This is a genomic window from Streptomyces sp. NPDC093085 (assembly GCF_040683935.1).
In the GTDB taxonomy this organism is placed as follows: domain Bacteria; phylum Actinomycetota; class Actinomycetes; order Streptomycetales; family Streptomycetaceae; genus Streptomyces.
This window is the reverse complement of record NZ_JBFBFB010000001.1, coordinates 1-57,671: the sequence shown is the minus strand read 5'-3', so window position 1 is coordinate 57,671 and position 57,671 is coordinate 1. Positions and strand designations below refer to the sequence as shown.

Annotated in this window: 42 protein-coding genes, 1 tRNA gene, 1 rRNA gene and 1 pseudogene (1 of these 45 running past the window's edge); 16 read left to right on the top strand and 29 right to left on the bottom strand. The window is 72.5% G+C overall.

The window, feature by feature from the left end; genetic code table 11:
• Together AB0O07_RS00225 and AB0O07_RS00220 are read right to left on the bottom strand one after the other, a co-directional pair.
• A protein-coding gene (locus AB0O07_RS00225; protein ID WP_365624421.1) for an IucA/IucC family protein crosses the window boundary here: on the bottom strand, positions 1 to 1,438 show its 5' portion. 473 nt of this gene lie to the left of the window's left edge; only the first 1,438 of its 1,911 coding nucleotides appear in the window; the start codon lies at positions 1,436 to 1,438; the stop codon falls past the left edge of the window.
• Between the two features lie 28 nt (positions 1,439 to 1,466).
• On the bottom strand, positions 1,467 to 2,786 hold the full coding sequence (locus tag AB0O07_RS00220; protein WP_365627813.1) for an aminotransferase class III-fold pyridoxal phosphate-dependent enzyme: 1,320 nt from the start codon (positions 2,784 to 2,786) through the stop codon (positions 1,467 to 1,469).
• A gap of 323 nt (positions 2,787 to 3,109) precedes the next feature.
• On the opposite strand from AB0O07_RS00220, the gene AB0O07_RS00215 reads away from it, so the two are divergent.
• Entirely contained in the window at positions 3,110 to 4,357 is a 1,248-nt protein-coding gene (locus AB0O07_RS00215; RefSeq protein WP_365624418.1) for a hypothetical protein, read from the top strand.
• Between the two features lie 217 nt (positions 4,358 to 4,574).
• Positions 4,575 to 5,765: a hypothetical protein gene (locus tag AB0O07_RS00210; protein WP_365624415.1), complete on the top strand. Its 1,191-nt coding sequence runs from the start codon at positions 4,575 to 4,577 to the stop codon at positions 5,763 to 5,765.
• Positions 5,766 to 5,877: 112 nt separating this feature from the next.
• Here AB0O07_RS00210 and hflX read toward each other — a convergent pair whose 3' ends face one another.
• The 6 genes from hflX to miaA form a co-directional block, all read right to left on the bottom strand.
• Positions 5,878 to 7,368, bottom strand: coding sequence for a GTPase HflX (hflX, locus tag AB0O07_RS00205; protein WP_365624412.1), 1,491 nt, complete (start codon positions 7,366 to 7,368; stop codon positions 5,878 to 5,880).
• A gap of 40 nt (positions 7,369 to 7,408) precedes the next feature.
• Entirely contained in the window at positions 7,409 to 8,965 is a 1,557-nt protein-coding gene (locus AB0O07_RS00200; protein WP_365624409.1) for a M1 family metallopeptidase, read from the bottom strand.
• Between the two features lie 255 nt (positions 8,966 to 9,220).
• Positions 9,221 to 11,356: an HD domain-containing protein gene (locus AB0O07_RS00195; RefSeq protein WP_365624406.1), complete on the bottom strand. Its 2,136-nt coding sequence runs from the start codon at positions 11,354 to 11,356 to the stop codon at positions 9,221 to 9,223.
• 120 nt (positions 11,357 to 11,476) lie between these two features.
• Positions 11,477 to 12,415, bottom strand: a complete 939-nt coding sequence (gene dapF / locus AB0O07_RS00190; RefSeq protein ID WP_365624403.1) for a diaminopimelate epimerase — start codon at positions 12,413 to 12,415, stop codon at positions 11,477 to 11,479.
• Positions 12,416 to 12,566: 151 nt separating this feature from the next.
• Entirely contained in the window at positions 12,567 to 13,022 is a 456-nt protein-coding gene (locus AB0O07_RS00185; RefSeq protein WP_365627810.1) for a hypothetical protein, read from the bottom strand.
• A gap of 126 nt (positions 13,023 to 13,148) precedes the next feature.
• On the bottom strand, positions 13,149 to 14,087 hold the full coding sequence (gene miaA / locus AB0O07_RS00180; protein ID WP_365624400.1) for a tRNA (adenosine(37)-N6)-dimethylallyltransferase MiaA: 939 nt from the start codon (positions 14,085 to 14,087) through the stop codon (positions 13,149 to 13,151).
• Positions 14,088 to 14,250: 163 nt separating this feature from the next.
• Here miaA and AB0O07_RS00175 point away from each other — a divergent pair, with 163 nt between their 5' ends.
• On the top strand, positions 14,251 to 14,496 hold the full coding sequence (locus AB0O07_RS00175; protein WP_365624397.1) for an antitoxin: 246 nt from the start codon (positions 14,251 to 14,253) through the stop codon (positions 14,494 to 14,496).
• 167 nt (positions 14,497 to 14,663) lie between these two features.
• Here AB0O07_RS00175 and AB0O07_RS00170 read toward each other — a convergent pair whose 3' ends face one another.
• Both AB0O07_RS00170 and miaB read right to left on the bottom strand, forming a co-directional pair.
• Positions 14,664 to 15,428: a hypothetical protein gene (locus tag AB0O07_RS00170; RefSeq protein ID WP_365624394.1), complete on the bottom strand. Its 765-nt coding sequence runs from the start codon at positions 15,426 to 15,428 to the stop codon at positions 14,664 to 14,666.
• A gap of 241 nt (positions 15,429 to 15,669) precedes the next feature.
• Positions 15,670 to 17,187 (bottom strand): tRNA (N6-isopentenyl adenosine(37)-C2)-methylthiotransferase MiaB, encoded by a 1,518-nt coding sequence (miaB, locus tag AB0O07_RS00165; protein WP_365624391.1) that lies wholly within the window; start codon positions 17,185 to 17,187, stop codon positions 15,670 to 15,672.
• A 185-nt stretch (positions 17,188 to 17,372) separates the two neighbouring features.
• On the opposite strand from miaB, the gene AB0O07_RS00160 reads away from it, so the two are divergent.
• A complete protein-coding gene (locus AB0O07_RS00160) occupies positions 17,373 to 18,374 on the top strand; it encodes a TAXI family TRAP transporter solute-binding subunit (RefSeq protein WP_365624388.1) in 1,002 nt (333 codons plus the stop codon).
• Positions 18,375 to 18,431: 57 nt separating this feature from the next.
• Here AB0O07_RS00160 and AB0O07_RS00155 read toward each other — a convergent pair whose 3' ends face one another.
• Together AB0O07_RS00155 and AB0O07_RS00150 are read right to left on the bottom strand one after the other, a co-directional pair.
• On the bottom strand, positions 18,432 to 19,835 hold the full coding sequence (locus AB0O07_RS00155) for a HAMP domain-containing sensor histidine kinase (RefSeq protein ID WP_365624385.1): 1,404 nt from the start codon (positions 19,833 to 19,835) through the stop codon (positions 18,432 to 18,434).
• 7 nt (positions 19,836 to 19,842) lie between these two features.
• Positions 19,843 to 20,550, bottom strand: coding sequence for a response regulator transcription factor (locus tag AB0O07_RS00150; RefSeq protein ID WP_365624382.1), 708 nt, complete (start codon positions 20,548 to 20,550; stop codon positions 19,843 to 19,845).
• Positions 20,551 to 20,889: 339 nt separating this feature from the next.
• On the opposite strand from AB0O07_RS00150, the gene AB0O07_RS00145 reads away from it, so the two are divergent.
• The 8 genes from AB0O07_RS00145 to AB0O07_RS00110 all read left to right on the top strand — a co-directional run bounded on the left by AB0O07_RS00145 (position 20,890) and on the right by AB0O07_RS00110 (position 27,431).
• Complete coding sequence (locus tag AB0O07_RS00145; RefSeq protein ID WP_365624379.1) at positions 20,890 to 21,675, top strand: amino acid ABC transporter ATP-binding protein; 786 nt, start codon at positions 20,890 to 20,892, stop codon at positions 21,673 to 21,675.
• 136 nt (positions 21,676 to 21,811) lie between these two features.
• Entirely contained in the window at positions 21,812 to 22,645 is an 834-nt protein-coding gene (locus tag AB0O07_RS00140; RefSeq protein WP_365624376.1) for a glutamate ABC transporter substrate-binding protein, read from the top strand.
• A 95-nt stretch (positions 22,646 to 22,740) separates the two neighbouring features.
• Positions 22,741 to 23,415: an amino acid ABC transporter permease gene (locus AB0O07_RS00135; protein ID WP_365624374.1), complete on the top strand. Its 675-nt coding sequence runs from the start codon at positions 22,741 to 22,743 to the stop codon at positions 23,413 to 23,415.
• Entirely contained in the window at positions 23,412 to 24,323 is a 912-nt protein-coding gene (locus AB0O07_RS00130) for an amino acid ABC transporter permease (RefSeq protein ID WP_365624371.1), read from the top strand. The genes AB0O07_RS00135 and AB0O07_RS00130 overlap by 4 nt, the downstream gene beginning before the upstream one ends.
• A gap of 140 nt (positions 24,324 to 24,463) precedes the next feature.
• The gene (locus tag AB0O07_RS00125; protein ID WP_365624368.1) at positions 24,464 to 26,179 is read left to right on the top strand and encodes an FAD-dependent monooxygenase; all 1,716 of its coding nucleotides are present in this window, start codon (positions 24,464 to 24,466) and stop codon (positions 26,177 to 26,179) included.
• A 32-nt stretch (positions 26,180 to 26,211) separates the two neighbouring features.
• On the top strand, positions 26,212 to 26,298 hold the full coding sequence (locus tag AB0O07_RS00120) for a putative leader peptide (protein ID WP_311605579.1): 87 nt from the start codon (positions 26,212 to 26,214) through the stop codon (positions 26,296 to 26,298).
• 78 nt (positions 26,299 to 26,376) lie between these two features.
• Positions 26,377 to 26,982 carry a cysteine dioxygenase gene (locus AB0O07_RS00115; protein WP_365624365.1) on the top strand — a complete coding sequence of 202 codons (606 nt, stop codon included), beginning with the start codon at positions 26,377 to 26,379 and terminating at the stop codon, positions 26,980 to 26,982.
• A 35-nt stretch (positions 26,983 to 27,017) separates the two neighbouring features.
• The gene (locus AB0O07_RS00110; protein WP_365627807.1) at positions 27,018 to 27,431 is read left to right on the top strand and encodes a rhodanese-like domain-containing protein; all 414 of its coding nucleotides are present in this window, start codon (positions 27,018 to 27,020) and stop codon (positions 27,429 to 27,431) included.
• 184 nt (positions 27,432 to 27,615) lie between these two features.
• Here AB0O07_RS00110 and recX read toward each other — a convergent pair.
• The 4 genes and pseudogenes from recX to AB0O07_RS00090 form a co-directional block, all read right to left on the bottom strand.
• Positions 27,616 to 28,251 (bottom strand): annotated as a pseudogene (gene recX, locus AB0O07_RS00105) (recombination regulator RecX); the annotation flags it as partial.
• Positions 28,203 to 29,345, bottom strand: coding sequence for a recombinase RecA (gene recA / locus AB0O07_RS00100; protein ID WP_365624362.1), 1,143 nt, complete (start codon positions 29,343 to 29,345; stop codon positions 28,203 to 28,205). The pseudogene recX and the gene recA, both read right to left, overlap by 49 nt.
• 214 nt (positions 29,346 to 29,559) lie before the next feature.
• Entirely contained in the window at positions 29,560 to 30,678 is a 1,119-nt protein-coding gene (locus AB0O07_RS00095; RefSeq protein ID WP_365624359.1) for an AI-2E family transporter, read from the bottom strand.
• 452 nt (positions 30,679 to 31,130) lie between these two features.
• Entirely contained in the window at positions 31,131 to 31,325 is a 195-nt protein-coding gene (locus AB0O07_RS00090) for a DUF3046 domain-containing protein (protein WP_365624356.1), read from the bottom strand.
• A gap of 116 nt (positions 31,326 to 31,441) precedes the next feature.
• Here AB0O07_RS00090 and AB0O07_RS00085 point away from each other — a divergent pair, with 116 nt between their 5' ends.
• Both AB0O07_RS00085 and AB0O07_RS00080 read left to right on the top strand, forming a co-directional pair.
• A complete protein-coding gene (locus AB0O07_RS00085) occupies positions 31,442 to 36,091 on the top strand; it encodes a DEAD/DEAH box helicase (RefSeq protein ID WP_365624353.1) in 4,650 nt (1,549 codons plus the stop codon).
• A gap of 72 nt (positions 36,092 to 36,163) precedes the next feature.
• A complete protein-coding gene (locus AB0O07_RS00080; protein WP_365624350.1) occupies positions 36,164 to 36,922 on the top strand; it encodes a DNA-formamidopyrimidine glycosylase family protein in 759 nt (252 codons plus the stop codon).
• A gap of 4 nt (positions 36,923 to 36,926) precedes the next feature.
• Here AB0O07_RS00080 and AB0O07_RS00075 read toward each other — a convergent pair whose 3' ends face one another.
• Entirely contained in the window at positions 36,927 to 37,598 is a 672-nt protein-coding gene (locus AB0O07_RS00075) for a helix-turn-helix domain-containing protein (RefSeq protein ID WP_365624347.1), read from the bottom strand.
• 135 nt (positions 37,599 to 37,733) lie between these two features.
• Between AB0O07_RS00075 and AB0O07_RS00070 the strand changes: the two genes are divergently transcribed.
• Positions 37,734 to 39,293, top strand: a complete 1,560-nt coding sequence (locus AB0O07_RS00070) for an FAD-dependent monooxygenase (RefSeq protein WP_365624344.1) — start codon at positions 37,734 to 37,736, stop codon at positions 39,291 to 39,293.
• On the opposite strand, the gene AB0O07_RS00065 is transcribed toward AB0O07_RS00070, so the two are convergent.
• The 10 genes from AB0O07_RS00065 to AB0O07_RS00020 all read right to left on the bottom strand — a co-directional run bounded on the left by AB0O07_RS00065 (position 39,271) and on the right by AB0O07_RS00020 (position 54,332).
• Positions 39,271 to 39,456, bottom strand: a complete 186-nt coding sequence (locus AB0O07_RS00065) for a hypothetical protein (protein ID WP_365627804.1) — start codon at positions 39,454 to 39,456, stop codon at positions 39,271 to 39,273. The two genes, AB0O07_RS00070 and AB0O07_RS00065, sit on opposite strands and share 23 nt — an antisense overlap.
• Positions 39,457 to 39,660: 204 nt before the next feature.
• Positions 39,661 to 40,131 carry a DNA starvation/stationary phase protection protein gene (locus AB0O07_RS00060; RefSeq protein ID WP_365624341.1) on the bottom strand — a complete coding sequence of 157 codons (471 nt, stop codon included), beginning with the start codon at positions 40,129 to 40,131 and terminating at the stop codon, positions 39,661 to 39,663.
• A 173-nt stretch (positions 40,132 to 40,304) separates the two neighbouring features.
• Positions 40,305 to 40,685, bottom strand: coding sequence for a helix-turn-helix transcriptional regulator (locus AB0O07_RS00055; RefSeq protein WP_365624338.1), 381 nt, complete (start codon positions 40,683 to 40,685; stop codon positions 40,305 to 40,307).
• 109 nt (positions 40,686 to 40,794) lie between these two features.
• Positions 40,795 to 41,304: a nicotinamide-nucleotide amidohydrolase family protein gene (locus AB0O07_RS00050; RefSeq protein ID WP_365624335.1), complete on the bottom strand. Its 510-nt coding sequence runs from the start codon at positions 41,302 to 41,304 to the stop codon at positions 40,795 to 40,797.
• Positions 41,305 to 41,312: 8 nt separating this feature from the next.
• Positions 41,313 to 42,002 (bottom strand): CDP-diacylglycerol--glycerol-3-phosphate 3-phosphatidyltransferase, encoded by a 690-nt coding sequence (gene pgsA / locus AB0O07_RS00045; RefSeq protein WP_365624332.1) that lies wholly within the window; start codon positions 42,000 to 42,002, stop codon positions 41,313 to 41,315.
• Positions 41,999 to 43,531, bottom strand: coding sequence for a 30S ribosomal protein S12 methylthiotransferase RimO (gene rimO / locus AB0O07_RS00040; protein ID WP_365624328.1), 1,533 nt, complete (start codon positions 43,529 to 43,531; stop codon positions 41,999 to 42,001). Before rimO ends, pgsA begins: the two co-directional genes overlap by 4 nt.
• A 49-nt stretch (positions 43,532 to 43,580) precedes the next feature.
• Positions 43,581 to 44,345, bottom strand: a complete 765-nt coding sequence (locus AB0O07_RS00035; protein WP_365627801.1) for a helix-turn-helix domain-containing protein — start codon at positions 44,343 to 44,345, stop codon at positions 43,581 to 43,583.
• A 488-nt stretch (positions 44,346 to 44,833) separates the two neighbouring features.
• Complete coding sequence (locus AB0O07_RS00030) at positions 44,834 to 47,677, bottom strand: DNA translocase FtsK (protein WP_365624325.1); 2,844 nt, start codon at positions 47,675 to 47,677, stop codon at positions 44,834 to 44,836.
• A gap of 150 nt (positions 47,678 to 47,827) precedes the next feature.
• Positions 47,828 to 48,496, bottom strand: a complete 669-nt coding sequence (locus AB0O07_RS00025; RefSeq protein ID WP_365624322.1) for a response regulator — start codon at positions 48,494 to 48,496, stop codon at positions 47,828 to 47,830.
• Positions 48,497 to 48,773: 277 nt separating this feature from the next.
• The gene (locus AB0O07_RS00020) at positions 48,774 to 54,332 is read right to left on the bottom strand and encodes a HAMP domain-containing protein (protein ID WP_365624319.1); all 5,559 of its coding nucleotides are present in this window, start codon (positions 54,330 to 54,332) and stop codon (positions 48,774 to 48,776) included.
• A gap of 330 nt (positions 54,333 to 54,662) precedes the next feature.
• Here AB0O07_RS00020 and AB0O07_RS00015 point away from each other — a divergent pair, with 330 nt between their 5' ends.
• Positions 54,663 to 57,290: a SpoIIE family protein phosphatase gene (locus AB0O07_RS00015; RefSeq protein ID WP_365624316.1), complete on the top strand. Its 2,628-nt coding sequence runs from the start codon at positions 54,663 to 54,665 to the stop codon at positions 57,288 to 57,290.
• Positions 57,291 to 57,373: 83 nt separating this feature from the next.
• Here the strand turns inward: AB0O07_RS00015 and AB0O07_RS00010 are convergent.
• Positions 57,374 to 57,446 (bottom strand) — tRNA-Thr (locus tag AB0O07_RS00010).
• A 140-nt stretch (positions 57,447 to 57,586) separates the two neighbouring features.
• Positions 57,587 to 57,671, bottom strand: a 5S ribosomal RNA gene (gene rrf, locus AB0O07_RS00005); the annotation flags it as partial.

Below are 57,671 nucleotides of genomic sequence, written 5' to 3'. Positions count from 1 at the left end.
CCGTACCGTCCAGCCAGAGCACGGGGCGTACGACATGGTCCAGGTAGCGCAGGAACCACTCGGCGGCGACGGCGCCTTCGGGGCGGCCGGTGCGCGCGGCGACGGTGGCGACGATCTCGGCGAGCCGTGAGTACATGCCGGTACGGCCGGGGTACGGGCGGGGCGCGGTCAGCGCGGCGATGCAGACGGCGTCGTCCGACGGGCCGAAGGGGTTGTGGCGGAGCATGACGTCGAGTCCGGTGACGGGTTCGCCGTCCGGGGTGTCCACGGCGAGCCAGGCGGGGTCGCGCACGATGTCGAAGCCGGGGTGCGCGGCGCTCCACTCCTTGCCGAGGCCGCTGCGGAGCAGCCGGTGGACCTCGACGCCCCGGTGGAGCTCCTTGCGGAGGTTCTCGCGGCGGGAGTTGGTGATGCGGACGCCGAGGGAGAGCTTGAGCATGGCGGGGGCGCCGGGGCGGTGCACCGTACGGATGGAGGAGGTGGGGTGCCAGGGGTCGCCCTGGGCTCCCAGGTCGTGCAGGAGCCCGGCGTCGAGGAGGCTCCGTACGGCGGGGCGGTGCGCGAGGTCGCGGGCCTGCCAGGGGTGCAGGGGCAGCGCGACGGTGTTGCCGGGGAGCGGGTGGCCGCCGAGGAGGCGCCCGGTGAGCACCTCGGCGGGGAGAACACGGCCCTGCTCGGTCCAGGCCGAGTCGGTGGCGAGGACGGAGCGGTCGACGGCCATCCAGTGGAGCGGGAAGGAGCCGCGCAGCTCGGGCGAGTAGCGCCGGGCCTCGGTCTCGGAGAGCCCTTCGCGGCTCTTGGGCGTGGGGTGCAGGGGGTGGCCGAGGACGAGGGACTGCTCGGCGGTGAGGAACGGGTCGGCGTCGGCGGGGGCCTCGGGGCGGGCGCGCCGGTCGGCGAGGAAGTCGGCGGTACGGCCCACGGAGTCGGCGACCCGGCCGACGAGTTCGGCGCCCTGGTGGCGCCCCGACTCGCGGCCCAGGAGCGCGGCGACGGTGACGGCCTCGGCGGCGGGGGCGTCCTGCGGGGCGCCTTCGAGGAAGGGCATGCCGAAGCGGTGCCAGCCGGTCGGGGACCAGTGGCGTACGGGGACCAGGAAGGCGGTGCCGCTGGCCGGGAGCGGGATGCGGAGCACCGTACCGTCGGGGCGGCCGAGGCCGGTCTCGCGGACCCAGCAGCGGAGCAGGTTCTCGGTGGCCGCGGCGTCGGCGGCCTTCGCCGGGTCGGGGTGGTCGAGGTGGTCGGCGGGCGCTTCGGCCGTCGCCGCGCCCGGTGCGGCGGCCGAGAGGGCGCCTGACGGGGCGTCCGGCGGGGCGCCGGTGGGGCCGGTACGGCGCTCGTCGGCGCGGGCCTCGGCCTGTCGGGGCACCGTCGACGGCGCCGGGGCGGTCGGAGGGGAGCCGGCCTCGGGTGCGTCGGGCGAGGGGGTGGAATTCACGGGGGGGCTTCCTTGTGAGGGGTAGGGGTCAGCGGGAGAGGCCGGCTTCTTCTCGGCGGAATCCGGTCCCTCCGCCGGGGCGGACGGCCGGCTCCCGGCGGCGCGCGCGGGGCGCGGGGGGCCCGGTGGCGGCGACGGCCGCGTCGAGTGCGTCGGCGAAGCGGTCGAGTACGGCGTCGGCCTGTTCGTCGGTGAGGGTGAGCGGCGGGAGCAGCCGGACCACGGACGCCTGGCCCCCGCCGAGCCCGACGACCAGGCCGCGCCGCAGGCACTCCTGCTGGACGGCGGCCGCGAAGGCGGGGGCCGGCGGGGCAGGCTCGCCGGCCGGCGGGACGACGCATTCCACACCGATCATGAGACCACGTCCGCGCACGTCGCCGACGTGCGGGTGGCGGTCCGTCAGTTCCCTGAGCCGGTCGAGCAGATGCGCTCCGAGGAGCGCGGCGCGGTCGGCGAGCCGGTGTTCCCGTACGTGGGCGAGGGTGGCGGCGCCCGCCGCCATGGCGAGCTGATTCCCCCGGAAGGGGTCGGTCCTGCCGCGTCCGCCGGGGAGCGGGGCGTCGAGATCGGTGTGGTGGACGAGCACGGCGAGCGGGAGAGAGCCGCCGATCGCCTGGGAGATGACCATGACGTCAGGGGTGATCCCGCTGTGTTCGACGGCCCAGAAGGTGCCGGTACGGCCGACTCCGGTACGGGTCTCGTCGGCGACGAGGGGGAGGGCGTGCTCGGCGGTGGCCCGGCGGACGCGGCGCAGCCACGCGTCGGGGAGCACGCCGCCGTCGTCCTGGACGGGTTCGGCGAGGAGCCCGGCGGGGGCGGGCCTGCCGTCCCGGGCGGTGCACAACTCGGCCGTAGGGGCGGCGTGGTCGGCGGCGCGGACGGTGCGTACCTCGTCGCGGCCGGTGGCGGTACGGACCAGGGCGTACGCCCCGGCGAGGGCGTCGGCGGCGGTGGGGCCGCAGAACCGTACCCGGGCGTGCGCGGCGAACGCGGGCGGGAGCGTGGCCAGGAGTTCGGCGGTGAAGGCCTCCTCGACGGGGGTGGCCAGGTCGGGGACGTGCAGCGGGGCGCCGGAGTCCAGGATCTTCCTGATGGCCGCCAGGACGACCGGGTGGTTGTGGCCGAGGGCGAGGGTGCCGGCCCCGGAGAGGCAGTCCAGGTACCGCCGCCCGTCGGCCGCCTCGATGGTCAGTCCCTGGGCGCGCACCGGGACGATGGGCAGGGAGCGGGCGTATGTGGGCAGGGAACGGGCGTACGTACGCGCCGACGCCTCGCGCGGGGCCCCGTACCGCAGGAGGCCCGTATGGGCGACGGTCGGCGCCGCCGGAGCTGATCGGGTCACGGCCACAGCGATCGGTCCTCCCGTGGACATCGTTCGGTTCTCCGTACGTACGGCCCCCGCGCCCCGGATGTTCGAATTACGGCCTCCGGACCGCGTCCCCTCGTCCGTACCAACGACGCGCCGCGCGCCCGATCACGGGCAACGGCAAGATCCTTGGCGGCCGGGAACCGCCGCCCTGCCGCGCGCCGTCCCCCTCGACACCGGCATAGTGGGGTCGCGCCCGGCTCCGGAATCAGGTCTCCGGCTTCGGCTTCGGCTTCGGGTGTGTCCACCGTCCAGGTGTTCCGAACTTGTTCAGAACTGTCCAGAGGTACCAGGGGGATTTCGCCATGCGACCCATACGTCCGACGCGCGCCGCTCGCCGCGGAGGGAGCGCCCGGCGCTCCCCCGTCCTCGCCGCCGCCTCGCTGGCCGGAATGCTCGCGCTGACGGCCACCGCCTGTGGCCCCGACGGCGGGCAGGCGGCGGCGCAGGCAGATGCCTCCGCCACCGCCTCGGCCGGGGATTCCGCCGACTCCGCCGGATCCGACGGCAAGATCGTCATACCCGACGACCTGAAGGAGCGGCTCAAGGAGCACGGCTTCGACATGGACAAGTGGCGGGGAGGCGAGTGGAAGAACTGGGACCGCGAGACCTGGCTGCGGGAGGCCAAGGACTTCGTCAACCCGGTCATCGAGGACCTGTGGGACCCGGAGCGGATGCGGGAGGCGCGCAAGCCGCCGGAGAAGTCCGTGGACGACCAGGACCTCTCGGGGGACACCGGCGTCACCGACCCGGAGCCGGCCCCGGTGCGCGCGCGGAGCGTGGCCACGCCGTACCACGAGAACGCGGCCCAGGCGGGCAAGTTGTTCTTCGACGGACCCGAGGGGTCGATGGTCTGTTCGGCGACGGTGGTCGAGGACCCGGCGCACCCCGGCAAGTCCAACCTGGTCTGGACGGCCGGCCACTGCGTGCACGCGGGGAAGAACGGCGGCTGGTACCGGAACATCGCCTTCGTGCCCTCGTACAACGACGGCGCCCTCTCGTCGGCCGCGCTCCAGAGCGCGTCCAAGGAGCAGATCGCGCCGCGCGCGGTGTGGTGGGCGGACTGGGCGCAGACCTCCGCGCAGTGGATCGCGCAGGGCGGTCCGACCGGCGGCAAGGGTGCCTCGTACGACTTCGCGGTGATCCATGTGACCCCGGAGAAGGGCGGCACGGGTACGTCGCTGGAGGAGACCGTCGGGTCGGCGCTGCCGGTCGACTTCAACGCCCCGGCGACGCCGGACATCGCGGCGATGACGGCGACGGGGTACCCGGCGGCGGCGCCGTACGACGGGCAGAAGCTCTACCGCTGCCAGGACAGGCCGGGGCGGCTCTCGCTCTCGGCGGACGACCCGACGATGTACCGGATCGGCTGCACCATGACCGGCGGTGCCTCGGGCGGCGGCTGGGTCGCGGCCGGCCAGGACGGCAAGCCGGCCCTGGTCTCGAACACGTCGATCGGGCCGGTCACCTCGGGGTGGCTGGCGGGGCCGCGCCTCGGGACCGTCGCCAAGAACGTCTACGACGGCGTCAGCGAGAAGTTCGCGGGACGGTGAGCGACCGGTAGGGGGCCGGTAGAGGGCCAGTAGGGGAACAGACAGGTGAGCCGCCTACAGGTGAGTCACATGGGGCGGCACATGAGCCGGGTGAGACCGGTGAGTCACCAGTGGGGACCCTGTGGAGAACCGTCCCCGGGCGGCCACCACGACATGCCGGTGTGACACGCTCTGGCCAAATATTTCCGTATCAGGCGTATCAGGGGGGAACTGCTCCATGAGATCCGTACGACCAACACTGGCGGCCGTCTGCGTCGTCGCGGCGCTCGCGCTGACCGCCACCGCCTGCGACGGCGACGACGGCGCGGGCGACGCCAAGGCGGCGTCTCCCGCCGCCTCGTCCGCCTCCCAGGCCGCCGACGGCGGCGCGGACGGCCCCGGACTCCCCGCCGATCTGGCCGACGCGCTGAAGAAGCACGGCGTCGACCCGGAGAAGTGGAAGGACGGCGGCTGGAAGGACTGGGACAAGAAGCACTGGCTCCGCGACGCGAAGGACTTCGTCAACCCGGTGATCGCCGGGCTGTGGAATCCCGAGCGGATGAAGAGCGCGAAGTCGCCGGTGAAGACGATGGACGCCCAGGACATCACGGGCGACCAGAACGTCACCGACCCGGACCCGAGCCCGGTGCGGGCGGAGGCCGAGAAGACGCCGTACCACGAGCACGCGGCGCCGGTCGGCAAGGTCTTCTTCGACTCGCCCCAGGGCTCGATGGTCTGTTCGGCGACCGTGGTCAAGGACCCCGCGCACCCCGGCAAGTCCAACCTGGTCTGGACGGCCGGCCACTGCGTGCACGCGGGCGGCTCCGGCGGCTGGTACCGGAACATCGCCTTCGTCCCGGCCTACAACGACCTCGGCAAGTCCGCGGCGCAGCTCGACAACGCCCGGCCGCAGGAGATCGCCCCGTACGGCGTCTACTGGGCGAACTGGGTCTCCACGTCGTCCGAGTGGATCACCCAGGGCGGCCCGACCGGCGGTGCGGGCGCGGCGTACGACTACGCGGTCATGCATGTGAAGCCGGAGCGGGGCGGCAAGTCGCTGGAGGAGACCGTCGGCGCCGCGCTGGACGTGGACTTCGACCTGCCGGAGGCGGCGAACGTCTCGGGCATGGGCGCCTGGGGGTACCCGGCCGCGCCGCCGTACGACGGGCTGCTGATGCACAAGTGCGTCGACAAGCCGGGGCGGCTCTCGGTCGCCCCCGGCACGCCGACGATGTGGCGGATCGGCTGCACCATGACCGGCGGTTCCTCGGGCGGCGGCTGGTTCGCCACCCAGCCCGGCGGGAAGACGGTCCTGGTCTCCAACACCTCGATCGGGCCGGTCACCTCGGGGTGGCTGGCGGGGCCGCGCCTCGGCGCCGGCGCGGAGCAGATCTACACCGCGATGAGTCAGAAGTACGGCGGGAGCTGACGCCCGCTCCGGCCCCGGCCGACAGCCGGACGGCGGCGGCCCGCCCCCTGGTTCCGCGCGGTGCGCGAGGGGGCGGGCCGCCGCCGTTGTGCGGTCCGGGCCGGGGTCCGGGTCAGTGGGCCACCGGGACGTACGGGGAGAGCGCCGCGGCCAGCTCCTCGTGGACCCGCGCCTTGAGCAGGGTGCCCTCCGGGGTGTGCTCCTCGGAGATCACCTCGCCCTCGGCGTGCGCCCGCGAGACCAGCGCGCCCTGCGCGTACGGCAGCAACACCTCGACCTCGATCTTCGGCCGGGGCAGCTCCGCGTCGATGAGCGCGAGCAGCTCCGCGATGCCCTCGCCGGTCCGCGCGGAGACCGCGATCGCGTCCCGCTCGGTGCGCAGCAGCCGCTGGAGGACGAGCGGATCCGCCGCGTCCGCCTTGTTGATCACGACGATCTCGCGGACGTCGACCGCGCCGACGTCACGGATGACCTCGCGCACGGCGGCGAGCTGCTCCTCCGGTGCCGGGTGCGCGCCGTCCACCACGTGGAGGATCAGATCGGATTCGCCGACCTCCTCCATGGTGGAGCGGAACGCCTCGACCAGGTGGTGGGGCAGATGGCGGACGAAGCCGACCGTGTCGGCCAGGGTGTAGAGCCGTCCGCCCGGGGTCTCGGCCCGCCGGATCGTCGGGTCGAGGGTGGCGAACAGCGCGTTCTCCACCAGCACGCCCGCGCCGGTGAGCCGGTTGAGCAGGGAGGACTTGCCCGCGTTGGTGTAGCCGGCGATGGCCACCGAGGGCACCTTGTGGCGCCGGCGCTCCCGGCGGTTGATCTCGCGGCCGGTCTTCATCTCCGCGATCTCCCGGCGCATCTTCGCCATCTTCTCGCGGATCCGCCGCCGGTCCGTCTCGATCTTGGTCTCACCGGGGCCTCGGGTGGCCATGCCGCCCCCGCCGCCGCCACCCATCTGCCGGGAGAGCGACTGGCCCCAGCCGCGCAGCCTCGGGAGCATGTACTGCATCTGGGCGAGCGCGACCTGGGCCTTGCCCTCACGGGACTTGGCGTGCTGGGCGAAGATGTCCAGGATCAGCGCCGTACGGTCGACGACCTTCACCTTGACGACGTCTTCGAGGTGGATGAGCTGGCCGGGGCTCAGCTCACCGTCGCAGACGACGGTGTCGGCGCCGCTCTCCTCCACGATGTCCCGCAGCTCCTGGGCCTTGCCGGAGCCGATGTACGTCGCGGGGTCGGGCTTGTCGCGGCGCTGGTAGACCCCGTCGAGGACGAGCGCGCCCGCCGTCTCGGCGAGGGCGGCCAGCTCCGCGAGGGAGTTCTCCGCATCCTGGAGGGTCCCCGAGGTCCAGACGCCGACCAGGACGACACGCTCCAGGCGGAGCTGCCGGTACTCGACCTCGGTGACGTCCTCCAGCTCGGTGGAGAGTCCGGCGACGCGGCGCAGCGCGGCCCGTTCCGAGCGGTCGAACTGGTCGCCGTCGCGTTCTCCGTCGATCTCGTGGCTCCAGGCGACGTCCTCTTCCATCAGGGCATCGGCCCGAAGGCTGTCCGTGCGGGAGTCCGCGGTGTACTGCGCGTCCTGGGAAGAGAAGGAAGAGGAGGTCATTGGATCCTTACGTCGAAGCGGAAGAAGTCGGGCGCATCAGTCACAACGCGTGACGGGCGGGATTGATTCCCGGCCGCGTCGCCGACTCGTCGATGGTGGCACGGTTCGGCCCGGCCGTCACGCCGGTTTCGCCGTCCTTCCTGGCCGTGGGCGGGCCCGCCGGGGGCGGGTCGGCGCGCCAGTCGGGGTGGCCGGGCATGGGCGGCGTGGTGGCCCCGTAGAGCCATGCCCGGAAGAACTCCCCGAGGTCACGCCCCGCGACCTCGGCGGCGAGCGCGGTGAAGTCCGCGGTGGTCGCCGTGGCGTCCCGGTGGATCCGGACCCAGTCGCGTTCCAGCCGGGCGAAGGCGTCCTCGCCGATCTCCCGGCGCAGGGCGTAGAGGACGAGGGCGCTGCCGTCGTAGAGGACCGGACGGAAGAGGCTGATCCGGTCGTCCGGCTCCGGGGGCTTCGGGGCGGCCGGCGGGCCGCCGGCCGCCCGCCAGCCGTCGGAGCGCCGGTAGGCGTCGCGCATCCGGGTCTCCAGGGCCTCTCCGCCGTGCTCCTGCGCGTAGCGCGCCTCGTACCAGGTGGCGTGGCCCTCGTTGAGCCAGAGGTCGGACCAGGTGCGCGGGGAGACACTGTCGCCGAACCACTGGTGGGCCAGTTCGTGGACCATCACGGAGTCGACGTACCAGGCGGGGTACGCCGCGCCGGTGAACAGGGAGCGTTCGAAGAGCGAGAGGGTCTGCGTCTCCAGTTCGAAGCCGGTGTCGGCGCCCGCGACGAGCACGCCGTATGTCTCGAAGGGGTACGTGCCGACCTGCCGCTCCATCCAGCGGAGCTGGTCCGGGGTCTTGCCGAGCCAGGGCTCCAGCGTCTCGCGGTCGGCGGCGGGCACCACGTCGCGCACGGGGAGGCCGCCGGGGCCCGCGCGGTGGACGACGGCCGAGTCGCCGATGGAGACCTGGGCGAGTTCGGTGGCCATGGGGTGCTGGGTGCGGTAGACGAAGGTGGTCAGGTCGCCGTGGCGGACGCGCCCCAGGGGGAGGCCGTTGGCGACCGCCGTGAGGCGGCTGGGCACGGTGATCCGGAAGGTGAAATACGCCTTGTCGGAGGGGTGGTCGTTGCCGGGGAAGACGCGGTGGGCGGCGTCGGGCTGGTTGGCCATGGCCAGTCCGTCGGTGGTGCGGAGCCAGCCGCCGGCGTCCCCCGTCGGGTCGCTCGTGTGGTGGACGGTGATCCGGGTCAGCGCGCCCGCCTCGACCCGCTCGGCCGGGGTGATCACCAGGTCCTCCCCGGCGGCGGCGAACCGCGCGGGGGCGCCGTCGACCTCGACGGAGCGGACCTTTCCGTGGGTGAAGTCGAGGTTGATCCGGTCCAGGCGTTCGGTGGCCCGGGCGTCGATCCTGGTGACGGCGTCCAGCGGGACGCTGTTGTCGCCCCCGTAGGTGAAGGCGAGGTCGTAGGTGAGCACGTCGTAACCGGGGTTGCCCAGATACGGGAAGAGCCGGTCCCCGATGCCGAGGGGTTCGGGCGGGGGCAGGGTCGCGGCGACGAGGGTGGCCGAGGCGGCGGCCAGCAGGGCGGCGCGCAGGCGCCGGGAGAGGGACAGCATGGACCACGGCTACCAGCGGCGACGGGGCGCGCGGCGACGGCGCGCACCGTGCCCACCCGAAAGGGGCAGGTGACAGGCGCACTCCGGAGCCGGGCTCTTACGTCACGCGGAGTTGACGTGGGGCGGTCGCCTGGGTGCGCGCACGGTACGGTGCGGCGAACGCGCGCCTTCAGGAGGCGCGTTACGGGGGGGGTGCGCGCACCGCAGGCGCGTCCGCGGTGCGCGGCGTACGGTGCTCAGCGCGGCGTACGGTGCTCAGGCGGTGGCCTGCTGCTGGGCCCGGCTGACGTCGTACACGCCCGGTACGTCGCGCATGGCGCGCATCAGCCCGGGCAGCCCCGCGGCGTCGGGGAGCTCCAGCGTGTACGTGTGGCGTACGCGCTGCTCGCTCGGGGGCTCCACCATGGCGGAGACGATCGCGGCGCCCGCCGTGGCGATGGCCTCGGTGAGGTCGGCGAGCAGCCGGGGCCGGCCGAACGATTCGGCATGGAGGGTGACCCGGCACTCCGGCGCGTCGCCCCAGCTCACCGGGATCGGGGCGCGGCCCAGCGCCCGCATGCGCTCCACGGCGCGGCACTCCTCCCGGTGGACGGTGACCACGCCGCCGCGCACCGAGAAGGCGGTCACCGCGTCGGGCGGTACGGGCGTACAGCAGCCCGCGAGCCGTACGGTGGCGCCGGGCAGGTCGACCACGGCGTTGGTCCCGTCGCGCCGGTCGGCGGTGACCGCGAGCGCCGCACGGGGCGCGGCGTCGGGTGTGCCGCCCCGGTCGGGGTGGGCCTCCAGCCAGCCGGTGATGGCGATCCGGGCCGCGGGGGTCACCGCGTGGTCCAGCCACTGCGGGGAGGGCCCCGACGCGGCGTCCTGGGCGAGCAGGAGCTGCACCGTGTCGCCGTCCCGCAGGACCGTGCCGAGCGGCGCCAGACGGCCGTTGACGCGCGCCCCGAGGCAGCCGTGCGCGGCCTCCCCGTGGTGCGCGTACGCGGCGTCCACACAGCTCGCCCCGGCCGGCAGGCCGAGCAGGCCGCCCTCGGCGTGGAAGACGGTGATCTCCGCGTCCTGGGCCAGGTCGGCGCGGAGCGTGGTCCAGAAGGCGTCCGAGTCGGTGGTGGCCTCCTGCCACTCCAGGAGCCGGGAGAGCCATCCCGGCCTGGTCGGGTCGGCACGTTCGCCGTCCTGCGGCTCCCCGGCCCCGTTACCGGTCCCTGCGGGCGCCCCGGGGCGCTCCGCGCCGTCCCGCTCCCCCGGGGCGTCGACGGACGCGTACGGGTTGCCCAGCGCGACCACCCCGGCCTCGGCGACCTTGTGCATCCGGTGGGTGCGGATGAGGACTTCGGCGACGGCGCCGTCCGGGCCCGCGACGGCCGTGTGGAGCGACTGGTACAGGTTGAACTTGGGGGCCGCGATGAAGTCCTTGAACTCGGAGATCACCGGGGTGAAACAGGTGTGCAGCTCGCCGAGGACCGCGTAACAGTCGGCGTCCTCGGTGACGAGCACCAGGAGCCTGCCGAAGTCCGTGCCGCGCAGTTCGCCGCGTTTGAGCCCGGCGCGGTGCACCGAGACGAAGTGCCGGGGCCGCACCAGGACATCGGCGGTGACGCCAGCCTCCCGCAGGACGCGTCTGACGTCCTCGGAGATCGCCGCCAGGGCGTCCCCCGCCGTGGCGTTCTCCGCGATCAGGGCGCGGGTCCGCGCGTACTCCTCGGGGTGGAGGATCGCGAAGACCAGGTCCTCCAGCTCGGTCTTGAGCGCCTGGACACCGAGGCGTTCGGCGAGCGGGATCAGGACGTCGCGGGTGACCTTGGCGATCCTGGCCTGCTTCTCGGGGCGCATCACGCCGAGGGTGCGCATGTTGTGCAGCCGGTCCGCCAGCTTGATCGACATGACCCGGACATCGTTGCCGGTGGCGACGAGCATCTTGCGGAAGGTCTCGGGCTCCGCCGCCGCCCCGTAGTCGACCTTCTCCAGTTTGGTCACGCCGTCGACCAGATAGCAGACCTCGTCGCCGAATTCCTTCCGCACCTGATCGAGCGTCACCTCGGTGTCCTCCACGGTGTCGTGGAGGAGGGAGGCGGTCAAGGTGGTGGTCTCGGCGCCGAGTTCGGCGAGGATCAGGGTGACGGCGAGCGGATGGGTGATGTACGGCTCGCCGCTCTTGCGGTACTGGCCCCGGTGCGAGGCCTCGGCGAGGACGTACGCCTTGTGCAGGACGGCGAGGTCGGCGTCCGGATGGTGCGCGCGGTGCGCGTCGGCGACATGGCCGATGGCGGCCGGGAGGCGGTCCCTGGCGGCGTGGCCGAAGACGGCGGCCCTGCCCAGTCTGCGCAGATCGATGCGGGGAAGACCGCGTCTGCGGCTGTGGGCACCAGGGCTGGTCGCCTCTGCGCTCATGGGGCACCTCCGGGCAGCTTCGACCGGCGGGGAGAGGACGGGGACGCCCTCCGGGCCGGTGCTTGATGCTATCGACCCCACCGGGTGGCTCACTGCCGGTCCCGCCGGACGTGAAACGGATCACCCGTCCGAGCGAAGGCCACCGAAGGCGGATTCGATCAGGACCGGGGCGATATGACCCTCCGCCACGATGACGGCGGGCCCCGCCATCTCGATCTCGCCGTCGGGGTGCTCGGTGATGACGAGCCGTCCGCCGGGGAGGTCCACGGTGTACGTGACGGCCTCGCCGGTGACCGCCGGGTCCGTACCGTCCCTGCGGGCGGCGGCGACGGCCACGGCGCAGGCGCCCGTACCGCAGGAGCGGGTCTCCCCGGAGCCGCGCTCGTGGACGCGCAGGGCCACATGGCGCGGCCCCCGGTCGACGACGAATTCGACGTTCACCCCGTCCGGGTAGACGGACGCGGGGGTGACGGGCGGCGCCGTGTACAGGTCCCCGGCGTGCGCCAGGTCCGCCACGAAGGCGACCGCGTGCGGGTTGCCCATGTTGACGTTACGCGCGGGCCAGCTCCGGCCGTCGACGGTGACCGTCGTGCCCTCCTCGGGGAGCGCGGCGCGCCCCATCCGGACCGTGATGTCGCCGCTCCCGGGGGCCGCGCCCGGGCCGTCCTCGGCGATGTGGACCCGCTTGACCCCGCCCCGGGTGGCGACGGCCAGCTCGCCCGCCTTGACATGGCCGGCCCGCTGGAGGTGGCGGGCGAAGACCCGCACCCCGTTGCCGCACATCTCGGCGACCGACCCGTCGGCGTTGCGGTAGTCCATGAACCACTCGGCCTCGGCGGCCAGGGCGCGCGCCTCGGGGTGCTCGGCGGACCGTACGACATGGAGCAGCCCGTCGCCGCCGATGCCCGCCCGGCGGTCGCAGAGGGCGGCCACCGCGCGGGGCGGCAGCTCCAGGGCGTTCTCCGGATCGTGGATGATCACGAAGTCGTTCTCCGTCCCGTGGCCCTTCAGGAAGGGCAGGGGGGCGGTCGGCGCGGCGGTGGTCTGCGAGGTGCTCACGGGTCCATCGTACGAGCGGGGTCGGACATCGCCGTCCGTGACCGCTCGGTACCGGGCCCGGCCGTACGTGACCCGGGCCCGGCCGTACGTGACCGACGCGCGGCCTGCGCGTACAGGACCGGCGTGACCGGCGCCCGCGCGGCGGGCCCGCTCAGCGCAGCCGGGCGACGCGCCAGACGGCCAGGGCCACCAGGACGGCGCCCATGGCCACGTACAGCGCCAGGACCCGCCAGTCGGGACGCTCGCCCGAGGCGCGGCTCGGCAGCCCCGGCCAGGTGTGGCCGACGCGGCGGGCGGCCATCATGCCCGCGCCGGCGGCGCAGCAACTGATCAGCAGCCCGAGCATGGCGACGACCGCCCCGCCGTCCCCGGTGCCGAAGGCGAGGGGGAAGGCGAACATGAGCGACCCCACGGCGGCGAGCGTCACGATGGGGGCGAGCTGCCAGATCCGCAGCCGGGGCCGGGGCCGGAGTTCGACCTGGACCTCGTCGGTCACGGTCTCTTCTTCCGGACCGTCAGGAGTCAATCCCGGGGCGTCGGTCAACCCGGGGGCGTCCTGGGACGTCTCCGCAGGTGTGGGTTCTCTGTCGCGAGGGCCGGCCTCCATCGCCACGCGCCCTCCCAAGTCGGACTCCACTGTGTCGATCGATGCCCGATGGTCGACCGTTGCTCGATGATGGCACGCCCGCGAGGAGCGCACGGACGCGCGGAGCGTCCCGATGCCATCACGTGATCAGGCTGTGACCGCCCGTTCGACCAACGCGAGCGCCTGGTGCGGGAGTTCCTCCCGGTCCTCGGTTCCGCCGCTCAGCCAATGGACGCGCGAGTCGCGACGGAACCACGAGTCCTGGCGGCGCGCGAAGCGTTTGGTGGCGCGAACGGTCTCCGCGCGCGCCTCGCTCTCGGTGCACTCGCCGGCCAGCGCGGCGAGCACCTGCTGGTAGCCGAGGGCGCGGGAGGCGGTACGTCCCTCGCGCAGCCCGCGCGCCTCCAGGGCGCGCACCTCGTCCACGAGACCCTCGTCCCACATCCGGTCGACCCGGCGGGCGATCCGCGCGTCCAGCTCGGGGCGGGCGACGTCGACGCCGATCTGGACGGTGTCGTAGACCGCCTCGTGGCCGGGCAGATGTGCCGTGAAGGGCTTGCCGGTGATCTCGATCACTTCGAGGGCGCGGACGATGCGCCGGCCGTTGCTGGGCAGGATCGCGCGCCCCGCCGGGGGGTCGGCGGCGCAGAGCCGGGCGTGCAGGGCGCCGGAGCCGCGCAGCGTCAGCTCGGCCTCCAGCCGGGCGCGCACCTCGGGGTCGGTGCCGGGGAAGTCGAGGGCGTCGATGGCGCCGCGTACGTAGAGCCCGGAGCCGCCCACCAGGACGGGTGTACGGCCCTGGGCGAGCAGGCCGTCGATCGCGGCGCGCGCGGCGCGCTGGTACTCGGCGACGCTCGCCGCCTGGGTGACCTCCCAGATGTCCAGCAGGTGGTGCGGCACCCCGGCCCGTTCCTCGGGCGTCAGTTTGGCGGTGCCGATGTCCATGCCCCGGTAGAGCTGCATGGAGTCGGCGTTGACGACCTCACCGTCGAGTTGCCGGGCGAGGTGGACGCCCAGATCGGACTTGCCGGCAGCGGTGGGGCCGACGACGGCGATGACCCGGGGGGCGGTAGGTGCGCTTCTCACCGCCCCAGTCTCGCAAACGGCGGGCGTCCGCCCGAACGAGTTACGGAAGAGCGGCGCCGTGGCGGGCGGCGCGATGGTCCGGTGGCGGGGCGGATCCGGGCCCGTACGCGTAACCTTGAGAAGCAGATATGGGTGTTTTCTCACGGTCGAGGGAAGGTGGCCCATGGGCTTCCTGGATTCACTGAAGGCAAAGATCGGTCCGGCCAAGGAAAAGGTCGCCGACCTCGCGCAGCAGCACGGGGAGAAGATCGAGCACGGGCTGGACAAGGCCGCCCGGACGGTCGACGAGAAGACCAAGGGCAAGTACAGCGACAAGATCGACGCCGGTACGGGGAAGGCCAAGGACGCGCTGGGCAAGCTCGCCCACAAGGACGACGGCACCACTCCCCCGCCGCCGGCCACTCCCTGACCCACCGCACCGGAGCCATGGGGCGGTACGGGGCCGCAGAGCTCCCGTACCGCCCCGCCGTGCGTCCGGGGGCCGGCGGACTCACCCAGAGGGCGCGCAAGACGCCCCGTACGGGGCTACGGGACGTCCCTTGGGCTACGGGGCTACGGGGCTACCGGGCTACCGGGCTACGACCAGGTCGCCACGAGGTACCCGACGCCGTAAGGCGCGTCCTCGTAGAGCAGCGCGCCGCCCAGGCCCGCGCCCTCGGCGGCGCCCGCGAGCACCTGCCAGGGCGCCCGGCCCGCCGCCTTGAGCTCCGCCGCCAGCTCCGCGTCGAGCGCGGTCAGCGCCGCCGGGTCGGCGGCGGCCAGCGCCCCGGCCACCGCGGCGTCGAAACCGGCCGCCCGGTCGTCCAGGTAGCCGGGGGCCTTGAGCGTGCGGCAGGCGCTGGCGTCGCCCATCACCAGGAGCGCCACCCGATCGGCCCCGCCCGCCAGCTCCCGTCCGGTCCGTACGCACGCGTCGGTGGCGAGGTCCTCGGCCACGGCCACCCCGGAGACCGGGGCGGCGGACCAGCGGACCCGTTCCAGCAGCCATGCCGCGACGGCGAGGGAGGCGGGCAGCGTGCGCGCCGTACCGTCCGGCGCGTCGTCGGGCGCGTCCGCCCCGTCCGGCGCGCCCGTGCCGCCCGTGCCGCCCGTGCCGCCCAGGACGACGTCCACGGCCACCCCGAAGCCCCGGAACGACCCCACGGTGCCGCGCGGGTACGTTCCCGGGGCCGCCCGCTCCGCCGGGCCGACCACGACCAGCCGGTCGGGGCGCGCGGCGGCGAGCCCGTCCAGCGCCTCGCCGCAGGCGGCCCGCGCGGCGGCCAGCTCGGGCGCGGCACCGGCCGCCACGGCGGGCACCAGCAGGGGCGGGGCAGGGCAGACGGCAGCGGCGACGAGCATGTTCAGCGGCCTCGGTGGGGGGTTCGGCGGGTGAGGTGAGCGAGAGAGCGGAGGGAGCGGAGGAGAGCGGAGGGAACGGTCCCGGGCGGCCCCCGGTACGGACTCGCGGTACGCGTCTCCGGCGGGGCGCACGCGGCGTTCGGGGCGTACGGGCCGTACGGGGCGCCGGGGCGTACGGCCCGCACCCGCGCCCCGTACGCCCCGAACGGGGCGGCTCAGGGCGCGACGGGCCGTATCGCCGTCACGGGGCCGCGCAGCCGCCCGTCACGGCGGGCAGCGGGGCGGGGACGCCCACCGTGGGCAGGCCCAGCAGGACCCCGGCGGGCGCCGCCGCGGCCTCGGTGTTCCGCTTCTCCCAGGCGTCGCCCGCGCGGGTGCGCCGTACCCGCTCCGTCGGCCCCTCGGCGAGCAGGTGGTGCGGGGCGGCGTAGGTGATCCCGACGGTCACCACGTCGCCGGGGCGGACCTCCTGGTCCGGTGCGGTGAAGTGGACGAGACGGTTGTCGGCGGCGCGCCCCGAGAGCCGGCGTGTGGCGCCGTCCTTGCGTCCCTCGCCCTCGGCCACCATGACCTCCAGGACCCGGCCGACCTGCTTCTTGTTCTCCTCCCAGGAGATCTCCTCCTGGAGCGCGGAGAGCCGCATGTAGCGCTCCTGGACGACCTCCTTGGGGATCTGGCCCGCCATGTCGGCGGCCGGCGTTCCGGGGCGCTTGGAGTACTGGAAGGTGAACGCCTGCGCGAAGCGCGCCTCGCGGACCACGCGCAGCGTCTCCTCGAAGTCCTCCTCCGTCTCACCGGGGAAGCCCACGATGATGTCGGTGGAGATCGCGGCGTGCGGGATGGCGGCGCGCACCTTGTCGATGATCCCGAGGTAACGCTCCTGCCGGTACGAGCGGCGCATCGCCTTGAGGACCGTGTCCGAGCCGGACTGGAGCGGCATGTGGAGCTGCGGCATCACGTTCGGCGTCTCCGCCATCGCCGCGATGACGTCGTCCGTGAAGTCGCGCGGATGGGGCGAGGTGAAGCGGACCCGCTCCAGCCCCTCGACCGCCCCGCAGGCCCGCAGCAGCTTGGAGAACGCCTCCCGGTCGCCGATGTCGGAACCGTACGCGTTGACGTTCTGGCCCAGCAGGGTGATCTCGGAGACCCCCTCGGCGACCAGGGCCTCGATCTCGGCCAGGATGTCGCCGGGGCGGCGGTCCTTCTCCTTGCCGCGCAGCGCGGGGACGATACAGAAGGTGCAGGTGTTGTTGCACCCGACCGAGATGGAGACCCACGCGGCGTACGCGGACTCGCGCCGGGTCGGCAGCGTGGAGGGGAACGCCTCCAGCGACTCGGCGATCTCGACCTGGGCCTCCTCCTGGACGCGGGCGCGCTCCAGCAGGACCGGCAGCTTGCCGATGTTGTGCGTACCGAAGACGACATCGACCCAGGGGGCGCGGCGCACGATGGTCTCGCGGTCCTTCTGCGCCAGACAGCCGCCGACGGCGATCTGCATACCGGGGCGGCGGGTCTTCATCGGGGCGAGCCGGCCGAGGTTCCCGTAGAGCTTGTTGTCGGCGTTCTCGCGTACGGCGCAGGTGTTGAAGACGACGACGTCGGCGTCGCCGTCGGAGCCCTCGGGCGCCCGTACGTACCCCGCGTCCTCCAGGAGACCGGAGAGCCGTTCGGAGTCGTGGACATTCATCTGGCACCCGTAGGTGCGCACCTCATAGCTTCTCGTACCGCCCACTGTCTGACTCCGGTCGCCGCTGCTCATGCCCACCAGGGTAGGCGGAAGCGCACGATGCCCTGTGCCAGGTCGCGGTGAGGGGCCGGGACGGGGCCCGGGCGGGGGCGACGGCGCAGGTGGCGGGGTGGAAGGGGAAACAAGGGGGGCACGAGAAATGGCGAGGAGCCGCCAAAACCTGGCCAGCACGGGGAGCGGGCTGACAGGATCGGTCCATGTTCGCCTTTCCGTCCCGTTTCGGCCGGGCCCGCGTCTACCAGGGCGCCGCGGCCGGGCTGGTGGTGCTCGGACTCCTCGTGTGGTGGCTGGCGCCGTTCGGCGCGGTGTCGCCGCAGGGGTCGGTCACCTTCAGCACGGGGGTGACCACCGGGGTCTACCAGCGGTACGGAACGCTGCTCAAGGACGATCTCGCGCACGACCTGCCCCGGGTCTCGGTCGATCTGGTCGACAGCGAGGGGTCCCAGCAGAACCTGGCGCGGGTGGCGACGGGCGAGGCGGACTTCACGATCGCCACCGCCGACGCCGTGGCCAAGTACCGGAGAGACGGCAAGGAGGGCGCGGACGGGCTGCGCGGCTGCGCGCGGCTCTACGACGACTACGTCCATCTCATAGCCGCCAAGAGCGCCAAGGTCGGCTCCGTCGGCGGACTGCGCGGCAAGACGGTGGGGGTGGGCCAGCAGGGGTCCGGGGTCCGGTTGGTGGCCCAGCGCATCATGGAGGCCGCTGGACTCGACCCCGATACGGATGTCACGCCGGTCCCGGCCGGGATCGACACGATGCCCCGGCTGCTGGAGGAGGGGAAGCTGGACGCCTTCTTCTGGTCCGGCGGGCTGCCGACCAACGCCGTAAAGGAGCTGTCCGAGCGCTTCGCCGTGACCCTGGTCCCGCTGGACGCCTCGCTGATCGAGCGGCTGCACGCCTCGGGCGGGGCCGACGCGCGGTACTACCGATCCGCCGAGATACCGGCCGACGCGTACGACCGGATGGGCAACGAGAAGCCCGTGCCGACCGTCGCGGTGGCCAATCTGCTCGTCACCGACGCCCGGATCAAGGACGATCTGGCGGAGGGGTTCACCCGTACGGTGATCAAGAGCCGGGACCGGATCGGCCACGAGGTGCACCCGGCCCAGTTGGTGGATCTGCGGACCGCGATCTACACGGACCCGCTCCAGCTCCACGACGGCGCGCGCCGCTACTACCAGTCCGTCAAGCCGTGACGTACCGGTCCTTCAAGCCCTGGCGTACCGGTACGTCAGGCGCTGAAGGCCCCGCCCTCAGGGCGCCGTTCTCGGCACGCTGAGCGTGACCCGCAGCCCGCGCGGCTCGCTGTGCGTGTACGTGATGGTGCCGCCGCCCGCCGCGAGCAGCGCCCGGCTGATGGAGAGGCCCAGCCCCGAGCCCTTGATGTTCTGGTGCTGACCGCTGCGCCAGAAGCGGTCGCCGATCCGGGAGAGTTCCTCGGCGCTCAGCCCGGGGCCGCTGTCGTCCACGACGATGGTGGAGGTGGTCCCGTTGCGCGCCACCGCGACCGTGACCTCCTCGCCCTCCGGGGTGAACTTGAGGGCGTTGTCGATCACCGCGTCCAGCGCGCTGGAGAGCGCGATCGGATCGGCCCAGCCGGTCACCGCCGCGCGGTGCTCGGTGAGCCGTACCCCCTTCTCCTCGGCGAGCGCCCGCCAGGCCGCGACCCGCTCGGCGGCCACCTCCCCGATGTCGGTGAGCCGCAGATCGGGGGCGGTGTGCTCGGCCAGCGCCAGGTCCAGCAGGTCGTCGAGGACCTGGGCGAGCCGCTTGCCCTCGGTACGTACGGAGGCGATCTCCTCGTTCCCCTCGGGGAGTTCGAGGCTCAGCAGCTCGATCCGGAGCAGCAGCGCCGAGAGCGGGTTGCGCAGTTGGTGGGAGGCGTCGGCGACAAAGGCGCGCTGCTGCTCCAGCACGTCCTCGACGTTGTCGGCCATCTCGTTGAACGAGCCCGCCAGACGGCGCAGTTCGGGTGGTCCGCCGGCGGCGGCGACCCGCGATTTCATCCGCCCGGTGGCGATGTCGTGGGTGACGGCGTCCAGGACCCGTACGGGGCGCAGCACCCACCCGGTGAGCCGGATCGCGGCCCCGACCGCGACGAGCATGGCCACCGCCTCGCCCGCCGCGATGACCAGCCAGCTCCGCAGGGTGCGCGAACGCATCTGGCCGGTCGGCGAGTCGGTCACCACGACCGCCACGACATCCCCGTCCCGTACGACCGGCGAGTCCACGATGAGCCGGCCGTTCTGCCAGGGCCAGACCTGCTCGGGGTCGTCGCTGCGGCGCCCCAGCAGGGCTTCCTGGAAGGACTGGCGGCCCTGGCCCTCGGCCGGGATCCGCCACTTCTCCGGGGCGGTGGCCATGGGGTCGCCGTTGCGGTAGAAGACGCCGACCTTGATCCCGTACACCTGGTGGTAGCGGGTCAGTTCCTCCTCCAGCAGTTCCAGCCGCTCCTGGCCGCCCGCGCCGCCGTCGGGGGCGGTGTGCCCCTCGGAGACGAACTGGGCGAGCGCCGCCACCCGGGCCGCGTCGTCGATCCGGTCGACGACGACGGCCTGCTGTTCGGCGGCGGCGCGGCTGACGGCGAGCGGGAAGCCCAGGGCGAGCAGGACGGCCGCCATGAGGACGATCAGCAGCGGCAGGAGTCGGGTGGTCACGGGGGCGCTACGTCCCCGGCTGCCCGGCCGGTACGACCAGCCGGTAGCCGACCCCCCGTACGGTCTCGATCAGCGCGGGCATGCCGAGCTTGCCGCGCAGCGACGCCACATGGACTTCGAGCGTGCGCCCCATGCCCTCCCACCCCGTGCGCCACACCTCGCTGATGATCTGCTCCCGCGCGAAGACGACGCCGGGGCGCTGGGCGAGCAGGGCCAGCAGGTCGAACTCCTTGCGGGTGAGCTGGACGGCCGTTCCGGCGACCGCGACCCGGCGGGTGGGGAGTTCGAGGGTGAGCGGCCCCAGCCGCTGCGCGGACTCCCCCGGCTGGCCGGGTTCCTCGCCGCTCACGGTGCGCCGGCTGACGGCGTGGATACGGGCGAGGAGCTCCCCGGTGTCGTACGGCTTGACCACGTAGTCGTCGGCCCCGAGGTTGAGTCCGTGGATCCGGGAGCGTACGTCCGCGCGCGCCGTCACCATGATCACCGGGGTCGAGGTGATCTTCCGGATCTTGCCGCAGACCTGGAAGCCGTCCTGGTCGGGCAGGCCGAGGTCGAGCAGGACCACCGCGAAGGGCGGGCCGCCGTTGGCGGGCAGGACGGCCCGCAGGGCCTCCTCGCCGCTGCGGGCATGGACGACCTGGAATCCGTGCTTGGCGAGCACGGCGGACAGGGCGGCGGCGACATGGTCGTCGTCCTCCACGAGCAGCAGCCTCACGGGCCTCCTCTGTTCTGTTACGGAGCGGTCGGGTGCGCGTCCGTCCCCGGGGACGGCGGGGCCCGTCCCCTTCCACGCGCCGTGCGGGCCGTACGGTTCCGGGGGGCATGTCCGCGTACGTACCAGGCATCCACGCCGATCGTCACGTACCAAGTCAAGAGTCTTTCCATTGCGTCCAGGTTTCCGTTACCCACCCGGTACTCCCCGCGCTGCCCACTTCACGCGGAGTGTCCGGTTGCGGCCGGATCGTTATGCTCAATTTCAGCTCAGATGTAATGACGCTGATCGCAGTGCGTGACTAGGGTCCTCCCAACCGAGTGAGGACGGAGCAAAAAGCCGATGAGCGGAGTGTCAGCGACCAAGGACACCGGGAGCGCCGGGCCGGCGACGGGCGACCTGGTCGTACTGAGCAACGTGAACAAGCACTTCGGCGCGCTGCATGTGCTCCAGGACATCGACCTGACCATCGCCCGTGGCGAGGTCGTGGTCGTCATCGGACCCTCGGGGTCCGGCAAGTCCACACTGTGCCGCACCATCAACCGCCTGGAGACGATCGATTCGGGTTCGATCACGATCGACTCCAAGCCGCTGCCCGACGAGGGCAAGGAACTGGCGAGGCTCCGTGCCGATGTGGGCATGGTCTTCCAGTCGTTCAATCTCTTCGCACACAAGACGGTGCTGGAGAACGTCACGCTGGGCCAGCTCAAGGTCCGCAAGACGGAGAAGAAGAAGGCCGAGGCGACCGCCCGCACGCTGCTCGACCGCGTGGGCGTCGGTTCGCAGGCCGACAAGTACCCCGCCCAGCTCTCGGGCGGACAGCAGCAGCGTGTCGCCATCGCGCGGGCGCTGGCGATGAACCCGAAGGTCATGCTCTTCGACGAGCCGACCTCGGCGCTCGACCCCGAGATGATCAATGAAGTGCTCGAAGTCATGCAGCAACTGGCCCGCGACGGTATGACGATGGTCGTCGTCACGCACGAGATGGGCTTCGCCCGCTCCGCCGCGAACCGGGTCGTCTTCATGGCCGACGGCCGGATCATCGAACAGGCCACGCCCGACGAGTTCTTCAGCAACCCGCGCAGCGACCGGGCCAAGGACTTCCTCTCGAAGATCCTGCACCACTGAACCTGAACCGCTGATCACGGCGCCACTGACTCCTCCTAACGGCCAACGGCTCTTCTACGGCTCTACCGCGTTTACGGCTGTACCGCGTTCCGGCAGAACCTGATTCGTTCACGTCTCACCCGAGGGAAGTTCACGTATGAAGCTCCACAAGGCAGGCACGGCCGCGGCCGCCGCCCTGGTCCTCGCCCTGACCGCCACCGCCTGTGGCGGCGACAAGAGCAGCGCCGGTGGCTCCGACAACGGCAAGATCACCATTGGCATCAAGTTCGACCAGCCCGGTCTCGGCCTGAAGAAGCCGGACGGCACCTACGCGGGCTTCGACGTCGACGTCGCCACGTATGTCGCCAAGGAGCTGGGGTACGACGCCAAGGACATCGTCTGGAAAGAGGCGCCCAGCGCCGAGCGCGAGAACCTGATCGCCAACGGCGACGTCAAGTTCGTCGCCGCGACGTACACGATCAACGACGAGCGCAAGAAGAAGGTCGACTTCGCGGGCCCGTACTTCCTCGCCCACCAGGACCTGCTGGTCCGCGCGGACGAGAAGTCCATCACCAAGGCCGAGGACCTGAACACCAAGAAGCTCTGCTCCGTCACGGGCTCCACCTCGGCGCAGAACGTCAAGGACAAGCTGGCCCCCAAGGCCGACCTCCAGGAGTTCGGCGGCTACTCCGAGTGCCTGACCGGTCTGGAGAACAAGGCCGTTGACGCCCTGACCACGGACGACTCCATTCTCGCGGGGTACGCCTCGCAGGCGGAGCACAAGGGCAAGTTCAAGCTCCTGAGCCTCAAGCTCAGCGACGAGCCCTACGGCATCGGCCTCAAGAAGGGCGACACCGAGCTCCAGAAGAAGATCAACGACGCGCTCACCAAGATGGAGTCGGACGGTTCCTGGGAGAAGGCGGTGACCGACAACTTCGGTCCGGCCAACTACAAGAACGAGCCCGCCCCCAAGATCGACGCCACGAGCTGACAGCGGCCACGAGCCGACAGAAGCATTGACGCGCCGCCGGCCGCCCGGCCGGCGGCGCGTTCCGACCAGCAGACCAGGGGAGAGCGCGGGGCATCGTGTTCGACTTTCTTGATTCCGGGCAGTACGACCTGCTCGGCGCCTTCTGGGTGACGGTGCAGCTCACCCTCTATTCCGCAGTGGGTTCCCTGATATGGGGAACGGCGCTGGCCGGGATGCGTGTCAGTCCCGTCCCACTCATGCGTACGTTCGGTACCGCGTACGTCAACTTCGTCCGTAACACCCCGCTGACCGTGGTGCTCGTCGGCTGTTCGCTGGCGCTCGGCCAGACCCTCCAGATCACCCTCGGCGGCGGGGACTTCAAGACCATCGGCTTCCGGCTCGCCGTCCTCGGCCTGGTCGCGTACACCAGCACCTTCGTCTGCGAGTCCCTCCGCGCCGGTATCAACACCGTGCCCGTCGGACAGGCCGAGGCGGCCCGCGCGCTCGGGCTCAGCTTCTTCCAGGTGCTGACGCTGATCGTGCTCCCCCAGGCGTTCCGCTCCGTGGTGGCGCCGCTGGCCAATGTGCTGATCGCGCTGACGAAGAACACCACCGTCGCCGCCGCCATCGGCGTCGCGGAGGCGTCGGCCCTGATGAAGACCATGATCGAGAACGAGACCAGTTCGCTCTTCGCCGTCTTCGCGGTGATCGCGTTCGGCTTCGTCGTTCTCACCCTCCCGACCGGCCTGCTGCTGGGCTGGGTCAGCAAGCGCGTGGCGGTGAAGCGATGAGTGGCACGTCCGTTCTGTACGACGCCCCGGGGCCCCGGGCCAAGCGGCGGAACATCGTCTACACGGTCGTGTTCACGGTGGCCTTCGTGCTCGTCGCCTGGTGGGTACTGGCGGCCATGGCCGAGAAGGACCAGCTCGCCTCCGAGAAGTGGAGCCCGTTCGTCACGGACCCCGCGGTCTGGACGACGTATCTGCTCCCGGGCCTCGGCGAGACCCTGAAGGCCGCGGCGCTCTCCATCCTGATCGCCCTGCCGTTCGGCGCGCTCCTCGGGGTCGGCCGGCTCTCCGACCACGCGTGGGTACGGATCCCGGTCGGCGCGGTGGTGGAGTTCCTCCGCTCCATCCCGGTCCTGATCATGATGGTCTTCGCCTCCGCGCTGTATGTGACCTTCAGCAGCGTCTCGTCGGACATCCGACCGCTGTACGCCGTGATCACCGGCCTGGTGCTGTACAACTCCTCGGTCATCGCCGAGATCGTCCGGGCCGGCGTCCTCACCCTGCCCCGGGGCCAGACCGACGCCGCCAAGGCGATCGGCATGCGCAAGGGCCAGACCATGGCGTACGTGCTGCTGCCGCAGTCCGTGACCGCGATGCTGCCCGCCCTGGTGAGCCAGCTCGTGGTGGTCGTCAAGGACACGGCGCTCGGCGGCGCGATGCTCGGCTTCTCCGAACTCCTCGCCCAGAACCGTGCGATCACCGCCAACTACGGCGCCAACACCATCGCCACGCTCGTCGTCATCGCCCTGCTCTACATCGCGCTCAACGCCGCGCTCACCGCCTTCGCGAGCTGGCTGGAACGACGGCTGCGGCGCGGCAAGAAGAGCACCGGGGAGGTCCTCGGCGCCGGTGAGCCCCATCTCGCCTACGGACCGGGGCACACCATGGACGGTGGCAACAACTCCGCCTGAGACGGAAGTGGCAGGGGGTGTGCGCGCCACTCAGCCCGTCGCTTGACGCGGGCACCCCCAGTAGGTTGCATACGTTCTGTGATCGCACACCGGGCTCCTGCCCTTGACCGTATGACCGCACGGGCCCGGAGGGGCGCACCGTGGATCCGGTGATCGTCGTCGGCGCGGGCCCGGTCGGGCTCGCGCTCTCGCTGGCCCTCGCCGCGCAGGGGGTCCCCTCCGTGGTGCTGGACGAGTCCACCGGCGCCGACGAGCCGCGCCCCGCGCGGACCGCCGTGCTCCGGCCGGACACGGCCGCGCTGCTGACCCGGCTCGGCTGCACCACCCTGGGTGACGAGGGGGTCCGGTGGGCCGGGTGGCGTCTGATGAGGCGGAAGCAGCTCGTCCGGGAGCTGCCGCTCGGCACCGCCGGGGAGGGCGGCGCCCCGGCCCCGCTCCACATCCCGCAGCACGCCCTGTCGCGCGGGCTGCGCGCCGCCATCGCCGAGGAAGAGCTGATCCAGGTCGTCACCGGCAGCCGCCTCGACGCGCTGGAGCAGGACGGCCACGGGATCACCGCACACACCCGGGGCCCCGGGGCGACCTGGTGGCGCGGCAGCCATCTGGTGGGGTGCGACGGGGCCCGCTCCACGGTGCGCAAACTCCTCGGCATCCGCTTCACGGGGCGTACGGCGGTGGAGCGCCACGCGGTCGCCGCGCTCCGCGCCGAGCTGCCCTGGCCGGGCGAGGCGCTGCTGCACCGCAGGCCGCCGTGGCAGGGCGGCGGCGAGGAGATCTCCGCCAGGCCGCTCGCGGGCGGCGCCTGGCGGATCGACTGGCTGCTGCCGGCCCGGGGCGAGTTGGTGACCCCCGACGCGCTGGTGGCGCGTTTACGGGACACCCTGGCCGGCTGGTGCGGCGAGACGCCGCCGTACGAACTCCTCGACACCGGTGTGTACACGCTGCACCACCGGCTCGCCCGGCGGTGGCGCGCGGGCCGCGCCTTTCTCGCCGGGGACGCCGCGCATCTGCTGGGCGCCGTCGGCACCCAGGGGCTCGACGAGGGGGTGCGGGACATCGGCAACCTCGCCTGGAAACTGGCCGAGGACTGGCACCGGGGCGCGTCGGAGACCCTGCTCGACAGTTACCAGGCGGAGCGCCGTACCGCCGTGGCCGCCCGGCTCCGCGCGGCCGACCAGTCGCTGCCGATACTGCGGGGCGGCGGCGGGCTCCGTACGTACATGCCGGGCGCGACCCGGGGCCATGACACGCTGCTCGCCGACGGGCACCTGGGGAACGGTCCGCTGGGCGCGCCGCCCGGCTATCCGCACTCCCCGCTCGCGCCCCCGCCCGCCGCCTCGCAGACGGCGGTGGGCACCCGGCCCGGCGCGCTGGTGGACGACGTACGGGTGACGGCGCCGGACGGCACGACGACCCGGCTGGGCGCCCGGCTGGGCCGGGGCCGGCTGCTGGTGGTCCTGGTCGCGCCGGGCACCGGGGTCTGGGACCGGCGGCACTGGCTGACCGCCGGGGTGATGCCGCGGCTGGCGGAGGCGGTGGCGGCGCTGCCGGTACGGTCGGAGCTGCTGGTCACGGAGGCGTATCCGGGCGCGTCCGCCCACAGTGTGCTGCTGGTACGGCCGGACGGGCACCTGGTGACGGCCTTCGGCGGGGTGCGCCCTGCCGACCTGTACGCGGCGGCGGACGCGGTACGGGGCGGGGCGCCGCAGGCGGCCCTGGGGCCCGGCGGAGGGGCGGACGGCGGGGCGTCCCCGGGCGGCGCCGGGGCGCCGGGCGGCGGGGATCCGCCGGCGGCGCACACCGTTCCCCGGCCGAACGCTCCCGCGAGCCCGGACCGCATCGCGAACATCAATTGACCGCCACGGGCTCACATGGTGTACTCCGGAGCGTGACCGACACCGATGTGCGCCTGTGGCGGAGGGTCCATATGGACCTCGTCCGCTATGCGGGCTGCGTGTGTCGTCCGTCCTGTTGATCCGCCGCTTCCCGACCCCGCGCCCGACGTCTCGCACCGTCGGCGGCGCACTCTCGCGAGCCTCACAGGACGGTCACCATGTCTCTTCTTCCCGCGCCCGTATCCACGTCCGTACGTACGGACGCCGCCCCGGAGCCCCTTGCGGCGCCCGCGCCGGAGCCCGCGTCGGCGTCCGCCCCCGGCGCCGGCACCGGTCCCACCCCCGCCGAGCTGCTGGCCTTCGTCCGGGAGACCGCCGCCGACCGGGCGCTGGTCGCCTCCCTGCCGCTGGATCCCGAGGGCCGTACGTGGGTACGGCTGGCGGGCCCCGGGGGCAGTGAGGCCTGGCTGATCGGCTGGCCGCCGGGCACCGGCACCGGCTGGCACGACCACGGCGGCTCGCACGGCGCGTTCGCCACGGCGGCGGGGGCGCTCCGGGAGGACTCGCTGGCGGCGCGGCTGCCCACGGAGGGGTGGCGGACGCTGGAGCTGGCCGAGGGCGTCGACCGCACGCGCCAGGTGGCGGCGGGTGAGGGGCGGGCCTTCGGCAGGCACCATGTGCACGAGGTCCGCAACGAGTCGGCCGGCACGCACGCCGTGTCCGTCCACGCGTACTACCCGCCGCTGCCGCTGATGCGCCGCTACAGCCGCACGGACCAGGTGCTCCGTCTCGAACAGGTCGAGCGTCCCGAGGAGTGGCAGTGAGCGAGCCGGTGAGCGCTGGGGGTCCGGCGAGTGCCGTGGGCGCCGTGGGCCCTGCGGGCCATGCGGGCCCGGTGGGCATAGACGAGCTGCTGGAACGGGTCCGCGCCGGGCTGGACCGGCTGGCGCCCCGGGCGGCGTTCGATGCGGCGGCGTCGGAGGGCGCGCTGCTGGTGGACATCCGGTACGCGGCGCTGCGCGAGCGCGACGGGCTGATCCCGGGCGCGCTGGTCGTGGAGCGCAACGAGCTGGAGTGGCGGCTCGATCCCCGGGGCAGCCACCGCGCCCCGGAGGCCACCGGGCACGATCTGCTGGTCGTGGTGGTCTGCAACGAGGGGTACGCGTCCAGCCTCGCCGCTGCCTCCCTGCGCCAGTTGGGTCTGCACCGCGCGACGGACCTCGTCGGCGGCTTCCAGGCCTGGCGCGCGGAGGGCCTTCCCGTCACCCGCTGAGCACCCGTACACCCGTACACCCGTAGGTCCGTGCGCTTGTACGGCCGGTGCGCCTGTACGTACGCAGAGGGCCGCGCGGCCGGTACGAACGTTGTCCGCCCCCTCCTGTCCCTCCCGAGCGGCAGGGCAGGGGGCGGCTCCGCGCCGCGAGGCCGGGGAGGGCCGGGGCCGGGAGGGGCCGCCGCTATCCGTTCTCGTCCAGCCCCTCGGTGTCCTCCCCCTCCTCCGCCAGCGCCTGCCGGACGACCCGGAGCGCCATGCCCTCCGGATACCCCTTGCGCGCCAGCATCCCGGCGAGCCTGCGCACCCGCTTGTCCCGCTCCAGGCCACGGGTGGCGCGGAGTTTGCGGGCGACCAGTTCGCGGGCGGTCTCCTCCTCGCGCTCGGAGTCGAGCTGCCCGACCGCCTCGTCGATCAGGGCGGGCTCGACCCCCTTGGTCCGCAGCTCCCGCGCGAGGGCGCGCCGGGCCAGACCTCGGCCGTGGTGGCGCGACTCGACCCAGGCGCCGGCGAACGCCGCGTCGTCGATCAGCCGCAGCTCCTCGAAGCGGGAGAGCACCTCCACGGCGATCTCCTCCGGGATCTCCCGCTTCTCCAGCGCGTCCGCGAGCTGCTTCCTGGTGCGCGGGGCGCCGGTGAGCAGGCGCAGACAGATCGCCCGCGCCCGTTCGGCCGGGTCCTGGGGCGGCAGCTCCTGCCCGGCCCTCGACGGGTCGGAGCTGCCGCCCGGCCTTTCGGTCCGCCGCCTCTTCTCATACGGCACGGCGCGGACTAGCTCTTGGCCGCTGCCGACTTGGCCGACCTGGCCTTGGCGGCCGGCTTTGCCGACGCGCCCGCGGCGGGCGCGCCCCCGGCCGGATCACCCCCGGCGGGATCACCCGCGGCATCCGCCCCCGGCTCGGCCGTCGGCGCCTGCGGCTGTGCCCCGACCCCCAGCTTCTCCAGGATCTTCTTCTCGATCTCATTGGCGAGATCGGGGTTGTCCTTGAGGAAGTTGCGGGAGTTCTCCTTGCCCTGGCCGAGCTGGTCGCCCTCGTACGTGTACCAGGCGCCGGCCTTGCGGACGAAGCCGTGCTCCACGCCCATGTCGATCAGCCCGCCCTCGCGGCTGATGCCCTGGCCGTAGAGGATGTCGAACTCGGCCTGCTTGAAGGGCGGCGAGACCTTGTTCTTGACGACCTTGACGCGGGTGCGGTTGCCGACCGCCTCGGTGCCGTCCTTCAGGGTCTCGATACGGCGGATGTCGAGCCGGACCGAGGCGTAGAACTTGAGCGCCCGGCCACCGGTCGTGGTCTCCGGGGAGCCGAACATCACACCGATCTTCTCGCGGAGCTGGTTGATGAAGATCGCGGTGGTCTTCGACTGGTTGAGCGCGCTGGTGATCTTCCGGAGCGCCTGGCTCATCAGCCGCGCCTGGAGGCCGACGTGCGAGTCGCCCATCTCGCCCTCGATCTCCGCGCGGGGCACGAGCGCGGCGACGGAGTCGATGACGATGAGGTCGAGCGCGCCGGAGCGGACCAGCATGTCCACGATTTCGAGGGCCTGCTCGCCGTTGTCGGGCTGGGAGAGGAGCAGGTTGTCGACATCGACGCCGAGCTTCCGCGCGTACTCGGGGTCGAGGGCGTGCTCGGCGTCCACGAAGGCCACCGCGCCGCCCGCCCGCTGGGCGTTCGCCACCGCGTGCAGGGTCAGCGTGGTCTTTCCGGAGGACTCGGGACCGTAGACCTCCACCACACGGCCGCGGGGCAGCCCGCCGACGCCGAGCGCGACGTCGAGCGCGGTCGATCCGGTGGGGATGACCTCGACGGGCTCCTTCGACCGGTCCCCCATGCGCATCACTGCGCCCTTGCCGAATTGCCGTTCAATCTGTGCGAGCGCGGCGTCGAGCGCCTTCTCGCGGTCGGTTCCTGCCATGGGTTCCACCCGATTTGCTTGAGTCGATCGCTTCACGTCGAAGACGCTATCCCCTGCCACTGACAACGCGTCCCCGACGCCTCCCCGCCTGTGGACAAACCGGCCGGGGGCTGTCCGCCACGCGCCGCCCCCGTCACGCCATCACAGGACGGTGCCGTCCGGACCGGGGAAACACCGGCGGCGTTCCCATAAGAATGGATGTTCGATTTCCCTGTCAAGCATCCCCGCCGGGGCGCACCAGCCGCCGCAGGCGCTCGGGCAGCGGGCTGCCCCTGCGGGCCGGGCGGGCGCCCGCGCGGGGGGCGTCCATGACGTCGTACCGCTTCACGTACGCGCCGAGGAACGCCTGGAGCGTCGCGACGGCCGGGATGGCGATCAGCGCGCCGACGGCACCCAGCAGCGCCGTCCCGGCGATGACGGAGCCGAAGGCCACCGCCGGGTGGATGTCCACGGAGCGCGCGGTCAGCTTGGGTTGCAGCATGTAGTTCTCGAACTGCTGGTAGACCACCACGAACGCGAGCACCCAGAGCGCGTACCAGGGGTCCACGGTGAAGCCGATCAGCATCGGCAGCGCGCCCGCCAGATAGGTGCCGATGGTCGGGATGAACTGGGAGACCAGCCCCACCCACACCGCGAGCGCCGGCGCGTACGGGACGCCCAGGAACTCCAGCATGACGTAGTGCGCGACACCGGAGATGAGCGCCATCAGTCCGCGCGAGTAGAGATAGCCGCCGGTCTTCTCGGCCGCGATCTCCCAGGCGCGCAGCACCTCGGCCTGGCGGGCGGGCGGCAGGACGGAGCAGAGGCCGCGGCGGAGCCGGGGGCCGTCGGCGGCGAAGTAGAAGGAGAACAGGAAGATCGTCAGCAGCCGGAAGAGTCCGCCCAGCACGGTGGTGGAGATGTCGAGAACACCGCTCGCGCTGTTCTGCACGTACTTCTGGAGCCAGTCGGAGTGGAGCAGACTGTCCTGGACGGCGACCCGTGACAGCTCGGTGTGGAACGTCAGGTTGATCCACTTGATCACCGAGTCGAGGTACTGCGGGAAGGAGTCGACGATGCCCACGATCTGGCCCGCCAGCATGGAGCCGAGCATCACCACGAAGCCGGCGCTCGCTGCCAGCACGACGAAGAAGACGAGGAAGGTGGCGAGTCCGCGCCGCATGCCGCGCTCGGCCATCCGGCCGACCGTGGGCTCCACCGCCAGCGCCAGGAAGAAGGCGATCAGCACATTGGTCAGCAGTCCGATGAGCTGATGGAACGCCCAGGTGCCGAGCTGGAAGCAGGTGATGAGACCCAGCGCGAGGAGCATGGCGCGCGGCAGCCACCGGGGCATCCGGTCACGACCGCTGTCCCCGGCGTCCCCCCGGGTGTCCCCGGCACTCCCACTGTCCCGGGCACTCCCGCTGTCCGCCGCACTCCCTCCGGCCCCGGCACTCCCGCTGTCCGCCGCACTCCCTCCGGCCCCGGCACTCCCGCTGTCCCGAGCACTCCCGGCGTCCCCGGCACTCCCGCCGGCCCCGCCCTCACCGGCGTCCGGGCGTGGCAGCGGCCCCGTCGGCGCCGCCGGGGACGCCGTGTGCGGGGCCCGCGCGGGGTCGTCCCCTACGGGGACGGGGGGTTGCTCGTCCGATGCGATGTCGTCGTTCACTGCCACGGGGCCAGTCTGGACCACGGCGCCGGCACCCGGCCCCGGGGTCCGCCGTTCCCGCACCGGTTCCGGCCGCGCGGCGGGCCGCGACCGGCCGACGGCGCGTCAACCGGTACGACGGTGCGTCAACCGGTACGTCAGCGGCGCTCCGCGGGGACCTCCATGGCCTCGCAGACTGCCCGCCAGACGTCCTTGGCCTCCCAGCCCGCGGCCAGCGCCTCGTGCACCGTACGTCCGCCCAGTTCGGCCATCACATGGTCCCGGGCGAAGGAATCGGCGTAGGCGGCGCCGAAGTGGTCCGCCATCCGCTCCCAGAAAATCGTCAGCCGCATGTGTCCAGTATCCCGGCATCGCGCCGAACCCCGTCACGTCCCGCCGCGCCGGGGCTCCGAGGAGGCGTTCGCGCAGGTCCGGGCGATTGTCAGTGGGCGGGTGCACGATGGGGGGCATGGCACGTACCGCGCTCGACTCCTTCTCCCCCGCGACCCGCGGCTGGTTCACGGGGGCCTTCCCCGCGCCCACCGCCGCGCAGGAGGGGGCCTGGCGCGCGCTCCGGGAGGGGTCGGACGTGCTGGTGGTGGCGCCGACCGGGTCCGGAAAGACCCTGGCCGCGTTCCTCGCCGCGCTCGACCAGCTCGCCTCGGCCCCGCCGCCCGCCGAGGCGAAGAAGCGCTGCCGGGTGCTGTACGTGTCGCCGCTGAAGGCGCTCGCGGTCGACGTCGAGCGCAATCTGCGCAGCCCGCTCACGGGGATCCGGCAGGAGTCCGTACGGCGCGGGCTGCCCGAGCCCCAGGTACGGGTCGGGATCCGCTCGGGCGACACCGCGCCGGCCGACCGCAGGTCGATGGCGACCAGGCCGCCGGACATCCTGATCACCACCCCCGAGTCGCTCTTCCTGATGCTCACGTCCTCCGCCAGGGACGCGCTCGCGGGCGTCGAGACGGTGATCCTGGACGAGGTGCACGCGGTGGCGGGGACGAAACGCGGGGCGCATCTCGCGCTCTCCCTGGAGCGCCTGGACGAGCTGCTGCCGCGCCCCGCCCGCCGGATCGGCCTCTCCGCGACCGTGCGTCCGGTGGAGGAGGTGGCCCGCTATCTGTCGCCGCGACGCCGGGTGGAGATCGTCCAGCCGCCCTCGGGCAAGGAGTTCGACCTCTCCGTCGTCGTCCCGGTCGAGGACCTGGGCGAGCTGGGCGGCTCCCCCGCCTCGGAGGCGGCGGACGGCGCGGAGAAGCCGTCCATCTGGCCGCATGTGGAGGAGCGGATCGCCGACCTCGTCCAGGCGCACCGCTCCACGATCGTCTTCGCCAACTCCCGCCGGCTGGCCGAGCGGCTCTGCAACCGGCTCAACGAGATCGCGTACGAACGCGCCACGGGGCACACGATGCCCGAGGAGCACTCCCCCGCCGAGGTGATGGCCCAGGCGGGCGCGGCCAAGGGCGCCCCCGCCCTGCTGGCCCGCGCGCACCACGGATCGGTCTCCAAGGAGCAGCGCGCCCAGGTCGAGGAGGACCTGAAGGCGGGCCGGCTGCCCGCCGTCGTCGCCACCTCCAGCCTGGAGCTGGGTATCGACATGGGCGCCGTGGACCTGGTCGTCCAGGTCGAGTCGCCGCCCTCGGTCGCCTCCGGGCTCCAGCGGGTGGGCCGGGCCGGACACCAGGTCGGCGCGGTCTCCACCGGCGTCGTCTTCCCGAAGTACCGGGGCGACCTGGTGCAGGCCGCCGTGGTCACCGAGCGGATGCGCGCCGGGTCCATCGAGGCGCTGCGCGTACCCGCCAACCCGCTGGACGTGCTGGCCCAGCAGCTCGTCGCCATGGTCGCGCTCGACACCCGGCAGGCGGACGATCTCCTCGCCCTGGTCCGCAGGGCCGCCCCGTTCGCCGCGCTGCCCGACTCGGCGTTCCACGCGGTGCTGGACATGCTCGCGGGGCGGTACCCGTCGGACGCCTTCGCGGAGCTGCGCCCCCGGGTGGTGTGGGACCGCGTCGCCGGTACGGTGACGGGCCGCCCCGGCGCCCAGCGCCTCGCGGTCACCTCCGGGGGCACCATCCCCGACCGGGGCCTGTTCGGGGTCTTCCTGGCCGGGGCCGACCCCAAGAAGGGCGGCGGCCGGGTCGGCGAGCTGGACGAGGAGATGGTGTACGAGTCCCGGGTGGGCGATGTCTTCACCCTGGGGACGACGTCCTGGCGTATCGAGGACATCACCCGGGACCGCGTCCTGGTCACCCCGGCGCCCGGTGTCCCGGGGCGGCTGCCGTTCTGGAAGGGCGACCAGCTCGGCCGCCCGCTGGAGCTGGGGCGCGCGGTGGGCGCCTTCCTCCGTGAGGTCGGCGCGCTCCCCGAGGACGACGCCCGGCTGCGCCTGATGACGGCGGGGCTGGACGACTGGGCGGCCGGCAATCTGCTGGCGTACCTGGACGAGCAGCGCCGCGCCTGCGGACATGTCCCCGACGACCGGACGATCCTGGTCGAGCGGTTCCGCGACGAGCTGGGCGACTGGCGGGTGGTGATCCACTCCCCGTTCGGCGCCCAGGTGCACGCCCCGTGGGGGCTGGCGCTGGGCGCCCGGCTCACCGAGCGGTACGGGATGGACGCGCAGGTCATGCATGCCGACGACGGCATCGTGCTGCGGCTGCCCGACGCCGATCTGCTCGGCCTGGACCTCCTGGACGGGGACGGCGGGCACGGCGGGGACGGCGGCGGCCCCGACCCGTCGTCCACCGCCTTCGACAGCGAACAGGCCCCGCTGGGCGCCGCCGATGCCGTCTTCGACCCGGGCGAGATCAGCGGTCTCGTCACCGAACAGGTCGGCGGCTCCGCCCTCTTCGCCGCCCGCTTCCGGGAGTGCGCGGCGCGGGCGCTGCTGCTGCCGCGCCGCAGCCCCGGCAAGCGCACCCCCCTGTGGCAGCAGCGCCAGCGCGCCGCCCAGCTCCTCCAGGTGGCGAGCGAGTTCGGCTCGTTCCCCATCGTCCTGGAGGCGGTGCGGGAGTGTCTCCAGGATGTCTTCGACGTCCCCGGGCTCACCGAACTCATGGGCGACCTCGCCTCGCGCCGGGTCCGGCTGGTGGAGGTCACCACCCCCGAGCCCTCGCCCTTCGCCCGCTCACTGCTCTTCGGCTATGTGGCGCAGTTCCTGTACGAGGGCGACTCGCCCCTCGCCGAGCGGCGGGCCGCCGCCCTGTCGCTGGACTCCCGGCTCCTGGCCGAGCTGCTCGGCCGGGCCGAGCTGCGGGAGCTGCTCGACCCGGAGGTCCTCACGGAGCTGGAGCGGGAGCTCCAGTGGCTGACGGAGGACCGGCGCGTCAAGGACGCCGAGGGCGTCGCCGACCTGCTGCGGGTCCTCGGCCCGTGCACCGACGCCGAGCTGGCCGAGCGGGGCGCCGAGGAGTCCTGGGCACGGGAGCTGGCGGCGGCGCGCCGCGCCATCCGGGTCCGGATCGCCGGGGCGGACCACTGGGCGGCGATCGAGGACGCCGGCCGGCTGCGGGACGCCCTGGGCACCGCGCTGCCGGTGGGGGTCCCCGAGGCGTTCACCGAACCGGTCAAGGACCCGCTGGGCGACCTGCTCGCCCGCCATGCCCGTACGCACGGCCCGTTCACCTCGTCCGCCGCCGCCGAGCGCTTCGGCCTCGGCACCGCCGTCACGGACGGCGCGCTCCAGCGGCTCGCGGCGGGCGGCCGGGTCGTCCAGGGCGAGTTCCATCCCTCGGGCATCGGCCAGGAGTGGTGCGACGCCACGGTGCTGCGCAGGCTGCGCCGCCGCTCGCTGGCCGCGCTCCGCCAGGAGCTGGAGCCGGTCGCGCCCGCCGCGCTCGCCACCTTCCTCCCCCAGTGGCAGCATCTGGGCGGCGAGGGGCTGCGCGGCATCGACGGACTCGCCCGCGCCGTAGAGCAGTTGCAGGGCGCCCCGGTCCCGGCGTCCGCGCTGGAGAAGCTGGTCCTGCCGTCCCGCGTCGCCGGGTACACCCCGGCGCTGCTGGACGAACTGACCACCACGGGCGAGGTCCTGTGGGCCGGCGCGGGCGCCCTGCCCGGCAAGGACGGCTGGGTCTCCCTCTATCCCGCCGACACCGCCCCGCTGCTCCTCCCCGCCCCGCTCCCGCTGGAGCGGACCGCGCTGCACGACGCGGTGCTGGCCGCGCTCTCCGGGGGGTACGGGCTGTTCTTCCGGCAGATCGCCGACCAGATCCGCGCCACCACCCACCCCGACGCCACCGATCCGCAACTGGCCGACGCCCTGTGGGAGCTGGCCTGGTCGGGGCGGCTCACCAACGACACCCTGGCGCCGCTGCGCTCACTGCTCGGCTCGGGCCGTACGGCGGGCTCCACCGCCCACCGCGCGCGCCGCCCGGTGCCCCGGGGCCGGTACGGCACCCTGACCGGCGCGGCGCGCCCCGCCTCCCGGAGCGGCCCGCCCACCGTGAGCGGACGGTGGTCGCTGCTCCCCGATCCCGTCCCCGAGCCCACGCCCCGCGCGCACGCCCTGGCCCGTACGCTCCTGGACCGGCATGGCGTGGTGACCCGGGGCACCGTCGCTGCCGAGGGGGTGCCGGGCGGCTTCTCGGCCACGTACCGGGTGCTGTCGGCCTTCGAGGAGAGCGGTCAGGCCCGCCGGGGCTATGTGGTCGAGGGGCTGGGCGCCGCCCAGTTCGCGACGGACGGGGCGGTGGACCGGCTGCGGGCCGCGGCGACGGCGCGGGAGCGCGCGGACGGGCAGCCGACGCCCCGGGCCGTGGTGCTCGCCGCTGCCGACCCCGCCAACGCGTACGGGGCCGCGCTGCCCTGGCCGGAGCCGCCGGACGGGGCGGGCCACAAGCCGGGGCGCAAGGCCGGCTCCCTGGTCGTCCTGGTCGGCGGGGAGCTGATCCTCTATCTGGAACGGGGCGGGAAGACCCTGCTCTGCTGGGCGACGGACCCAGAGGCCCCGGCGCTGACGGCCGCCGCCGGGGCGCTGGCGGACGCGGCCCGCGCGGGCGCCCTCGGTACGGTCACCGTGGAGCGGGCCAACGGCATACCGGCGCTGGCCTCCCCGCTGGGCCGGACGCTGGAGGCGGCGGGTTTCCACGCCACCCCCCGGGGCCTGCGCCTGCGCGCCTGACCGGGGCGAGCGCCGGCCGGACGGCGGCCCCTCCCCCGCCCGCTCCCCGGCGCACGCGCGCATCATGGGGACATGCCCGAAGGAGACACCGTCCTCCAGACCGCCCGGCGTCTGCACACCGCGCTCGCCGGGCACCCGCTGACCCGTTGCGACCTGCGGGTCCCCCGGTACGCGACGGCCGATCTCACCGGCAGGACGGTCCTCGACGTCACCCCGCGCGGCAAGCACCTGCTCACCCGGGTCGAGGGCGGGCTCACCCTCCACTCCCATCTGCGGATGGACGGCGCCTGGCAGATCTACGCCCCGGGCGAGCGGTGGCGCGGCGGCCCCGCGCACCAGATCCGGGCGATCCTCGGCACCGCCGGGCGGACCGCCGTCGGCTACCGGCTGCCCGTCCTGGAACTGCTCCGCACCCGCGACGAGGCCCGCGTCGTCGGTCATCTGGGCCCCGATCTCCTCGGCCCGGACTGGGACCCCGACGAAGCGCTGCGCCGGCTGCTCGCCGACCCCGCGAGGCCCCTCGGTGAGGCCCTGCTCGACCAGCGCAACCTCGCCGGGATCGGCAATATCTTCGCCTCCGAGACCTGTTTCCGCGCCGGGGCCACCCCCTGGCTCCCGATCGGCGAACTCCCCGCGCCCGAGCGCCTGGTGACGGCGGCCAAGAACCTCCTGGAAGCACACCGCGAGCGCCCCGGCCACCGCCGGACGCTCGCCGTGTACGGGCGCGCCGACCGCCCCTGCCTCCGCTGCCGCACCCCGATCCGTACGGCCCTCCACGACGGCCGCCCCGCCTACTGGTGCCCCCGCTGCCAGTCCGGCCCCACCCCCTAGGGGCTCACTCCCCGGGGGCTATCCCGGCCCGGGTCCCCGCCCCGGAGAGCTCGGCGCCCACCCCGTTCGCCAGCAGGGCGAACGCGTGCCCGGCATCGCGTACGGCGCCGGGGTAGCGCTCGTCGGCCGGCTCCCCGCCCGCCATCCGCGCGGCGTTGTCGGCCGCCAGCGTCCACCGCACAGCGACGATCTGCACCGCGGCGATCCGCGCCGTGAGCTCCGTGATCTCCGCCGTCTCCCGCAGCGCCCGGGCGAGGGCGCGCTCCGCCCCGGCCCTGAAGCGGTCCATGCGGGCCACCAGTGTGGGCGCCTCGTCGATCAGCCGGGTGAGCCGGAGCACCTGCGGATGGTCGTTGAGCCCGGTGATCGGGTCCCGCTCGCGCAGCCCCGTGAGGAAGTGGTCCCGCACCGCGGCGAGCGGGGCGGTGCCCCGAGGGCGGTCCCGTACGACACGGGCGAGCTCGGTCTCATGGTCGGCGAGCCGGTGCACCACGAGCTCTTCCTTGGTGGGGAAGTACGCGAACAGCGTGCGCTTGGACACCTCGGCGGCCTCCGCCACCTGGGCCACCGAGACCTGCGCGAAGCCGTGTTCGAGGAAGAGCGTGATCGCCGCGTCGGAGATCGCCGCGCGGGTCCGCAGTTTCTTCCGCTCGCGTAGTCCTGGCCTGCCGTCCACGGCCGCCACCGTACCAAAACACTGCCCCGAGGAAATTTCTGCACTGAGTATACTTTAACTCCGAGTGCAGACCCGAAGCCGGACCCGACACCGGACCCGAGGTCGGACCGAGCGGATACACGAAGGAGTGAGCGAGTGAACGCTGCGACGGAAACCGAGGTCGTCATCGTGGGCGCGGGCCCGACCGGGCTGATGCTGGCGTACGAACTGGCCCTGGCCGGGGTCGGGACCCTGGTGCTGGAGAAGCTGTCCCACCGGGTCGAGCAGGTGAAGGGCGGCGGGATCCAGCCCCGTACCGCCGAACTCCTGGAGCTGCGGGGGCTGCTGGAGCCCCTGCTGGACCGGCTCACCCCGCACGGCCCGGCCGGCGCTCCGGCAGGTGGCCCGGCCGGCGACCCGGCGGGCGGGCACTTCGCGTTCCTGCCGGTACCCCTGGACTGCACCCCCTGGGCGACCAGGCACCCGTACCCCATCGGGATCCCCCAGTGGGAGGTCGAGGCGGTCCTGGAGGAGCGGGCGAGCGCCCTCGGCGCGCGGCTGCTGCGCGGCACCCCGGTGACCGGAGTCGCCCAGGACGACGGCGGCGTGACCGTGACGGCGGGCCCCCTGCGGATCCGGGCGCGGTACGTGGTGGCGTGCGACGGCGGCCACAGTACGGTGCGCAAAGTGCTCGGGGTGGCGTTCCCCGGCCGGCCGGGGACCCACCGGGCGATCCTGGCCGACATCCGGCTCTCCGCAGCCTCCTCGCTGGTGCCGGAGCGCAGGGGGCACATGAGCACCATGACCCGCCGTCAGGGCGGCGACTGGGGCATGCTGATCCCGCTCGGCGGCGACCGCTACCGGTTCACCTTCGGGCGCGTGGACGCGGCGGACGGCGCCGGGGAGGAGCCCCGGGACACCCCCGTCACCCCCGAGGAGATCGGCGCCGCGCTCCGGTCGGTGTACGGCGCGGAGACCACTCTGGGCGCGGTGGAGAACGCCTCGCGGTTCTCCGACGCCACGCGCCAGGTGGAGCGCTACCGCACCGGCCGCGTCCTCTTCGCCGGGGACGCCGCGCACATCCACCCGCCGCTGGGCGGCCAGGGCCTCAACCTCGGCATCCAGGACGCGCTCAACCTGGGGTGGAAGCTCGCCGCCACGCTGCGGGACCGGGCGCCGAAGGGCCTCCTGGACAGCTACCACGCCGAACGGCACCCTGTCGCGGCCCAGGTGCTCCACCATACCTCGGCCCAGCGCGTGCTGGCCCACCAGAACCCGGGCGAGGACGTGGCCGCCCTGCGCGACATCGTCACCGACCTGCTGCGGTTGCCCGACGCCAACCGCCATGTCGCCGGTCTGATGTCCGGCCTCTCGCTCCGTTACGACCTCCCCGGCGGCCACCGGCTCACCGGGGCACGCGTGCCGGACGCCGAGTTGACGACGGAGGCGGGGCCCCGCCGGCTCTCCGCGCTGTTCCGCGCGGGGCACGCCGTCCTGCTCGACCTCGCCGGGGCCGTCCCGGACGGTCTCCCGCTCCCGGCGGGGATCGGCCTCACCCGCGCCGGCCGAACGGACGGCCTGGACGCCGCCGCCCTGCTGCTCCGCCCCGACGGCTACGTCTGCTGGGCCACGGACGACCCCGCCGACCTGGCCGACCCGGCCCGCACGCTGCTCCCCGCGATCGCCGCCCACCTCACCCTCCCGGAGGCGCGCTGAACCCCGGCCCCCGCCCCCGTACCGCCGCCGCATGCACCGGCAGCAGGCTCAGCCCCCAGCCGCCCGCCGCCACCGCGCCCTCCACCACCCCGGCCTGCCCGGGCACCAGCAGCAGCCGCAGCACGGCCCACCACCACAAGCCGCCGAGCGACGCACCGAGCACCCCGGCGAAGAGGAGAACGGCCACCCGCGCCGGCGGGGAGCCGCGGAGAAGCCCGTGCACCCGGCCGGATATGCAAAGCTCGCCCCGTATCCCCGCCATGGCTGCCTCCTCCGGCCGACCCTAGACGGCGCCTCACCCGGCCGGGAGAGCGTGTCGGGCGCACGCACCGGGCGCACTACCACCGCCCGGGGCGCGCGCCCCGCGTCACACGCTCTCGGCCTGGAACATCCAGGAGTGCTTCTCCAGATCGGCGGCCACCTGGATCAGCACGTCCTGGGTCACCGGGTCAGGGCGGTCCGTCGCAGCGACGCGCTCCCGCATCCGCGCGACCACCGCGCCCAGCGCGTCCACCAGGGTCCGCACGGCGTCCGTGTCCTTGATCCAGCCGTTGGGGACCGGGCCGATCGCACTGGTCCCCGCCACCGTCGCGGCCCGCCCGTCGGGGGTCACCCCGATCGCCGAGGCCCGCTCCGCGACCGTGTCCGAGTGCTGCCGCGCCGTGGTCACCACCTCGTCGAGCTGGAGATGCACGGAGCGGAAGCGCGGCCCGACGATGTTCCAGTGCACCTGCTTGGCGACGAGCGAGAGATCCACCAGGTCCACGAGCGCGCCCTGCAACGCCTCACCGACCAGCTTCAGGTCCTCCTCGGACAGGGAACTCTTCACCACAGACATGCGGGCCCTCCAGCGATTCCGTCCGGTCGTATTCCCCATCCACCATGACACATAAGGAACAAAACGGTCATACGGAATGAAGGGGTGACGCCGGACATGCGAGAGCCCCGGCCGGTATCACTCCCGGCCGGGGCTCCGCTCACAGCCTCGAACCCGCACCTTCGGGCGGCCCCTCAGGCGGCGACGACGTCCGCCACCTCCGTGGGCGCCTTGATCGTCACCCGCTCCGTCGGCACTCCGGCCACCGACGTCACGGAGACGGAATTGAGCATGGGCCGTACTGGCGCGGGTACCGGCTCGGCCGCCGCGGACGCGGCAAGCTCCGCCAGCGACAACTCGTCGCTGACCTCACGCATCAGCTCGGACATCCGTACGTCCAACGCGTCGCAGATCGCGGAGAGCAGCTCGGAGGAAGCCTCCTTCTGCCCCCGCTCCACCTCGGAGAGATAGCCGAGCGAGACTCGGGCGGACGAGGAGACTTCGCGCAGAGTACGGCCCTGGCGCTGGCGCTGCCGACGCAGCACGTCACCCAGCAGGCGACGGAGCAGAATCATCGGTGGCTCCCTCCTCGGACCGCGTAGCCGCATCCTTCACGCCCCACCGTACCGCCTTGTGCGGCGGCCGTGCGGGGAGCGATGTCGTGTTCACTCAGGGCTGCAAACATCAAATCCCCCCGTTCTCTTCCGTATCCTGTGTCCGCGCGTTCCCGGAGAGTTCGCCGAGGAGCAGTCCCAGTACGCTCCGCACACTCTCTTTACGGATGTCCGCCCGGTCGCCGTTCAACCGCAGCGCGGCCACTTTCCCCACGCCTTCCGGTCCCGCGACCGCCACGTAGACGGTGCCGACCGGCCGGCCGTCCTGCGGCTCGGGGCCCGCCACCCCGGTGGTCGCCACGCCCCAGTCGGCGCCCAGGACCCGCCGTACCCCCGCCGCCATCTGCCGGGCGACCTCGGAATCCACCGCTCCCCGCTCGGCGAGCAGCGCCCCGTCCACGCCCAGGACGTCCCGCTTGAGATCCGTCGCGTACGCCGTCACGGCCCCGCGGAAGGCCCGGGAGGCCCCGGGGACCCCGGTCAGCTCCGCGGCGACCAGACCGCCGGTCAGGGACTCCGCGACGGCGAGCGTGGCGCCCCGTACCACCAGCGTCTCCACCACCCGTGCCGCCGCACTCACCGGGGCACTCACCTGCCGGACTCCGCCTCTGCGCGCTCCTCGGCCAGCCCCTGGCGGCGCAGCACGATCGCCTGCCGTACGTAGTCGAGCCCGGTGCCCACGGTCAGGACGACCGCCAGGGCCATCACCCAGAACCGCAGCGTGGCTAGCGGCCCGGTCAGCGCGAGGACGTACATCCCCACGGCGACGCCCTGCGCCAGCGTCTTCATCTTGCCGCCGCGGCTGGCCGGGATCACCCCGTGCCGGATCACCCAGAACCGCATCAGCGTGATCCCCAGCTCGCGGAAGAGGATGACGCCCGTCACCCACCAGGGCAGATCGCCGAGCGCGGAGAGGCAGATCAGCGCGGATCCCATGATCGCCTTGTCCGCGATCGGGTCGGCGATCTTGCCGAAGTCGGTGACCAGGTTGTACGTACGGGCCAGATGGCCGTCGAAGATATCCGTGATCATCGCGACGGCGAACGCGGCCCATGCCCAGGCGCGCCAGACCGGGTCGTACCCGCCGTCCTGGAGCAGCAGATAGACGAAGCAGGGCACCAGCACCAGCCGCACCATGGTGAGGATGTTGGCGATGTTCCACAGGCTGGCCTGGTTGACGACCACCGACGCCAGCTTGGCGCCGGGCGCCGGCTTCGCGGCCCCGCGCGCCGGCTTCGCGCCGGAACCGCCCGCCGCGGACGCCGGGACTCCGGTCATCTGGCCGCCTCCTCACCCGGGGTGCTGGCGTCGCCCCCCGGAAGTTCGTAGCACTCGGCGACCAGGTCCACGCCCTCGGTCCCGACCACCTTCGCCTCGACCATACGACCGGGACGGAGCCCCTCGCGCGAGGTGAAGATCACCTGGCCGTCGGTCTCCGGCGCCTGGTGCGCCGCGCGGCCCACGGCCGGCTCGTCGTCCACCCCGTACCCCGCCCCGTCGCCGGTGCCGGCCGACTCGACGAGGACCGTCAGGCTCTCGCCGATGCGCTCCTCGGCCCGCTGGGCGGTCAGCTCCTCGGCGAGCCGGGAGAGGTGGTCGAGGCGCTCGGCGACCACGTCGTCGGGGAGCTTGTTCTCGTACGTGGCGGCCTCGGTGCCGTCCTCGTCGGAGTAGCCGAAGACGCCGATGGCGTCGAGCCGCGCACCGGTGAGGAAACGCTCCAGCTCGGCGAAGTCCGCCTCGCTCTCGCCGGGGAAGCCGACGATGAAGTTGGAGCGCACCCCGGCCTGCGGCGCCTTGCCCCGGATCGTCTCCAGCAGCTCCAGGAAGCGGTCGGTGTCCCCGAAGCGCCGCATGGCGCGCAGCACGCCGGGCGCGGAGTGCTGGAAGGAGAGGTCGAAGTACGGGGCGACCTTGGGCGTCGAGGTGAGGACGTCGATCAGCCCCGGCCGCATCTCGGCGGGCTGGAGATAGCTGACCCGGATCCGCTCGATGCCGTCGACGGCCGCCAGCTCGGGCAGCAGGGTCTCCAGCAGCCGGATGTCGCCGAGGTCCTTGCCGTAGGAGGTGTTGTTCTCGGAGACGAGCATGACCTCCTTGACGCCCTGCTCGGCCAGCCAGCGCGTCTCGCCGAGGACATCGGAGGGGCGGCGCGAGATGAAGGAGCCGCGGAACGACGGGATGGCGCAGAAGGAGCAGCGGCGGTCGCAGCCGGAGGCGAGCTTCACGGAGGCGACGGGGCTGGAGTCGAGGCGTCTGCGCAGCGGCGCCCGGGGCCCGGAGGCCGGTGCGACGCCCTCGGGCAGGTCTTCGGGGGCCGGCGCCGGCTCCTCGGCGCCCTGGGCGTGGCCGGGGAGCGCGACGGCGGCGCCCTGGCGCTCGACGGGGCTGAGCGGCAGCAGCTTGCGGCGGTCGCGGGGGGTGTGGGAGGCGTGGATGCCGCCGCCCAGGATGGTCCGGAGGCGGTCCGAGATGTCGGCGTAGTCGTCGAAGCCGAGGACCCCGTCCGCCTCGGGCAGCGCCTCGGCGAGCTCCTTGCCGTACCGCTCGGCCATGCAGCCGACGGCGACGACGGCCTGGGTTCTGCCCTGATCCTTCAGATCGTTGGCTTCCAGCAGGGCGTCGACGGAGTCCTTCTTCGCGGCTTCGACGAATCCACAGGTGTTGACGACGGCGACATCCGCCCCTGAGGCGTCCTGGACGAGCTCCCAGCCATCCGCTGCCAAGCGGCCTGCGAGCTCCTCCGAGTCCACCTCGTTACGGGCGCAGCCAAGAGTGACAAGGGCGACGGTACGGCGTTCGGGCATGGGCTCAAGACTACTTTGTCCCGGCCCTGCCCCTGCCGTGCAGGGTTGATCAGCCGACCTCGGGGTCGCCCTGCGTGTACGAGAGCCGCTCGACCTGACCCGGTTCGAACTCGTCCGCGACCTTCTTGCCGTTGACGAACAGCTCGATCGCCCCGGCGTTGCCGAGGATCAGGTCGATCTGCTCGTCGTCCTGGAAGGTCTTGGAGTCGCCCTGCGTGAGGATGCCGTCGAAGAGCAGTTTGCCGTTGTGCGCCTTGGCGGAGATCCAGCTCTTGCCCTGGGTCGCCGAGAGCTTCACCGTCACCTTGTCCTGGGGGGCGGCGGCGATGGCGCTCTCGGAGGCCTCGGCCTCGGGCTTGGTCTCCTTGGTCTTGCCGGGGGTGGGCTTGGTGTCGCCGGCGGGCGTGGGCCCCTCGGCGACCTCATTGGTCTTCGCGGTCTTGTCGGCACCGTTGAACGCCGTGAAGCCGACGAAGCCGACCACCGCGACGATGGCGGCGACCATGGCGGCGGTCCAGTTGGGGCGGCGGCGCTCGGGCCGGATCCGCTCCGCCTCGAACATCGGCGCCGTGATGCTCGCCGCGGGGCGCCCGCCGCGCTCGGCGTCGAAGCGCTCCATGAGGGGCGCGGGGTCGAGACCGACCTCGCGGGCGAGCATACGGATGTGGCCGCGGGCGTAGACGTCGCCGCCGCAGCGGGAGAAGTCGTCGTCCTCGATGGCGTGCACGATGGGGACCCGTACGCGGGTGGCGGCGCTCAGTTCCTCGACCGTGCGGTGTGCGTCGATCCGGGCCTGCTGGAGCGTCCGGCCGATCGAAGGCCGTTGTTCCTCGGCGGAGTTGCCCTCGGGGGTCTGCTCCTCGGGGGCCTCGGAATCGGGGACGCTGTCCTGCGGGACCTTGTCCTGGGGGGCCTGGGGGTTCTTGCCGTCGGAAGAGTTGCCGATGGACACGGGGGCGCCTTTCGAGCGTGTAGCCACCTGCCGGACACTCAGTCTAGGGGTGGTACGAAAGGGTGGGGCAACCGGGCGGATGCACTTTGCACGCCGTCGGACGGGGCCGGACGGCGTATGAGAGGAACATCATGCCTGTCCCTTCTCCAACTTGACGTCTGCCAAAGGGAAACGGTTGCCTAACGCCTTCCCGGAAATCTGATTGAAATCCTGGCGCGTCCGAGTGAGTTCCGGCGCGTCCGGCCGAGCCGGCGGTCCCCCGGCTCGGCGCTCCTGGCCCGTTACGGCACGGATTCCCGGTCCGTCACGGCGCGGATTCCCGGTCCGTCACCGCCCGGATTCCCCGGCCGTCACGGCGCGGACTCGCCCCGGATGACGGCGAGGACCCCGTCCACCTCGTCCGCCTTGACCAGGACGTCGCGCGCCTTGGAGCCCTCGCTCGGCCCGACGATGTTCCGGGACTCCATGAGGTCCATCAGCCGCCCGGCCTTGGCGAAGCCGACGCGCAGCTTGCGCTGGAGCATGGAGGTGGAGCCGAACTGGGTGGAGACGACCAGTTCGACCGCCTGGCAGAGCAGGTCGAAGTCGTCGCCGATCTCCTCGTCGATCTCCTTCTTCTGCTGCGCCCCCGCGACGACGTCGTCCCGGAAGACGGGCGTCATCTGGTCCTTGCAGTGCTGGACGACGGCCTCGATCTCCTCCTCGGTGACGAAGGCGCCCTGCATACGGGTCGGCTTGTTGGCCCCCATGGGGAGGAAGAGCCCGTCGCCCTTGCCGATCAGCTTCTCGGCGCCCGGCTGGTCGAGGATGACCCGGCTGTCGGCGAGGGAGGAGGTGGCGAAGGCGAGCCGGGAGGGCACGTTCGCCTTGATCAGCCCGGTGACGACATCGACCGAGGGGCGCTGGGTGGCGAGGACGAGGTGGATGCCGGCGGCGCGGGCGAGCTGGGTGATCCGGACGATGGCGTCCTCGACGTCGCGCGGCGCGACCATCATCAGGTCGGCCAGCTCGTCCACGATGACCAGCAGATAGGGGTACGGGGAGAGGTCGCGCTCGCTGCCCTCGGGCAGCTTGACCTTGCCGGCGCGGACGGCCTTGTTGAAGTCGTCGATGTGCCGGAACCCGAAGGCGGCGAGGTCGTCGTAGCGCAGGTCCATCTCGCGGACGACCCACTGGAGCGCCTCGGCGGCCCGCTTGGGGTTGGTGATGATGGGGGTGATCAGGTGCGGGATGCCCTCGTACGCGGTGAGCTCGACCCGCTTGGGGTCGACGAGGACCATCCGGACGTCCTCCGGGGTCGCCCGCACCATCACGGAGGTGATCAGGCAGTTGATGCAGGAGGACTTGCCGGAGCCGGTGGCGCCGGCGACGAGCAGGTGCGGCATCTTCGCGAGGTTGGCCATCTCGTAGCCGCCCTCGACGTCCTTGCCGAGCGCGACGAGCATCGGATGGTCGTCCTCGGCTGCCGCGGCGAGGCGCAGGACGTCGCCGAGGTTGACCATCTCGCGGTCGGTGTTCGGGATCTCGATGCCGACGGCGGACTTGCCGGGGATCGGCGAGATGATGCGCACGTCGGGGCTGGCCACGGCGTACGCGATGTTCTTGGTGAGCGCGGTGATCCGCTCGACCTTGACCGCGGGGCCGAGCTCCACCTCGTACCGGGTGACCGTCGGGCCCCGGGTGAAGCCGGTGACGGCGGCGTCGACCTTGAACTCCTGGAAGACGTTGGTGAGCGAGGCGACGACGGCGTCGTTGGCGGCGCTGCGCGCCTTGCCGGGGCCACCGCGCGCCAGCAGGTCCAGGGAGGGCAGCGCGTAGGTGATGTCGCCGCGGAGCTGGAGCTGCTCGGCGCGGGGCGGCAGCGGGCGGGCCGGCTCGGGGGCGGGCTTGGTGAGGTCGGCGACGGCGGGGACTCCGGGGGCGCCGGGGGTACGGCGCCCGGCCTCGCGCGCCGAGGGCAGCGCCACGGGGCTCTCCCCGGCTGCGTCGCGCGCTCCGGGGCGGGGGCCGGTCCGCTGTTCCTCCGTACGTTCCCCGGGGCGCCGCGTGCGCTCCACGGAGACGCCCTGGGTGAGGTCCGCGACGATCGGGGAGGGCGGCATCCCGTTGAGCACGGCCCCGTCCAGCGCGGCGGCCGCGGCGGCGGCCACGTCCACGGCGTCCATCGGGCGCTCCCCGTCCCCGGCGGCGTGGGCCGCGGGGCGGCGCGGCTTGCGGCGTTTGGAGAGCGCCTCCACCTCGGCCTGGTCCGGGTCGTACGGGCCTGCCGGGCCCCGGCGTCCCGAGGGGCGCCGTCCGGCGGCGGGCAGCGCCTGGCGCCACTGTTCGTCGTACCGTTCGTCGTCGTCGCGGTACCCGTCGTACGCCTCGCCGTAGGGCTCCGCCTCGTGGGGCGGTTCGATGACACCCAGTTTGACGCCGAGCAGCCGCAAGCGCCGTGGAATGGCGTTGACGGGGGTGGCGGTCACGACGAGCAGTCCGAAGACGGTGAGGAGCAGGAGCAGCGGTACGGCGAGGGCGGCGCCGGTGATGAAGATCAGCGGGGTGGCGGAGGCCCAGCCGATGAGGCCGCCAGCGTCGCGCATGACCTGGGCGCTGTCGCCGCGCCCCGGGGCGCCGCAGGCGATGTGGACGAGGCCGAGCACCCCGATGACGAGGGCGGAGAGCCCGATGACGATACGGCCGTTGGCCTCGGGCTTCTCGGGGTGGAGGATCAGCCGGACGGCGATGGCGGCGAGGAGTATCGGTACGAGGAGGTCGAGCCGGCCGAAGGCGCCGGTGATCAGCATCTCGACGAGGTCGCCGACGGGGCCGTGGAGATTGGACCAGGTGCCGGCCGCGACGACGAGCGCCAGGCCGAGCAGGAGCAGAGCGACGCCGTCCTTGCGGTGGGCGGGGTCGAGGCCCTTCGCGCCGCGTCCTATGCCGCGCAGCATCGCGCCGATGCCGTGGGCCGTGCCGAGCCAGAGGGAGCGGACGATCCGGAAGACGCCGCCGGTGGGGTTGGGGGCGGGCTTGGGCGCCGCCTTCTTGGCTGGCGCGCGCTTGGCCGCTGTCTTCTTCGCGGGGGCGGTCTTCTTCGCCGCCGCCTTCTTGGCGGGCGCCGCTTTCGCGGCGCCGGTCGTACGGCCGGCCCGCGGCTTTGCGGTGCCCGCCGTGCCCTGGGAACCATTGCCGGACGCACGTGAGGCCATGGTGGTGAGGTTACCGGTGTGCACGGCCGGGGACACGTGTGCCCACCGCTTCACCCGTTCGTGTCGCCCGTAACTCCGCGGAACCCGTAACTCCACAGGAATACGGGGCGCCATCGGGGGCGGCGGTGTTCTTCTCCCCGTCCGCCGTGGTCAGTTCGGGGACGGGACCGTGGCCGATCCGTTCCCCGTGCCGGGCTCCAGGGCGTCGAGTGCCCGCCGCAGTCCGGTGAGTTTGCGCTCCAGGTGTGCGGCGGTCGCCACGGCCGAGGCGTCGGCGGCGTCGTCGTCGAGCTGTTTGGAGAGCGCTTCGGCCTGCTCCTCGACCGCCGCGAGCCGGGCGGAGAGTTCGGCCAGCAGCCCGGCGGGCTCCCGTGCCCCGCCGGCCCCGGCGAGCTGGAGTCTGAGCAGTTCCGCCTGTTCCTTGAGCTGGCAGTTCTTCATGTACAGCTCGACGAAGACGGAGACCTTGGCGCGCAGCACCCAGGGGTCGAACGGCTTCGAGATGTAGTCCACCGCGCCCGCCGCGTAGCCGCGGAAGGTGTGGTGCGGGCCATGGTTGATGGCCGTGAGAAAGATGATCGGGATGTCGCGGGTCCGCTCGCGCCGTTTGATGTGGGCGGCGGTCTCGAACCCGTCCATTCCCGGCATCTGGACATCCAGCAGAATGACCGCGAAATCATCCGTCAGCAGCGCTTTGAGCGCTTCCTCCCCTGACGATGCCCGCACCAGCGTCTGATCGAGCGCGGAGAGAATGGCCTCCAACGCCAGCAGATTCTCCGGCCGGTCATCGACCAGGAGGATCTTGGCCTTCTGCACCATGGCCGCCCGCCCTCCTCGCCCCGGCGTGGGGCGCCCCCTGCTCACGGACCCGGGAGGTGCACCGGGTGCCGTCCCAGGGGACGACTCCCTTACGCCGTCCGTCCTTGTGCCGGTCATGGTAGCCGCACCCCGCCCGTCGCCACACCCTGTCACCGTGATGTCACTGCCCTCGAAGCGGAAACGCGGCGGAAGACCAGAAGGTTCCCCGGAAAACAGCGGCTCACACGCCTCCGGGCCCACTTGGTCAGTGCAACGTGCGGATTCGCTCCGCCGCCGGTCACTCCTCGCTCATCCAACGCTCCATCACTGACAGCAAGTGATCGGGTTCGACCGGCTTGGTGACATAGTCCGAAGCTCCGGAGTCGATGGCCTTCTCCCGGTCGCCCTTCATGGCCTTCGCCGTCAGCGCGATGATGGGCAGCCCGGCGAACTGCGGCATGCGGCGGATCGCCGTCGTCGTCGCGTACCCGTCCATCTCCGGCATCATGATGTCCATCAGAACGACCGTCACATCGTCGTGCTGCTCCAGCACTTCGATGCCCTCGCGGCCGTTCTCCGCGTACAGCACCGAGAGGCCGTGCTGCTCCAGCACGCTCGTTAGGGCGAACACATTGCGGATGTCGTCGTCGACGATGAGCACCTTCTCGCCGGAGAACGAGAACGCGGGGCCCGCCACGGAGGCCTCCTGGCGGCTCGCTGACGGAGCCGGGGCGGCCGTACCCGCCCCCCAGTACTCCTGCCGCCCCGGGGAGCCGCCGGGCGCCCCGGCCCCCGCCGTCGCCTCTCCGGCCGCCCCCGAGGGCCCCTGGGCGCCTCCGGTGGCCTCCCCGGGGTACGCGGAACCCCCCTCCGGCGCGGCGGTGTTCGTACGACGCCGCCGGAACGGCGCCGCGGGGTCCGGCAGCTCGGGCGCCGGCGCGTCCGACAGGGCGGCCCAGGGCGTCTCCGCCGTGCCGTCGTCGGCCGCCGGGAGCTGCGGCATGCCCGTCGGCGGGAGCTGTGCGTACCCCTGGGGCGGCAGTTCGCTCGGGTGGAGCGGCAGGTAGAGCGTGAAGGTCGAGCCCCGGCCCGGTTCGCTCGCCGCGTGGATCTCACCGCCCAGCAGCCGCGCGATCTCCCGGCTGATGGAGAGCCCGAGCCCGGTGCCGCCGTACTTCCGGCTCGTCGTCCCGTCCGCCTGCTTGAACGCCTCGAAGATCACCCGCATCTTGCTCGCCGCGATGCCGATCCCGGTGTCGGTCACCGAGAAGGCGATCAGGTCGCCGTCCGCCTCGCGCAGCGACCCCGCCTCCAGCAGCTGTTCCCTGATGGCGTTCGGCACATCGGAGCCGGCCGGCCGGATCACCAGCTCCACCGCGCCGCTGTCGGTGAACTTCACCGCGTTCGACAGCAGGTTCCGCAGCACCTGGAGGAGGCGCTGCTCGTCGGTGTGGAGCGTCGCGGGCAGCTCCGGGGAGACCCGTACGGAGAAGTCGAGCCCCTTCTCGGCGGTGAGCGGCCGGAACGTGGCCTCCACATAGTCCACGAGCTGCACCAGGGCGATCCGGGTCGGGCTGACGTCCATCTTGCCCGCCTCGACCTTCGACAGGTCCAGGATGTCGTTGATCAGCTGGAGCAGGTCGGAGCCCGCCCCGTGGATCGTCTCCGCGAACTCCACCTGCTTGGGAGAGAGGTTCGACTCGGCGTTGTCCGCGAGGAGTTTGGCGAGGATCAGCAGCGAGTTGAGCGGGGTGCGCAGCTCGTGCGACATGTTCGCCAGGAACTCCGACTTGTAGCGCATGGAGACGGCGAGCTGCTCGGCCCGCTCCTCCAGCACCTGCCGGGCCTCCTCGATCTCGGTGTTCTTCACCTCGATGTCGCGGTTCTGCTGCGCGAGGAGCTCGGCCTTCTCCTCCAGCTCAGCGTTGGACGCCTGGAGGGCCTTCTGCCGGTTCTCCAGCTCCGCCGAGCGCTCCCTGAGCTGCTCGGTCAGCTCCTGGGACTGCTTCAGCAGTACTTCCGTCTTCGAGTTGACGCTGATGGTGTTGACGCTGGTCGCGATCATCTCGGCGATCTGGTTGAGGAAGTCGCGCTGGATCTGGGTGAACGGCTGGAACGAGGCCAGCTCGATCACCCCGAGGACCTTCCCCTCGAAGAGCACCGGCAACACGATCACATGCGCCGGAGCCGCCTCGCCGAGCCCCGACGAGATCTTCAGATACCCCGGCGGCACACTGACCTGGATGGTCCGCTTCTCCTCGGCCGCCGTCCCGATCAGGGTCTCGCCGGGGCGGAACGCGGTGGGCATGGACCCCGCCGAGTAACCGTAACTGCCGCGCAGACAGAGTTCGTACGAACCGTCGCGGCCCACATCGGTGCCGAGCTGCGGCACCGTACCGGTCTGCATCGCCAGGAAGAACGCGCCGTGCTGCGCGGAGACCACCGGGGTCAGCTCGCTCATGATCAGCGACGCCACGTCGTCAAGGTCGCGGCGGCCCTGCATCAGCCCGGAGATCCGGGCGAGGTTGCCCTTGAGCCAGTCCTGTTCCTCGTTGGCGAGGGTGGTGTCCCGCAGGTTGGCGATCATCGTGTTGATGTTGTCCTGGAGGTCCTGGATCTCGCCCGCCGCGTCCACGTCGATCTTGAGGTTGAGGTCGCCCCGGGTCACCGCAGTGGCGACGGCGGCGATGGCCCGCACCTGACGGGTCAGGTTCCCGGCCATCTCGTTCACCGACTCGGTCAGATCGCGCCAGGTGCCGTCGACGTCCCGGACCCGCGCCTGACCGCCGAGCTGGCCGTCCGTGCCCACCTCACGGGCGACCCGGGTCACCTGCTCGGCGAACGAGGAGAGCTGGTCCACCATGGTGTTGATGGTGTTCTTCAGCTCCAGGATCTCGCCCCGCGCGTCGATGTCGATCTTCTTCGTCAGATCGCCCTTCGCGATGGCGGTGGTGACCGCGGCGATCTGCCGCACCTGCCCCGTCAGGTTGGACGCCATGGAGTTCACCGACTCCGTGAGGTCCTTCCACGTACCGGAGACGCCGGGCACCCGCGCCTGACCGCCCAGCGCCCCTTCGGTGCCCACCTCGCGCGCCACCCGGGTGACCTCGTCCGCGAAGGACGACAGCGTCGTCACCATGGTGTTGACGGTGTCGGCCAGCTCGGCGACCTCGCCGCGCGCCTCCACCGTCACCTTCTTGGTGAGATCGCCGTTGGCGACCGCCGAGGAGACCCGCGAGATGTTCCGCACCTGGCTGGTCAGGTTGTTCGCCATCGTGTTGACGTTGTCGCTGAGGTCCTTCCAGATCCCGGTGACGCCCCGGACCCGGGCCTGCCCGCCGAGGATGCCCTCCGTCCCCACCTCGCGGGCGACGCGCGTCACCTCGTCGGCGAAGTTGGAGAGCTGGTCGACCATCGTGTTGACCGTCGTCACCAGATCGAGGATCTCGCCGCGCGCGTCGACGGTGATCTTCTTGGACAGATCGCCCTTGGCGACCGCCGTGGTCACTTCCGCGATATTGCGCACCTGGGAAGTGAGGTTGTTCGCCATGGAGTTGACGGACTGGGTGAGGTCCTTCCAGGTACCGGAGACCCCCTGGACCTCTGCCTGCCCGCCCAGGATGCCCTCGGTGCCCACCTCACGGGCGACCCGCGTCACCTGCTCGGCGAAGTTGGAGAGCTGGTCCACCATGGTGTTCAGGGTGTTCTTCAGCTCCAGGATCTCGCCCCGGGCGTCCACATCGATCTTCTGCGACAGGTCACCACGCGCCACCGCCGTCGCGACGCCCGCGATCTGACGCACCTGGGCCGTCAGATTGCCCGCCATGCCGTTGACGGAGTCCGTGAGGTCCCGCCACACCCCGGCCACCCCGGGCACCTGTGCCTGACCACCCAGCCTGCCGTCCGTGCCCACCTCGCGCGCGACCCGGGTCACCTGGTCGGCGAAGGCGGAGAGCTGGTCGACCATCGTGTTGATCGTGTTCTTCAGCTCCAGGATCTCGCCCCGGGCGTCCACATCGATCTTCTGCGACAGATCGCCGCGCGCCACCGCCGTGGTCACCTGGGCGATCTGGCGCACCTGGTCGGTGAGATTGCCGGCCATGGAGTTGACGGAGTCGGTCAGCTCCTTCCACGTACCGCTGACGCCGTCCACCCGCGCCTGGCCGCCGAGCCGCCCCTCCGTGCCCACGTCGCGGGCCATCACCGTGACCTGGTCGGCGAACGAGGAGAGCTGCGCCACCATCGTGTTGACGGTGTTCTTCAACTCCAGCATCTCGCCCGCGACATCCACGGTGACCTTCTGGGTGAGATCACCATTGGCGACCGCCGTCGTCACCTGCGCGATGTCCCTCACCTGACCGGTGAGGTTATGGAACGCCGTGTTGACGGAGTCCGTCAGGTCCTTCCACGTGCCCGCCGCGCCCGGCACCTCGGCCTGGCCACCGAGCCGCCCCTCGACACCCACCTCGCGGGCGACCCGCGTCACCTCCGAGCCGAATGACTTGAGCTGCCCCACCATCGTGTTGACGGTGTTCTTCAACTCCAGCATCTCGCCCGCGACATCCACGGTGACCTTCTGCGACAGGTCACCATTGGCGACCGCCGTCGTCACCTGCGCGATGTCGCGCACCTGGGTGGTCAGATTGCGGAAGACCGTGTTGACCGAGTCCGTCAGGTCCTTCCACGTACCCGCCGCGCCCGGCACCTGTGCCTGGCCGCCCAGCAGCCCCTCGGCACCGACCTCGCTCGCCACCCGGGTCACTTCGTCAGCGAAGGTACGGAGCGTCTCGGTCATCTGGTTGATCGTCGTGGCGAGCTGCGCGACCTCGCCGCGCGCGCTCACCGTCACCTGCTGCGACAGATCGCCGTTGGCGACGGCCGTGGTCACCTCGGCGATGCCGCGCACCTGGCTGGTCAGATTCCCGGCCATGGTGTTCACCGAATCGGTGAGGTCCTTCCACACCCCCGCCACACCGGGCACGGTCGCCTGCCCGCCCAGCTCGCCCTCCGTACCGACTTCCCGGGCCACCCGGGTCACCTCGGAGGAGAACGAGGAGAGCTGGTCCACCATCGTGTTGACGGTCGCCTTGAGCTGGAGCATCTCGCCGGCCACGTGCACCGTCACCTTGCGGGACAGATCGCCCTTGGCGACCGCGGTGGTGACCAGCGCGATGTCGCGCACCTGGGCGGTCAGCCGGAACGCCATGGTGTTGACGGAGTCCGTCAGGTCCTTCCAGGAACCCGACATGCCGCGCACCTTGGCCTGGCCCCCGAGCTTGCCCTCGGTACCGACCTCCAGCGCCACCCGCGTCACCTCGTCGGTGAACGCGGACAACTGGTCGACCAGGTTGTTGACGGTACGGGCCACCTTCAGGAACTCACCGCGCAGCGGGCGCTCCGGCCCCTCCACGGAGTTCGAGCGCAGGTCCATCCGCTGCTCCAGGTCGCCCTCCGCGACCGCGGAGAGCACCCTGCCGACCTCGGAGACCGGCCGGGCCAGATCGTCCACCAGCGCGTTCGACGCGTCGATGGCAGCCGCCCAGGAGCCCTCGCAGGCGCCGTTCTCCAGCCGCTCCGTGAGCTTCCCCTCACGCCCGACCACGCGCCGTACCCGGGCCAGCTCACCGGTGAGATGAAGGTTGCGGTCGGCGACCTCGTTGAAGACGGCGGCGATCTCCGCCATCGTGTCGTCCCCGGCGACCGTCAGGCGTTTGCGGAAGTTGCCGTCCCGCATCGACACCAGTGCCGTCAGCAGTCTGCTCAGCTCCGCCGCGTCCACCTCGATGGTCCCGTTGCCGCGGGTCCGTCCGCCTTTCGCGCGCGTGCCCGTGCCACGCGCCGCCGTGCCAGACTCCACCGTGTCCCTCCCGCAGGGGTTGACCGTACTGCCCGAGCTGTCCGAAGAAAGCCTGCCCAGTGTGTCACTGCGGCTCACTGTCTCCGTCAACCCTTGAGGCGTGACGGCGCGAGCGTCAAATCGTTGAAGGGTACAAGGAGGGGCGCCCCCCGCCGTACAGCCGCCCCGGCCCCCGGCCCCGCGCCCACGGCGCGCACCCCGCGCCGGTCCCCCAACACCGCGACGGAGTCGGGACTCCGCGACACGCGGCGGCCGACGACCGTCTAGCCTGGCAGGCGAATCGAAGCGACAAGAAACGGGCACAGGACTCTGGGGAGAGACGAAACACCAATGGGGAGTGCTGTGATCACCGCGCGTGCGGCTGCCACCTTCGATCCGGTAGGGCGGTCCGTCGCGACCGCCCGGGCCTTTGTCCGCGACACGCTCCAGGGGTGGGGCTACTCGGATGTCGTCGACGACGCGGTCGTTCTCACCAGCGAGCTGGTCACCAACGCCGTCGTCCACGCGGGCACCTCCGCCGACGTCCTCTGTCTCCGTACGGAACAGGGCGTACGCGTCGAGGTCGCCGACCGCTATCCGGAGCGCGAGGTCCCCATCCAGGGCAGCGCGCGCTCCTTCGCCGGCCCGGACCAGGAGAACGGCAGAGGACTGCTCCTGTGCGCCGCTCTGGCGTCACGCTGGGGAGTCGAGTACTCCCCCACCTACAAACAGGTGTGGTTCCAGCTCGAACTGCCGCAACGCCCCGTGGGCACCCGCTCCGCGGGCCCCGTCCTCCCCACCGAGCTGCTCCCCGTGGCGGACGAGCGGGTACGGGTCGCCGTCGTCCAGATCGACCGTACGGGCGCCATCGCCGGCTGGAACGAGGACGCCGAGCACCTCTTCGGGTACCCGGACGAACAGGTCGTCGGCAAACCCCTGACGGACATCGCCGCCTGGCCGCACACCCCGGGCATCGGCACCGGCATCGTGGAGGCGCTCCAGCTCTCCCGCTGGGAGGGCAGTTACGGCATCCGCGCCGCCGACGGCCGGGTCGTCCCCGTCTACGCCTCGCATCTGCGGATCCGCGACACCCGGGGCGAACCGTCCACCGTCTGTCTGCTCGTACGCGACGACGAGCGCGCCGTGATCCAGACGCCGCTGCGCGCCCCGGCCTCCGACGCGTCCACCGAGAGCCGCATCGTGGACCCCTTCGAGGTCTTCATCGGCTCCCCCGCCCCGGACGACCTCGACGGGCTCCTCCAGCGCACCGTGGAGCGCGCCCGCGACATGCTCGACGGCGACTCGGCCTTCCTGCTGCTCGCCACGGACGACGAGACGGAACTGGAGGTACGGGCCTCCACCGGCCTCCCGTCGGCCCGCCAGCGCTTCGCCCGGGTCCCGGTGGAGGCGGGCACGGGGCGCTTCGGCTCGGCCCGTATGCCGGCCGTCCACGAGGACCTCACCGCCGTCCCCGGCGCCGTACCGCTGCTCAACGGCACCGGGATGCGCTCCGTGGTCACCGTCCCGCTGAAGGTCGAGGGCCGGCTCACCGGCTCCCTGGGGGTCGCCGCGGAGAACGCTGGGCGCTACACCAACGAGGAGGCGCTGCGCCTCCAGTTCGCCGCGGACCGGATCGCGCTGGCCGTCGAGTCGGCCCGGCTGGGCGAGTTGGAACGGCTGCGCCGCGGCTCGCTCTCCTTCCTCGTCGAGGCGTCGGACCTGCTGGCCGGCACCCTGGACCGGGACCAGACACTCGCGCTGATGGCCCAGATGACGGTGCCCACCCTGGCCACCTGGTGCGCCGTCTACACCATCGCCGACCAGGCCTCGGAACCGTACCTCTCGTATGTGCTGCACGAGGACGAGGACCGTATCGACGGACTCAAGGCCCTCCTCTCCACGATCGCCCCACCGGACCCGGTGCCCACTCCGGGCGCCCGCGTCTGGAACGCGCCGGGGGAGGCCGCGCACCAGGCGGCGCTGCGCACGTCCAGGCAGGACATGGGCAGACAGAGCACCGCGCCGCTCTCCCGGGGGATCGGCACGACGCTGGCGACGGCGGCGGCCGTGGGCGGCGAGACCGTGGTGCTGCCTCTGGTGGCGCGTAACCGCGTCATCGGCATGCTGACGCTGGGCAAGCCCTCCGACGACCACTTCCGCCAGGAGATCCTGGAGCTGGCCGAGGACCTGTCCCGCCGCGCCGCCCTGGCCCTCGACAACGCCCGCCTCTACTCGGAGCGCACGGCCATCAGCCAGGCCCTCCAGCGCAGCCTGCTGCCCCCGGGGCTCCCCCAGGTACCCGGCGTCGAGGTGGACGTCATCTACCGCGCGGCGGGCGAGGGCAACGAGGTCGGCGGCGACTTCTACGACCTGTTCCCCATCCGGGACGGCGCCTACGGCTTCGCCATCGGCGACGTCTGCGGTACGGGCCCGGAAGCCGCGGCCGTGACCGGCCTGGCCCGCCACGCCCTGCGCCTGCTGGCCCGCGAGGGCTTCAGCGGCCCCGCGGTCCTGGAACGGCTGAACGCCGCGATCCTCGACGAGGGCGCCCGCAGCCGCTTCCTGACCCTGCTGTACGGCGAGTTGTGGCCGCAGGAGGACGGCAGCGCCCTCCTGAAGGTGGTCTGCGCGGGGCACCCTCTGCCGCTGCGCCTGCGCCAGGACGGCACGGTCAAACCGGCGGCGGAACCGCAGCCGCTCCTGGGCGTCATGGAGGACCTGGAACTGTACGAGCAGACGGTCACCCTGGCCCCGGGCGACGTCCTGCTCTGTGTCACCGACGGCGTCACGGAACGCAGGGAGGGCACCCGCATGCTGGGCGACGACGGCCTCGCCGACGTCCTGAAAACCTCTACGGGCCTCACGGCCGGCGCGGTCGCCGCCCGCGTCCTGCGCGCGGTGGAACGCTTCGCTGCGGAACCGGCCTCGGACGACATGGCCATCCTGGCGATGCGCGTCCCGGAGCCGCACGCGGACTGAAAACGGACCGCGAGGCGAACGGAACACAAACAAGAACCGAACGAGAAAGGCCCCCGCCGAGTGGCGGGGGCCTTTTCTTTGTGAGCCCCAATACGGAATCGAACCGTAGACCTTCTCCTTACCATGGAGACGCTCTACCGACTGAGCTATTGGGGCGAGCAACGAGTAAAAGCATACCCCATGATCAGAGGTGCGCAAGACCATCCGACACGGGATCCACGCCGGCCCCGCCGCCAGGGGGCCGGAACGCAAGAATGCCCCGCACGTAAACGGTGCGGGGCATTCTCACAATGATTGTTCGGCGGCGTCCTACTCTCCCACAGGGTCCCCCCTGCAGTACCATCGGCGCTGTAAGGCTTAGCTTCCGGGTTCGGAATGTAA

Bases quoted from the DNA above. Each gene is read 5' to 3' on its own strand.
- AB0O07_RS00175 (WP_365624397.1), top strand. From the start codon at position 14,251: ATGGGCTTCCTGGATTCACTGAAGGCAAAGATCGGTCCGGCCAAGGAA.
- miaB (WP_365624391.1), bottom strand. From the start codon at position 17,187: ATGAGCAGCGGCGACCGGAGTCAGACAGTGGGCGGTACGAGAAGCTAT.
- AB0O07_RS00060 (WP_365624341.1), bottom strand. From the start codon at position 40,131: ATGTCTGTGGTGAAGAGTTCCCTGTCCGAGGAGGACCTGAAGCTGGTC.
- AB0O07_RS00030 (WP_365624325.1), bottom strand. From the start codon at position 47,677: ATGGCCTCACGTGCGTCCGGCAATGGTTCCCAGGGCACGGCGGGCACC.
- AB0O07_RS00170 (WP_365624394.1), bottom strand. From the start codon at position 15,428: ATGCTCGTCGCCGCTGCCGTCTGCCCTGCCCCGCCCCTGCTGGTGCCC.
- AB0O07_RS00140 (WP_365624376.1), top strand. From the start codon at position 21,812: ATGAAGCTCCACAAGGCAGGCACGGCCGCGGCCGCCGCCCTGGTCCTC.
- AB0O07_RS00160 (WP_365624388.1), top strand. From the start codon at position 17,373: ATGTTCGCCTTTCCGTCCCGTTTCGGCCGGGCCCGCGTCTACCAGGGC.
- AB0O07_RS00080 (WP_365624350.1), top strand. From the start codon at position 36,164: ATGCCCGAAGGAGACACCGTCCTCCAGACCGCCCGGCGTCTGCACACC.
- AB0O07_RS00055 (WP_365624338.1), bottom strand. From the start codon at position 40,685: ATGATTCTGCTCCGTCGCCTGCTGGGTGACGTGCTGCGTCGGCAGCGC.
- pgsA (WP_365624332.1), bottom strand. From the start codon at position 42,002: ATGACCGGAGTCCCGGCGTCCGCGGCGGGCGGTTCCGGCGCGAAGCCG.
- AB0O07_RS00145 (WP_365624379.1), top strand. From the start codon at position 20,890: ATGAGCGGAGTGTCAGCGACCAAGGACACCGGGAGCGCCGGGCCGGCG.
- AB0O07_RS00095 (WP_365624359.1), bottom strand. From the start codon at position 30,678: ATGCCCCGGTGGCTGCCGCGCGCCATGCTCCTCGCGCTGGGTCTCATC.
- AB0O07_RS00130 (WP_365624371.1), top strand. From the start codon at position 23,412: ATGAGTGGCACGTCCGTTCTGTACGACGCCCCGGGGCCCCGGGCCAAG.
- AB0O07_RS00210 (WP_365624415.1), top strand. From the start codon at position 4,575: ATGAGATCCGTACGACCAACACTGGCGGCCGTCTGCGTCGTCGCGGCG.
- AB0O07_RS00215 (WP_365624418.1), top strand. From the start codon at position 3,110: ATGCGACCCATACGTCCGACGCGCGCCGCTCGCCGCGGAGGGAGCGCC.
- AB0O07_RS00015 (WP_365624316.1), top strand. From the start codon at position 54,663: ATGGGGAGTGCTGTGATCACCGCGCGTGCGGCTGCCACCTTCGATCCG.
- hflX (WP_365624412.1), bottom strand. From the start codon at position 7,368: ATGACCTCCTCTTCCTTCTCTTCCCAGGACGCGCAGTACACCGCGGAC.
- rimO (WP_365624328.1), bottom strand. From the start codon at position 43,531: ATGCCCGAACGCCGTACCGTCGCCCTTGTCACTCTTGGCTGCGCCCGT.
- AB0O07_RS00025 (WP_365624322.1), bottom strand. From the start codon at position 48,496: ATGGTGCAGAAGGCCAAGATCCTCCTGGTCGATGACCGGCCGGAGAAT.
- AB0O07_RS00195 (WP_365624406.1), bottom strand. From the start codon at position 11,356: ATGAGCGCAGAGGCGACCAGCCCTGGTGCCCACAGCCGCAGACGCGGT.
- AB0O07_RS00115 (WP_365624365.1), top strand. From the start codon at position 26,377: ATGTCTCTTCTTCCCGCGCCCGTATCCACGTCCGTACGTACGGACGCC.
- AB0O07_RS00185 (WP_365627810.1), bottom strand. From the start codon at position 13,022: ATGGAGGCCGGCCCTCGCGACAGAGAACCCACACCTGCGGAGACGTCC.
- AB0O07_RS00200 (WP_365624409.1), bottom strand. From the start codon at position 8,965: ATGCTGTCCCTCTCCCGGCGCCTGCGCGCCGCCCTGCTGGCCGCCGCC.
- recA (WP_365624362.1), bottom strand. From the start codon at position 29,345: ATGGCAGGAACCGACCGCGAGAAGGCGCTCGACGCCGCGCTCGCACAG.
- AB0O07_RS00090 (WP_365624356.1), bottom strand. From the start codon at position 31,325: ATGCGGCTGACGATTTTCTGGGAGCGGATGGCGGACCACTTCGGCGCC.
- AB0O07_RS00085 (WP_365624353.1), top strand. From the start codon at position 31,442: ATGGCACGTACCGCGCTCGACTCCTTCTCCCCCGCGACCCGCGGCTGG.